Annotated in this window: 57 protein-coding genes and 1 riboswitch (2 of these 58 cut by a window edge); of the genes, 41 read left to right on the top strand and 16 right to left on the bottom strand. The window is 58.6% G+C overall.

Annotation, left to right across the window (positions count from 1 at the left end):
* Together ACR0KL_RS10335 and ACR0KL_RS10330 are read left to right on the top strand one after the other, a co-directional pair.
* Positions 1-16 carry the 3' end of an amino acid ABC transporter permease gene (locus ACR0KL_RS10335; protein ID WP_480776985.1) on the top strand. Its footprint begins 743 nt before the window's first position, so only the last 16 of its 759 coding nucleotides appear in the window; its start codon lies off the left edge, out of view; the stop codon is at positions 14-16.
* Between the two features lie 11 nt (positions 17-27).
* Positions 28-369, top strand: a complete 342-nt coding sequence (locus ACR0KL_RS10330; RefSeq protein ID WP_170462857.1) for a carboxymuconolactone decarboxylase family protein — start codon at positions 28-30, stop codon at positions 367-369.
* On the opposite strand, the gene ACR0KL_RS10325 is transcribed toward ACR0KL_RS10330, so the two are convergent.
* Both ACR0KL_RS10325 and ACR0KL_RS10320 read right to left on the bottom strand, forming a co-directional pair.
* Positions 366-647, bottom strand: coding sequence for an SCP2 sterol-binding domain-containing protein (locus ACR0KL_RS10325; RefSeq protein WP_480776984.1), 282 nt, complete (start codon positions 645-647; stop codon positions 366-368). The genes ACR0KL_RS10330 and ACR0KL_RS10325 overlap by 4 nt on opposite strands.
* Positions 648-786: 139 nt before the next feature.
* Positions 787-2,013, bottom strand: coding sequence for an argininosuccinate synthase (locus ACR0KL_RS10320; protein WP_170470725.1), 1,227 nt, complete (start codon positions 2,011-2,013; stop codon positions 787-789).
* Positions 2,014-2,104: 91 nt separating this feature from the next.
* Between ACR0KL_RS10320 and ACR0KL_RS10315 the strand changes: the two genes are divergently transcribed.
* From ACR0KL_RS10315 to ilvA, 3 genes are read left to right on the top strand one after another with little or no spacing between them, the layout of a single operon-like run.
* Entirely contained in the window at positions 2,105-2,686 is a 582-nt protein-coding gene (locus tag ACR0KL_RS10315) for a hypothetical protein (RefSeq protein WP_480776983.1), read from the top strand.
* Positions 2,683-2,922, top strand: a complete 240-nt coding sequence (locus tag ACR0KL_RS10310) for a hypothetical protein (protein WP_480776982.1) — start codon at positions 2,683-2,685, stop codon at positions 2,920-2,922. Before ACR0KL_RS10315 ends, ACR0KL_RS10310 begins: the two co-directional genes overlap by 4 nt.
* A 56-nt stretch (positions 2,923-2,978) precedes the next feature.
* A complete protein-coding gene (gene ilvA, locus ACR0KL_RS10305; RefSeq protein ID WP_170680664.1) occupies positions 2,979-4,205 on the top strand; it encodes a threonine ammonia-lyase IlvA in 1,227 nt (408 codons plus the stop codon).
* Here the strand turns inward: ilvA and ACR0KL_RS10300 are convergent.
* Complete coding sequence (locus tag ACR0KL_RS10300; protein ID WP_170680673.1) at positions 4,202-4,531, bottom strand: Hpt domain-containing protein; 330 nt, start codon at positions 4,529-4,531, stop codon at positions 4,202-4,204. The genes ilvA and ACR0KL_RS10300 overlap by 4 nt on opposite strands.
* 157 nt (positions 4,532-4,688) lie before the next feature.
* Here ACR0KL_RS10300 and ACR0KL_RS10295 point away from each other — a divergent pair, with 157 nt between their 5' ends.
* Positions 4,689-5,960: a SpoIIE family protein phosphatase gene (locus ACR0KL_RS10295; protein ID WP_170680678.1), complete on the top strand. Its 1,272-nt coding sequence runs from the start codon at positions 4,689-4,691 to the stop codon at positions 5,958-5,960.
* Positions 5,961-6,060: 100 nt separating this feature from the next.
* On the opposite strand, the gene ACR0KL_RS10290 is transcribed toward ACR0KL_RS10295, so the two are convergent.
* The gene (locus tag ACR0KL_RS10290; RefSeq protein ID WP_170680681.1) at positions 6,061-6,504 is read right to left on the bottom strand and encodes an NUDIX hydrolase; all 444 of its coding nucleotides are present in this window, start codon (positions 6,502-6,504) and stop codon (positions 6,061-6,063) included.
* Positions 6,505-6,580: 76 nt separating this feature from the next.
* On the opposite strand from ACR0KL_RS10290, the gene hslO reads away from it, so the two are divergent.
* The 8 genes from hslO (at position 6,581) to ACR0KL_RS10250 (ending at position 15,811) form a co-directional block, all read left to right on the top strand.
* A complete protein-coding gene (gene hslO, locus ACR0KL_RS10285) occupies positions 6,581-7,567 on the top strand; it encodes an Hsp33 family molecular chaperone HslO (protein WP_170680684.1) in 987 nt (328 codons plus the stop codon).
* Positions 7,560-8,156 (top strand): CoA pyrophosphatase, encoded by a 597-nt coding sequence (locus ACR0KL_RS10280; protein ID WP_480776981.1) that lies wholly within the window; start codon positions 7,560-7,562, stop codon positions 8,154-8,156. Before hslO ends, ACR0KL_RS10280 begins: the two co-directional genes overlap by 8 nt.
* A complete protein-coding gene (locus tag ACR0KL_RS10275; protein ID WP_480776980.1) occupies positions 8,153-9,307 on the top strand; it encodes a CCA tRNA nucleotidyltransferase in 1,155 nt (384 codons plus the stop codon). Before ACR0KL_RS10280 ends, ACR0KL_RS10275 begins: the two co-directional genes overlap by 4 nt.
* A gap of 192 nt (positions 9,308-9,499) precedes the next feature.
* Positions 9,500-11,338, top strand: coding sequence for an ABC transporter ATP-binding protein (locus tag ACR0KL_RS10270; protein ID WP_480776979.1), 1,839 nt, complete (start codon positions 9,500-9,502; stop codon positions 11,336-11,338).
* Entirely contained in the window at positions 11,335-13,167 is a 1,833-nt protein-coding gene (locus tag ACR0KL_RS10265; protein WP_480776978.1) for an ABC transporter ATP-binding protein, read from the top strand. Before ACR0KL_RS10270 ends, ACR0KL_RS10265 begins: the two co-directional genes overlap by 4 nt.
* A 38-nt stretch (positions 13,168-13,205) precedes the next feature.
* Positions 13,206-14,435 (top strand): class I SAM-dependent RNA methyltransferase, encoded by a 1,230-nt coding sequence (locus tag ACR0KL_RS10260; protein WP_170660941.1) that lies wholly within the window; start codon positions 13,206-13,208, stop codon positions 14,433-14,435.
* Between the two features lie 14 nt (positions 14,436-14,449).
* Complete coding sequence (locus tag ACR0KL_RS10255; protein ID WP_170380232.1) at positions 14,450-15,235, top strand: ion transporter; 786 nt, start codon at positions 14,450-14,452, stop codon at positions 15,233-15,235.
* Positions 15,236-15,292: 57 nt separating this feature from the next.
* Positions 15,293-15,811 carry a L,D-transpeptidase family protein gene (locus ACR0KL_RS10250; protein ID WP_170380233.1) on the top strand — a complete coding sequence of 173 codons (519 nt, stop codon included), beginning with the start codon at positions 15,293-15,295 and terminating at the stop codon, positions 15,809-15,811.
* Here ACR0KL_RS10250 and ACR0KL_RS10245 read toward each other — a convergent pair.
* The 7 genes from ACR0KL_RS10245 to cysQ form a co-directional block, all read right to left on the bottom strand.
* Entirely contained in the window at positions 15,808-17,229 is a 1,422-nt protein-coding gene (locus ACR0KL_RS10245) for a nodulation protein NodH (protein ID WP_480776977.1), read from the bottom strand. The two genes, ACR0KL_RS10250 and ACR0KL_RS10245, sit on opposite strands and share 4 nt — an antisense overlap.
* A 6-nt stretch (positions 17,230-17,235) precedes the next feature.
* On the bottom strand, positions 17,236-18,936 hold the full coding sequence (locus ACR0KL_RS10240; RefSeq protein ID WP_170680706.1) for a DUF5927 domain-containing protein: 1,701 nt from the start codon (positions 18,934-18,936) through the stop codon (positions 17,236-17,238).
* Entirely contained in the window at positions 18,933-19,919 is a 987-nt protein-coding gene (locus tag ACR0KL_RS10235; protein ID WP_170680709.1) for a glycosyltransferase family 2 protein, read from the bottom strand. The genes ACR0KL_RS10240 and ACR0KL_RS10235 overlap by 4 nt, the downstream gene beginning before the upstream one ends.
* Before the next feature lie 145 nt (positions 19,920-20,064).
* The gene (locus ACR0KL_RS10230) at positions 20,065-21,126 is read right to left on the bottom strand and encodes a glycosyltransferase family 2 protein (protein WP_480776976.1); all 1,062 of its coding nucleotides are present in this window, start codon (positions 21,124-21,126) and stop codon (positions 20,065-20,067) included.
* A 7-nt stretch (positions 21,127-21,133) separates the two neighbouring features.
* A complete protein-coding gene (gene galE / locus ACR0KL_RS10225; RefSeq protein ID WP_170680841.1) occupies positions 21,134-22,117 on the bottom strand; it encodes a UDP-glucose 4-epimerase GalE in 984 nt (327 codons plus the stop codon).
* 69 nt (positions 22,118-22,186) lie between these two features.
* Positions 22,187-22,987 carry a 3-deoxy-manno-octulosonate cytidylyltransferase family protein gene (locus ACR0KL_RS10220; RefSeq protein WP_170680714.1) on the bottom strand — a complete coding sequence of 267 codons (801 nt, stop codon included), beginning with the start codon at positions 22,985-22,987 and terminating at the stop codon, positions 22,187-22,189.
* A complete protein-coding gene (cysQ, locus tag ACR0KL_RS10215; RefSeq protein ID WP_170680717.1) occupies positions 22,987-23,784 on the bottom strand; it encodes a 3'(2'),5'-bisphosphate nucleotidase CysQ in 798 nt (265 codons plus the stop codon). The genes ACR0KL_RS10220 and cysQ overlap by 1 nt, the downstream gene beginning before the upstream one ends.
* 122 nt (positions 23,785-23,906) lie before the next feature.
* On the opposite strand from cysQ, the gene ACR0KL_RS10210 reads away from it, so the two are divergent.
* On the top strand, positions 23,907-24,728 hold the full coding sequence (locus tag ACR0KL_RS10210; protein ID WP_170680720.1) for an ABC-2 transporter permease: 822 nt from the start codon (positions 23,907-23,909) through the stop codon (positions 24,726-24,728).
* Here ACR0KL_RS10210 and ACR0KL_RS10205 read toward each other — a convergent pair.
* A complete protein-coding gene (locus ACR0KL_RS10205; RefSeq protein WP_170680723.1) occupies positions 24,725-25,327 on the bottom strand; it encodes an alpha-ketoglutarate-dependent dioxygenase AlkB in 603 nt (200 codons plus the stop codon). The two genes, ACR0KL_RS10210 and ACR0KL_RS10205, sit on opposite strands and share 4 nt — an antisense overlap.
* Positions 25,328-25,541: 214 nt before the next feature.
* Here ACR0KL_RS10205 and dnaK point away from each other — a divergent pair, with 214 nt between their 5' ends.
* The 13 genes from dnaK (at position 25,542) to radC (ending at position 37,219) form a co-directional block, all read left to right on the top strand.
* Entirely contained in the window at positions 25,542-27,449 is a 1,908-nt protein-coding gene (gene dnaK, locus ACR0KL_RS10200; RefSeq protein WP_170380243.1) for a molecular chaperone DnaK, read from the top strand.
* A 74-nt stretch (positions 27,450-27,523) separates the two neighbouring features.
* Complete coding sequence (gene dnaJ, locus ACR0KL_RS10195; protein WP_170380244.1) at positions 27,524-28,672, top strand: molecular chaperone DnaJ; 1,149 nt, start codon at positions 27,524-27,526, stop codon at positions 28,670-28,672.
* Positions 28,673-28,922: 250 nt separating this feature from the next.
* Positions 28,923-29,027: riboswitch (TPP riboswitch) on the top strand.
* Positions 29,028-29,072: 45 nt separating this feature from the next.
* Entirely contained in the window at positions 29,073-29,876 is an 804-nt protein-coding gene (gene thiD / locus ACR0KL_RS10190; RefSeq protein ID WP_170680726.1) for a bifunctional hydroxymethylpyrimidine kinase/phosphomethylpyrimidine kinase, read from the top strand.
* Positions 29,873-30,850, top strand: coding sequence for an FAD-dependent oxidoreductase (locus ACR0KL_RS10185; RefSeq protein ID WP_480776975.1), 978 nt, complete (start codon positions 29,873-29,875; stop codon positions 30,848-30,850). The genes thiD and ACR0KL_RS10185 overlap by 4 nt, the downstream gene beginning before the upstream one ends.
* On the top strand, positions 30,834-31,028 hold the full coding sequence (gene thiS / locus ACR0KL_RS10180; protein ID WP_170660915.1) for a sulfur carrier protein ThiS: 195 nt from the start codon (positions 30,834-30,836) through the stop codon (positions 31,026-31,028). Before ACR0KL_RS10185 ends, thiS begins: the two co-directional genes overlap by 17 nt.
* A 2-nt stretch (positions 31,029-31,030) precedes the next feature.
* Positions 31,031-31,795, top strand: coding sequence for a thiazole synthase (locus ACR0KL_RS10175; protein WP_170680732.1), 765 nt, complete (start codon positions 31,031-31,033; stop codon positions 31,793-31,795).
* Positions 31,792-32,388, top strand: a complete 597-nt coding sequence (locus tag ACR0KL_RS10170) for a thiamine phosphate synthase (protein ID WP_170680734.1) — start codon at positions 31,792-31,794, stop codon at positions 32,386-32,388. The genes ACR0KL_RS10175 and ACR0KL_RS10170 overlap by 4 nt, the downstream gene beginning before the upstream one ends.
* Complete coding sequence (locus tag ACR0KL_RS10165; protein WP_480776974.1) at positions 32,385-33,347, top strand: HesA/MoeB/ThiF family protein; 963 nt, start codon at positions 32,385-32,387, stop codon at positions 33,345-33,347. The genes ACR0KL_RS10170 and ACR0KL_RS10165 overlap by 4 nt, the downstream gene beginning before the upstream one ends.
* A 20-nt stretch (positions 33,348-33,367) precedes the next feature.
* The gene (locus ACR0KL_RS10160) at positions 33,368-34,303 is read left to right on the top strand and encodes an ABC transporter substrate-binding protein (RefSeq protein WP_170680740.1); all 936 of its coding nucleotides are present in this window, start codon (positions 33,368-33,370) and stop codon (positions 34,301-34,303) included.
* Positions 34,300-34,974, top strand: a complete 675-nt coding sequence (tenA, locus tag ACR0KL_RS10155) for a thiaminase II (protein WP_170680743.1) — start codon at positions 34,300-34,302, stop codon at positions 34,972-34,974. Before ACR0KL_RS10160 ends, tenA begins: the two co-directional genes overlap by 4 nt.
* A complete protein-coding gene (locus tag ACR0KL_RS10150) occupies positions 34,971-35,696 on the top strand; it encodes an ABC transporter ATP-binding protein (protein WP_170680746.1) in 726 nt (241 codons plus the stop codon). The genes tenA and ACR0KL_RS10150 overlap by 4 nt, the downstream gene beginning before the upstream one ends.
* Entirely contained in the window at positions 35,693-36,427 is a 735-nt protein-coding gene (locus tag ACR0KL_RS10145; RefSeq protein WP_170680749.1) for an ABC transporter permease, read from the top strand. Before ACR0KL_RS10150 ends, ACR0KL_RS10145 begins: the two co-directional genes overlap by 4 nt.
* A gap of 36 nt (positions 36,428-36,463) precedes the next feature.
* On the top strand, positions 36,464-37,219 hold the full coding sequence (radC, locus tag ACR0KL_RS10140; RefSeq protein WP_170680752.1) for a RadC family protein: 756 nt from the start codon (positions 36,464-36,466) through the stop codon (positions 37,217-37,219).
* Between the two features lie 278 nt (positions 37,220-37,497).
* Here radC and ACR0KL_RS10135 read toward each other — a convergent pair whose 3' ends face one another.
* The 3 genes from ACR0KL_RS10135 to secA all read right to left on the bottom strand — a co-directional run bounded on the left by ACR0KL_RS10135 (position 37,498) and on the right by secA (position 42,805).
* The gene (locus tag ACR0KL_RS10135; RefSeq protein WP_170680755.1) at positions 37,498-39,054 is read right to left on the bottom strand and encodes a phosphate ABC transporter substrate-binding/OmpA family protein; all 1,557 of its coding nucleotides are present in this window, start codon (positions 39,052-39,054) and stop codon (positions 37,498-37,500) included.
* 24 nt (positions 39,055-39,078) lie between these two features.
* Positions 39,079-39,987, bottom strand: a complete 909-nt coding sequence (locus ACR0KL_RS10130) for a hypothetical protein (RefSeq protein ID WP_170680758.1) — start codon at positions 39,985-39,987, stop codon at positions 39,079-39,081.
* Positions 39,988-40,087: 100 nt separating this feature from the next.
* Entirely contained in the window at positions 40,088-42,805 is a 2,718-nt protein-coding gene (secA, locus tag ACR0KL_RS10125; protein WP_170680761.1) for a preprotein translocase subunit SecA, read from the bottom strand.
* Between the two features lie 176 nt (positions 42,806-42,981).
* On the opposite strand from secA, the gene ACR0KL_RS10120 reads away from it, so the two are divergent.
* Genes ACR0KL_RS10120 through mutT form a run of 3 tightly spaced genes read left to right on the top strand, consistent with a single transcriptional unit; the run spans position 42,982 to position 45,457 of the window.
* The gene (locus tag ACR0KL_RS10120; protein WP_170680764.1) at positions 42,982-43,830 is read left to right on the top strand and encodes a peptidylprolyl isomerase; all 849 of its coding nucleotides are present in this window, start codon (positions 42,982-42,984) and stop codon (positions 43,828-43,830) included.
* 5 nt (positions 43,831-43,835) lie between these two features.
* The gene (argJ, locus tag ACR0KL_RS10115; protein ID WP_480776973.1) at positions 43,836-45,062 is read left to right on the top strand and encodes a bifunctional glutamate N-acetyltransferase/amino-acid acetyltransferase ArgJ; all 1,227 of its coding nucleotides are present in this window, start codon (positions 43,836-43,838) and stop codon (positions 45,060-45,062) included.
* A complete protein-coding gene (mutT, locus tag ACR0KL_RS10110) occupies positions 45,059-45,457 on the top strand; it encodes an 8-oxo-dGTP diphosphatase MutT (protein ID WP_170334201.1) in 399 nt (132 codons plus the stop codon). The genes argJ and mutT overlap by 4 nt, the downstream gene beginning before the upstream one ends.
* Positions 45,458-45,548: 91 nt before the next feature.
* Here mutT and ACR0KL_RS10105 read toward each other — a convergent pair whose 3' ends face one another.
* The gene (locus tag ACR0KL_RS10105; protein WP_170680770.1) at positions 45,549-45,959 is read right to left on the bottom strand and encodes a nuclear transport factor 2 family protein; all 411 of its coding nucleotides are present in this window, start codon (positions 45,957-45,959) and stop codon (positions 45,549-45,551) included.
* A 388-nt stretch (positions 45,960-46,347) separates the two neighbouring features.
* Between ACR0KL_RS10105 and ACR0KL_RS10100 the strand changes: the two genes are divergently transcribed.
* The 10 genes from ACR0KL_RS10100 to ACR0KL_RS10055 form a co-directional block, all read left to right on the top strand.
* Positions 46,348-48,291, top strand: coding sequence for an AMP-binding protein (locus ACR0KL_RS10100; protein WP_170680843.1), 1,944 nt, complete (start codon positions 46,348-46,350; stop codon positions 48,289-48,291).
* A 79-nt stretch (positions 48,292-48,370) separates the two neighbouring features.
* A complete protein-coding gene (locus ACR0KL_RS10095) occupies positions 48,371-49,189 on the top strand; it encodes an ABC transporter ATP-binding protein (RefSeq protein ID WP_170380262.1) in 819 nt (272 codons plus the stop codon).
* Between the two features lie 29 nt (positions 49,190-49,218).
* The gene (locus ACR0KL_RS10090; RefSeq protein ID WP_170462900.1) at positions 49,219-50,205 is read left to right on the top strand and encodes a branched-chain amino acid ABC transporter permease; all 987 of its coding nucleotides are present in this window, start codon (positions 49,219-49,221) and stop codon (positions 50,203-50,205) included.
* A 2-nt stretch (positions 50,206-50,207) separates the two neighbouring features.
* Positions 50,208-50,465, top strand: coding sequence for a hypothetical protein (locus ACR0KL_RS10085; RefSeq protein WP_170380264.1), 258 nt, complete (start codon positions 50,208-50,210; stop codon positions 50,463-50,465).
* 3 nt (positions 50,466-50,468) lie between these two features.
* The gene (locus ACR0KL_RS10080) at positions 50,469-51,545 is read left to right on the top strand and encodes a branched-chain amino acid ABC transporter permease (protein WP_170380265.1); all 1,077 of its coding nucleotides are present in this window, start codon (positions 50,469-50,471) and stop codon (positions 51,543-51,545) included.
* 75 nt (positions 51,546-51,620) lie between these two features.
* On the top strand, positions 51,621-52,904 hold the full coding sequence (locus ACR0KL_RS10075; RefSeq protein WP_170380266.1) for an ABC transporter substrate-binding protein: 1,284 nt from the start codon (positions 51,621-51,623) through the stop codon (positions 52,902-52,904).
* Positions 52,905-52,976: 72 nt separating this feature from the next.
* Positions 52,977-53,810: an ABC transporter ATP-binding protein gene (locus ACR0KL_RS10070; protein ID WP_170380267.1), complete on the top strand. Its 834-nt coding sequence runs from the start codon at positions 52,977-52,979 to the stop codon at positions 53,808-53,810.
* Positions 53,811-53,829: 19 nt separating this feature from the next.
* Complete coding sequence (locus ACR0KL_RS10065) at positions 53,830-55,047, top strand: phenylacetate--CoA ligase family protein (RefSeq protein ID WP_480777008.1); 1,218 nt, start codon at positions 53,830-53,832, stop codon at positions 55,045-55,047.
* A gap of 115 nt (positions 55,048-55,162) precedes the next feature.
* Positions 55,163-56,827, top strand: coding sequence for an ABC transporter permease (locus tag ACR0KL_RS10060; RefSeq protein ID WP_480669466.1), 1,665 nt, complete (start codon positions 55,163-55,165; stop codon positions 56,825-56,827).
* Positions 56,828-56,900: 73 nt separating this feature from the next.
* Positions 56,901-57,019, top strand: the beginning of a protein-coding gene (locus ACR0KL_RS10055) for a DUF2794 domain-containing protein (RefSeq protein WP_170380289.1). It continues 232 nt past the right edge of the window; the window shows 119 of its 351 coding nt (coding positions 1-119); the start codon lies at positions 56,901-56,903; its stop codon lies off the right edge, out of view.

The raw sequence follows: 57,019 nt of genomic DNA, 5'->3' as shown, positions 1-57,019 counted from the left end.
GGACGAACGCGGATAAGGAGGCACAGTATGGACTGGAAAGACTTCATGGCCGAGACCGAGGCCAATATCGGCACCCTCTCGAAAGAGGTTCCCGAAACGGTGCGCGGTTTCGGGATGATGGGCAAAGCGGCCAAAACCGACGGCGCCCTGAGCGAAAAAACCAAAGAGTTCATCGCGCTGGGCATTGCCATCGCCACACGTTGCGACAGCTGCATCGGGTTTCACGTGAAATCACTGGTGCGTCTCGGCGCCACCCGCGAGGAGTTGTGCGAGGCGCTCTCGATGGCGACCTATATGGGCGGAGGCCCGTCTTTTGCCTACAGCGCAAAGGCGCTGAAGGCGTTTGATGTGTTCTCGGAAGGCGATTAACCCAGAAGCCGCCCCAGCTTCATCGCCACACCCATATTGCCCGAGATCTTGAGCTTTCCCAAAGCAACGCCTGTCATCGGGTTCAGCTTGCCGGTCAGCAGCTTGGTAAGGTTGTCCTGCGAGATACGGATGGTGCAATCGGTATCCTGATCCTGCGTGGTGGCCTGATTGTCGGCCAGCACGATCACACCCGCGTCGCCGCAATCGAACTTGAGCGAGCCGTCAAAGCTTTTGCCATTCAGTCCTTTTTGAATTCCGTCGGCGATCTCTTGCAGCATGGTCTGTCCTTTCAAACTTGACGTGTACGTAAAAACATGGCCCCACATCCGGCAAGCATGACGCTGGGTCCGGTGGGCAAAAGAAAACCCCGGCAACCGTGTGATTGCCGGGGTTTTGAATTCTAAACTGATTGTCAGGTTACTTGGACAGACGTTTGTCGCGCGCCGCCAGCAGTTTCAAACGCAGCGCGTTCAGCTGGATAAAGCCTGCGGCGTCGGTTTGATCATAGGCACCAGCGTCTTCCTCGAAGGTCACATGCGCCTCGGAATACAGCGAGTGATCGGACCAGCGGCCCACGGTCGAGGCAAGACCTTTATACAGTTTCACCCGCACGGTGCCGGTCACGTGTTCCTGCGATTTGTCGATGGCGGCCTGCAGCATCTCGCGTTCGGGCGAGTACCAGAAACCGTTGTAGATCAACTCGGCATATTGCGGCATCAGCTGGTCTTTCAGGTGCATCGCGCCACGGTCCATGGTGATGGATTCGATACCACGGTGTGCTTCCAGCAGGATGGTGCCGCCCGGAGTTTCGTAGATGCCGCGCGACTTCATGCCTACGAACCGGCCTTCGACAAGGTCCAGACGACCGATGCCATGCTTGCCGCCATATTCGTTCAGCTTGGTCAGGATGGTGGCCGGGCTCATCGCTTCGCCATTAATGCTGACCGCGTCGCCTTTTTCGAACCCGATCTCGATGAATTCGGGCTCGTTCGGCGCGTCCTCGGGGTGGACGGTGCGCTGATAGACATAATCGGGTGCCATATCGGCGGGGTCTTCCAGAACCTTGCCCTCGGAGGAGGTGTGCAGCAGGTTGGCATCGACCGAGAAGGGGGCCTCGCCGCGTTTATCCTTGGCGATCGGGATCTGATGCGCTTCGGCCCATTCGATCAGTCGAGTACGGCTGGTCAAATCCCACTCGCGCCACGGGGCGATGACCTTGATTTCGGGGTTCAGTGCGTAGGCGGCCAATTCAAAGCGAACCTGATCGTTGCCCTTGCCGGTCGCGCCATGTGCTACGGCATCAGCACCGGTTTCCTGAGCGATCTCTACCAGACGTTTCGAGATCAGGGGCCGCGCAATCGAAGTGCCCAGCAGGTACAGGCCTTCATACTGCGCATTTGCACGGAACATCGGGAAAACGAAGTCGCGCACGAACTCTTCGCGGATGTCCTCGATATAGATGTTTTCGGGTTTAATCCCCAGCATTTCAGCCTTTTGGCGGGCGGGCTCCAGTTCCTCACCCTGACCCAGATCGGCAGTGAAGGTGACGACCTCACAACCATACTCGGTCTGCAACCATTTCAGAATGATCGAGGTATCAAGGCCACCGGAATAGGCCAGAACAACTTTCTTAGGCGCGGACATCTGACTTCCCCTTATTCGCAAGACGATTGGCCCCTAACGGGTTTTGTGGGCGGGGGCAAGCTGTGTGGATTGACGCAGGCTGGGAATTGGGGTGAAACGGCTGGACAAAGAACAAGAGATGGTTGAGCAGGGGCATTTCCAGATGTTGGCGTTCGAGATATTCATGCATTCGATCAAGATGGTTTTGCGGAACCTGAAACAGGCGATTCAGATCACTCTGATCCCCGCGCTGATCGGCGGTTTGGCCATCATCGCATTCAGCCTTCTTTTTGGTATTTCGTTCGAAGATATCTCGACCGAGCCAAACGGTCTGCCGGATGCAGCATCGCCAGGCGCGGTCACAGCGTTCCTGTTCTGCGTGCTGGCATCCCTGTTTGCGATCATGGTTTGGATTGTCGTGTCCTGGCATCGCTTTGTGCTGCTCGAAGAATACCCGGCCGGTTTTCTGCCCGCGTTCAGATCGGATCGAATGCTCGCTTACATTGGGCGGATGGTGATGCTGGCCTTGCTGGGTGTAGTCGTCCTGATCCCGGCAATGCTTGTCATCGGATTTTTGACGCAGGCCTCGGCTGCGATGGGCATTTTGGCGTGGCTTCTGGTTGTTGTGGGCCTATCCGTGGCCTTTTACCGGGTGTCCCCGGTCATGCCCGCCGCAGCAATAGGCAACCGTTGAAACTGTCGGATGCGTGGCGGGCAACTGACGGAGCGAACGGCACCATAGTGGCGCTGGTTGTGTTGCTGGTGTTGTTCCAGATGGTGCTTCAGCTTCTTTTCGCGGCGCTTCTAATCATCCCGGTGATTGGCGCTTTGGTGGTGGTTTTCGCCAGCATGCTGATCGTGCCTTTGATCAATGTCAGCATCCTGACAACGTTATATGGCGTCTTCATCGAAAAACGCGCGCTGTCGTAATTCGTACACACATGTATTCCTTGCCCTTTTGCTTAGGATAAGCCACTGAAACCGGCATGAGCGATTTCATGACCCGTGCCCGCGCTGCCGAACAGGCGATGCGCTCTGTGTTTCCAGCAACGCCTTTGCAGCGGAATGCCCATCTGTCTGACCGCTACGGTGCTGATATCTGGCTCAAGCGAGAGGACCTCAGCCCGGTACGCTCCTACAAGATCCGAGGCGCCTTCAATGCCATGCGCAAGCAGCAGGGGCAGGATCTGTTCGTTTGTGCCAGCGCCGGCAATCACGCTCAGGGCGTGGCCTTCATGTGCAAGCATCTGGGTGTGAAGGGGGTGGTCTTCATGCCGGTCACCACGCCTCAGCAGAAGATCCAGAAGACCCGTATTTTCGGCGGCGACAATATCGAGGTTCATCTCAGCGGAGACTATTTCGACGACACGCTTGCGGCGGCACAAGCTTGGTGCGCAAAGGAGGGCGGGCATTTCCTGTCGCCCTTCGATGATGAGGATGTGATCGAAGGTCAGGCTTCGCTTGCGGTCGAGATCGAGGAACAGCTAGGCCGTGTGCCCGACCATGTCATCTTACCGGTCGGCGGCGGCGGCATGTCTTCCGGCGTGGCAACCTGGTTCGGGGATCGGACCCACTGTTTGCTTGTCGAACCCAAAGGTGGGGCCTGTCTGCACGCGGCAATGGCTGCAGGGCATCCGGTTGCCTTGGATCACGTAGATAATTTCGTCGATGGCGCGGCGGTCGGCAAGATCGGTGCCAAGCCGTTTGAGCTGTTGAAAGACCGTCACTTATCGGATGTGCTGGTCCTGTCCGAGGATCGCATCTGCACCACAATGATCGAGATGCTTAATGTGGAAGGCATCGTGCTGGAACCCGCTGGCGCATTGGCAATTGAGGCGGTTGCTGATGTGCAAAGCTTTATCCGTGGCAAAACGGTTGTTTGTGTCACCTCTGGCGGCAATTTCGATTTTGAGCGTCTGCCCGAGGTCAAGGAGCGCGCGCAGCGCTATTCCGGGGTCAAGAAATACTTCATCTTGCGCCTGCCGCAGCGTCCTGGCGCGTTGAAAGAGTTCCTGAGCATCCTCGGCCCCGAAGACGATATCGCGCGGTTCGAATACATGAAGAAATCAGCGCGTAATTTCGGCTCGGTCCTGATCGGGATCGAAACCCACAAGCCCGAGAACTTCGCCCGCCTCTTTGCGCATCTGGATGAGGCTGGATTTACCTATACCGACATCACCGAGGATGAGACGCTGGCACAGTTTGTGATCTAGTGCAGATTGTCTTTAAGTTCGGTTTGAAACACCACTTTCGACGCATCAAACGCGGCGAGGACTTCCTTAAGATCGACTTTCGCCGCCTCTCCGGAAGCGGCCAGCCTTTCGCCATCCTGACAGAGCTTCGAGAACACCTCGAACCCAAGGCTCAGGGCGCTGCCTTTCAGGAAATGCAGGTTCTGTTCAAGATCCTGCCGCGCGGTGTCTGCATGCACGCGGGCGATGACCTCTTGCACCTCGTCCAGAAAGATCTCGACAACCTCATCGAATTCATCAGCGCCAACCTCGTCACGGAGCTGTCGAACTCGGGGCCAGTGGATCATGGGTCGCGTCCTGCATCGGAATTGAATAGATCCTTGGTAGCGCGGCCTGAGTAAATACCAGGTTAAGCGTCGGCCTCTATCGACCTTCACCCGATGTTAAGCCCCAAACGCGTAGGGTCACACCATCCCGATAAAAGGAAGCGTGTGGGGTTGCAGAGTGCCAGCGGCAAGTCTTGAGGAAACCAGATCCGATCTGGACTTCGGTGCAATCCGGAGGGTGCTGGTTGTGGATGACAGCCGCCTGCAACGGCGCATTCTGGTGGCCTCGCTCAAGAAATGGGGATTTGAGGTACTTGAGGCCGACAATGGCGAGGCGGCGATAGATATCTGCACCGAAGCCGCGCCGGACCTTGTTCTCAGCGATTGGGTCATGCCGGGGATGAGCGGGCTTGAGTTCTGCCGCGCCTTCCGCGCGCTCGAGGCGGAACATTACAGCTATTTTATCTTGCTCACTTCCAAAAGCGAAAAGCATGAGGTTGCGCGCGGTCTAGATGCAGGCGCAGATGATTTCCTGATCAAACCGCTTGAGGCGGATGAGCTGCGCGCGCGTATCTCGGCTGGGGCGCGGATTCTGGATATGCAGCGTGAGTTATCCCAGAAAAACCGACTGATCGAATCCGCCCTGCAAGAGCTGAAACTTGCGCATGAGGCCATCGACAAGGACCTGATCCAAGCCCGCAAGATACAGGAATCGCTGGTGCCCGACCTCACGCAAGAGTTCGGAAATTCGCGTGTCAGCCTGTTGTTGAAACCCTGCGGGCATATCGGGGGCGATCTGGTGGGGATGTTCTCACCCGGTCCGAACCGCCTTGGGTTCTACAGCATTGATGTATCTGGTCACGGCATCACCTCGGCGATGATGACGGCGCGGTTGGGCGGTTATCTGTCCAGCAAACATTTCGAACAGAACGTCGCAATGGAAAAGCGGTTTGACAAATTCTACGCTTTGCTTCCCCCGGAGGAAGTCGCGGGGATGCTGAATTCCCGATTGCTGGCGGATGCCGGGATCGAAGAATATTTTACTATGGTCTATGCCATTGTAGATCTGCGCAACGGGCATATCAGGATGGTTCAGGCCGGGCATCCACATCCGTTGATGCTAAGGCGCGATGGCACGACCGAGTTTTTGGGCGAAGGTGGGCTACCCATCGGGTTGATCCCGGATGTGAAGTTTCAGCAGATTGAGACGAAGATGGAGCCGGGGGACCGTTTGTTACTGCATTCAGACGGGTTCACGGAATGCGCTTTGGCTGAAGGCGGAATGCTGGATGACGACGGCTTGCGGGACATGGCGCTCGACTGTGCGGCGGGTCGCGGTGGGCCTGAGTTTTTGGACGATCTGTTCTGGCGCCTGACACAGGTGATGTCACCTGAAAGCGGTATGGGCGACGATGTCTCGGCCGTGTTCTTCGAATATAATGGGGCCTAAAGCGTTTTGGATTTTACCTGAATCATCAAGTGAAACAAATGTCCCGAAAACGCTGAAAGCGTGGCAGGGTATTCGCGTCGCAGGCTAAACCCGAAACGATCTAAAGCCTGCGAAGATGCAGCATCGCGAAATGGCGATCGCCATCGTTGCCCAGCGTTTCAACCGCGTCGGCGGTATGCATCCAGAGCGCTTCGTGGAACGGTTCGCTCGGTGGCCCCAGTCGTCGTACCGGGCGCGCGTGATAGATCAGGCAGACCTTCTCGGCCCAGAGGTCATATTCCGGCATATAGGTAAATCGCCGGAACGCGCCGACACGACGGGGTGCCGCGATCAGCCAGCCCGTTTCCTCAAATACTTCGCGGTGCAGAGCGGTTGCGGGTGATTCACCCGGATCTATTCCGCCGCCGGGCAATTGCAGATCCGGCCCCGGTTCGGTCTGGCAGGTCAGAAGAAGGTGCCCTGAGCGGGGCAGCAACGCGTAGACTCCGACCCGCCGGGTGTACTTGCGCCCGGGTTCAGGGCTTTCGCCGAACCGTCTGATCATGTATGGCCCCTTACAACCCAATCTCTGCGACCTATATGGTGCCGGTATGCCAACCCTTGGCGTGTAAGGAAACCCCATGTCTCTTGGAACAAAAATCGCGTGGGACGATACCGTCCTGCCCTTTCAACTCGATGTATCGGACATGCGCGGGCGCGTGGCCCGTCTGGATGGCGTGTTGGACGGCATCCTGAAACAGCATGACTATCCGGAAAAGGTTGAGGCCCTGGTGGCCGAGATGGCCCTGCTGACCGCGTTGATCGGCCAGACTGTCTCGCTTCGCTGGAAGCTGTCGCTGCAGGTGCAGTCCAAGGGTCCGGTGCGCATGATTGCCACCGACTACTACGCACCACAGAAAGAGGGTGAGCCGGCCCGCATCCGCGCTTACGCCAGTTTCGACCGCGACCGTCTGACCGATGGTACGCCCTTCGAACAGGTGGGCGAGGGTTATTTCGCGATCATGATCGACCAGGGCGAAGGCACGCAGCCTTATCAGGGCATCACTCCGCTGGCCGGAGGCTCGATCAGTGCTTGTGCCGAAGCCTATTTTGCGCAGTCCGAGCAGTTGCCGACCCGGTTCTCGCTGAGCTTCGGCAAATCGACTGAACCGGGTGTGGGTGAGCATTGGCGCGCAGGCGGCATCATGTTGCAACATATGCCCAAAGCCTCGCCTTTTGCGGCGTCCAGCGAAGGCACCGGAGAGATCCTGACCGCCACTGATCTTGTCGATGGCGAAGAAGGTGAGAACTGGGGCCGTGTCAATATACTGCTGGACACGGTCGAGGATCTTGAACTGATCGGCCCCTCGATTGCGCCAACCGATCTGCTGGTGCGTCTGTTCCATGAGGAAAACCCACGGGTCTATGACGCGCAGCAGGTACAGTTCGGTTGCACTTGTTCAGAAGAGCGTGTGCGCCAGAGCCTGTCGATCTATTCGGCCAAGGACATCGAAAAGATGACCACCCCCGAAGGTCAGGTTACGGCCGATTGTCAGTTCTGCGGTGCGCATTATGTGCTGGACCCTGCTACCGTGGGCTTTGACGCCGAAGACAGCAAAAGTGTGTGAGTTAGAGACGCAACTCCGGACGGCTTTGGCTCGTCCGGGCCATGGGTCCAGTGATTTTGACCTGAACCCAGACACCGTGCTGCCGCCGGGGCGAAAACTGCGCCCGGCGGGGGTGCTTGTGCCGATCACCGTCGCGGACGGGATGCCACGGCTGATCCTGACCAAACGCTCCTCGGCGTTGAAGCATCACCCTGGCCAGATCGCCTTTCCCGGCGGCAAGCAGGATGAAGGCGACGCGGATGTCACCGCCGCTGCCCTACGCGAGGCGCGGGAAGAGGTCGGTCTGCCCATTGACCTGCCTGAAGTCCTGGGCTTTCTGCCCACGCATGAAACCGTCACGTCCTTCTCGGTTACTCCGGTGGTGGCAATCATCCGGCAGGGCTTCGATCCGGTGCCTGAGCCGGGCGAAGTAGACGAAATTTTCTCGGTCCCCCTTGCACATGTGCTGAACCCTGCGAATTATGTGATCGAGTCGCGCCGTTGGCAGGGGACAAGACGGAAGTATTTCGCCGTGCCCTATGGCCCTTATTACATATGGGGCGCGACCGCCCGCATATTGCGCGGGCTTGCAGCACGGGTGAGTGAATGAAGCAAATCAGCGCGGCTTGGGTTTCGGACCCTGCGACACAAAAGGTATGCGCAGCCCTCACGGATGGCGGCGCGCAAGCGCTGTTTGTGGGGGGATGTGTGCGCAACGCGCTTTTGGGCGCGCCAGTATCGGACATTGATATCGCAACAGATGCGCATCCCAAAAGGGTGCTGGAGCTGGCGCAGAGCGCCGGGCTCAAGGCGATTCCCACGGGGATTGATCACGGCACGATCACTGTGGTCTGCAATCACATCCCGCATGAGATCACCACCTTTCGCCGCGATGTGGAAACCGATGGCCGCCGCGCGGTCGTGGCCTTCTCGGACAAGGTGGAAGAGGATGCAGCACGGCGCGATTTCACCATGAATGCCATCTACGCAAAGCCAAATGGCGTCGTGTTAGACCCGCTTTTAGGCCTGCCGGACCTTCAGGCCCGCCGCGTTCGATTCATCGGGACTGCAGAAAACCGCATCCGCGAAGACTACCTGCGATCCCTGCGCTATTTCCGGTTTCATGCCTGGTACGGAGATGCTGAGGCCGGTTTCGACCCGGATGCTCTGGCCGCGATTGCTGCGAATCTGGACGGTTTGTCCACCTTGTCGCGGGAACGTGTCGGGGCCGAGCTGTTGAAACTGTTGGGTGCGCTGGATCCGGCCCCATCTGTTGCCGCAATGCGCAGCACGGGGGTGTTGGCGCAGCTTCTACCGGGCGCGGATGATCGCGCCCTTGCGCCTTTGGTCGGGATCGAGCAGGCCGCAGGTGCCGAACCGGACGCAGTGCGCCGGTTGGCGGCCATTGCCACGCCCGAGGATGCTGCGACCCTGCGCCTGAGCCGCAATCAATTGCAACGTCTGATCCGGATGCGGGAGGAGGCGCAGGCCTCGACCAGTGTAGCGGAACTCGGCTACCGCTACGGCGACGAGGGGGGCTTGCACGAAACACTGCTGCGATGCGCACTCCTGGAGCGCCCCTGGTCCGAGGATCTGCGCACGGCACTGCATTCTGGGGCCGCCGCGCAGTTCCCGATCAAGGCAACGGACCTCATCCCCAACTTTTCTGGCCCTGCGCTGGGCAAGAAACTGGCTGATCTTGAGGCAAGCTGGATCGCATCCGGCTTTACCCTGACGCGCGAGGATTTGCTGGCCGGGTAGCGCTAAGTCTCAAAAGGGGATGACAAATCAGAACGTTTGTGCTTACGTGCGCCTGTCACATAGATGGAGGACTGCGAATGTATTACGGGATCTGGTTCGGCTAAAGCCGGGACGCTTACCCCGTATAGGGTGGTGTTCAGGCGCCATTCTTCTTCGCATGTCTAATTTTCTGCTCAATCGGAGCACTCCTCTATGTTTCGCTATTTCGAAAACCTCGTTGACCCTTTTGGCTCCTATAAAGAAGCCGACGCGCCGCCGACGCGGCTGTGGCCGTTCATGCTGGACTATTCGCGGCCGTTCTATCGGGTGTTTGCCTGGGCGGCGCTGATCTCGATCATCGTTGCCGGGGTTGAGATCGGGTTGATCGCCTATATGGGTCGCGTGGTCGATCTGCTGGGTGGAACTCCGGCAGAGGTCTGGCAGAACCACGGGACCGAGCTGTTGCTGATGGCTGCGTTTGTCCTGCTGCTGCGTCCCTTGCTGCATTTGATCGACGTACTGCTGCTCAACAATACAATTCTGCCGAACTTTGGCACGCTGATCCGCTGGCGGGCACATAAACACGTTCTGCGTCAGTCGGTTGGCTGGTTCGAGAATGACTTTGCCGGGCGGATTGCCAACCGGATCATGCAGACCCCTCCTGCCGCGGGCGAGGTGGTGTTCCAGGTCTTTGACGCGATTTCGTTCTCGCTCGCGTATCTGATCGGCGCGGCGATTCTGCTCTATGCGGCAGACCCGCGATTGTTGATCCCGCTGCTGATCTGGTTCGCGCTTTATGCGCTGTTGGTGCGCTGGACGATCCAGCGCGTTGGCCCGGCGTCCAAAGCAGCATCCGATGCGCGCTCGACCGTGACGGGGCGTGTGGTGGACAGCTATACCAATATCCACTCGGTCAAGATGTTCGCCCATGGCCGGCAAGAAATGGATTATGCCCGCGAAGCCATTGAAGAGACGCGCCGCACCTTCCAGATCGAAATGCGGATATTCACCATAATGGACGCGGTTCTGGTCACATTGAACGGCCTGCTGATTGTGGGCGTCGTGGGATGGGCTATTTCCCTGTGGATGCAGGGCACGGCTTCGGTTGGTGTCGTTGCGGCGGCGACGGCCTTGACGCTGCGCCTGAATGCGATGACCGGGTGGATCATGTGGGCGCTGACCAGCTTCTTCCGCCAGCTTGGCATCGTCGCTGAGGGGATGGAAACAATCGCCCAGCCCATCGACTTACTAGATGCGCCTACAGCGAAGCCATTGCAACTGAGCGAGGGTAAGATCGAAATCAACGATCTGTCGCACCACTATGGCCGCGAGGCCGGAGGTTTGGACCACATCAACCTGACCATTCAACCGGGCGAGAAGATTGGCCTGATCGGGCGCTCTGGGGCCGGAAAATCGACCCTAGTAAAGCTTCTTTTGCGGTTTTACGACGTTGAACGAGGGGCCATTCTGATCGATGATCAGGACATCGCGCAGGTCACGCAGGACAGTTTGCGCAGCCGTATCGGCATGGTCCAGCAGGACAGCGCTTTGCTGCACCGGTCGGTGCGCGACAATATCCTCTATGGCCGTCCGAACGCGACCGAGGATCAGATGATCGCCGCCGCCAAACAGGCCGAAGCGCATGAGTTCATTCTCGACCTGCAGGACCCTCAGGGCAGAACCGGGTATGACGCGCATGTGGGTGAGCGTGGCGTGAAGCTATCAGGAGGTCAGCGGCAGCGGGTCACGCTGGCGCGGGTCATTCTGAAGGACGCGCCGATTTTGCTGTTGGATGAGGCGACATCCGCCCTAGATTCCGAGGTCGAAGCGTCCATTCAGGAAACCCTTTACGGTATGATGCAAGGAAAAACCGTGATTGCTATTGCCCACAGGCTCAGCACCATCGCTCAGATGGACCGTATTCTGGTGATGGATGCGGGCCGGATTGTGGAAGAGGGCGCGCATGCCGACCTTTTGGCGCAGGGTGGCCTTTACGCGCAGTTCTGGGCGCGGCAATCTGGCGGCTTCATGAATCCGGAGGCCGCTGAATGAGGGTTGCCGACCTCATCAACCCGTTCAAGAACATCGAGACGCCCCCACCGCAAACGCTGGGGGCGTTTATTCGCTGGAGCCTGTCAGGCGCCTGGCCCATGCTGTTTGTCGCGGCGGCGTTCTCGGCGATCGCTGGCGCGATGGAGGCGGCCACCGCCTGGATTCTGGGCCGAGTGATCGACGTCGCCACCTCGGGCGGGTCCGAGCGTTTTCTGGCCGCTGAGAATATCTGGATGATAGTCGGCGCGGCAGCGTTCTTCATGGTGATCCGCCCAATCCTGTTCGGCCTGTCCTCGGTGTCGAACAACTACATCGTCATGCCGAACATCCCGCCCTTGGTTCTGGCCAAGCTGAACCGTTGGACACTGGGTCAGTCAGTCACCTATTTCGACGACGATTTTGCCGGTCGGATTGCGCAGAAACAGATGCAAACCTCGAACGCGATGGCCTCGGTCGTGTCGGAAACGATCAGTGCAATTGTCTTTGCTTTGGCGTCTCTTGTTGGATCTTTGCTTTTGTTAGGGTCTATTCACCCGTTGGTGATGCTGCCCTTTGCGGGTTGGCTGGTGGTCTATTTCATGCTGGTCCGCTGGTATCTGCCCCGCATTCGCAAACGCTCGGCCGCGCGGGCGGGCGCACGGGCGATGGTGTCGGGGCAGGTGGTGGATACGATCACCAATATCAAAACCGTCAAGCTGTTCGCCCACTCCGCTTATGAAGATCAGACAGCGCGAAACGCGATGGTCGACCTGCGCGAAAGATCTCTGGATTTCGGCAAGCTATCCGCCACCTTCCGGTTCATTCTGATGGTTCTGGCAGGGGTTCTGCCCGTTATGCTGCTGGGTGCAACGCTATGGCTTTGGCAACTGGGGATGGCTACGGCCGGAGATATTGTGGCGGCAGGTGCGGTTGCGATCCGCATTTCCCAGATGACGGGCTGGGTCAGCTTTACGCTGATGGGTCTCTACGCCAATGTTGGCGAGATCGAAAACGGCATGAAAACGCTGGCCAAGCGGGATCGGGTTGAAGATGCCGCAGCAGCCAAGGACTTGGTTGTGTCTCTGGGCAGCATCGCTTTTGAGGCGGTCAGCTTTGCCTATGGTCGGGATATTGGCGGGGTTTCTGATCTGAACCTGACGATCGCACCGGGCGAAAAGCTGGGCATCGTTGGGGCGTCAGGTGCGGGCAAATCCACCCTCGTTTCGCTGTTGTTGCGGCTCTATGACGGGGAAAAAGGCGCGATTTCGATTGACGGGCAGGATGTGTCGCAAGTAACCCAAGACAGCCTGCGCCGTCAGATCGGGATGGTCACGCAGGAAACCGCCATGTTCAACCGTTCAGCGCGTGAGAATATTCTGTATGGCCGCCCCGATGCGTCCGAGGCCGAGATGATCGAGGCCGCCGAGAAAGCTGAAGCGCATGAGTTCATCCTGAGCCTCGAAGACGCGCAGGGCCGGAAAGGCTACGACGCGCACTTGGGTGAGCGAGGCGTGAAACTCAGCGGTGGACAACGGCAGCGGATCGCCCTGGCCCGTGCCATTCTTAAGGACGCGCCTATCCTTGTGCTGGACGAGGCGACCTCGGCGCTAGATTCCGAGGTCGAGGCCTCGATCCAGACTGCGCTGCATCGGGTGATGGAGGGTAAAACCGTGCTTGCCATCGCGCATCGCCTGTCGACCCTCAGCGAGATGGACCGGATCGTCGTGCTGGATCAGGGGCGGATCGTTGAAGCCGGCACGCATGAGGCGCTTTTGGACCAGGGCGGGCTGTATGCGCGGTTCTGGCATCGCCAGTCGGGTGGTTTCATTCAGGCCGAGGCCGCAGAATAAGGGTTTTGTTGCAGACAAAGCCCGGCTATCAGGCCCCCATGACGCAGCAATTCACCATCAACCGCCTTGGTCATCAGGGTGACGGCATCGCAGACGGCCCTGTCTATATTCCCCGAACTTTGCCGGGCGAAGTGGTCAGCGGAACCTTGGTCGGCCAGCTACTGGAAGACATGAGGGTGGAAACCCCGTCCGATCAACGGGTTAAAGCCCCTTGCCGCCACTACAAAGCGTGTGGAGGCTGCCAGTTGCAGCACGCCTCAGACGCCTTTGTGGCGGATTGGAAGGTGGAAATCGTGCGCGCAGCGCTGTCAGCACAGGGCCTCGAGGCCCCGATGCGGCCGATCCACACTTCACCCGAGCGGTCTCGTCGGCGGGCAACGATTGCCGTGCGGCGGACGAAGAAAGGCACGCTGGCCGGATTTCACGGCCGCGCGTCCGACACGATCACCGAAATCCCGGATTGCCATCTTCTGGATCCGGCTTTGATCGAAGCGATCCCGGTCGCCGAGGCGTTGGCGCTGCTGGGTGGCAGCCGCAAAGGTGTACTGGCGGTTACGCTGACCCTGTCCGAGGGTGGTCTGGATATCGCGGTGTCAGGCGGCAAGCCCTTGGACGGCCCGCTGGAGCTTGCCTTGGCACAAGCGACCGAGAAACACGGGCTGGCGCGCCTCAGCTGGGATGGTGAGGTGATCGCGATGCGGCAACCGCCAGTCCAGCGCTTTGGAATCGCCGGGGTCATCCCGCCACCGGGGGCCTTTCTGCAGGCCACAAAGGACGGAGAACAGGCTCTAACACAGGCTGTTTTGGAAGCCACGCAAGGTGCAAGGCGGGTTGTGGACTTGTTTGCCGGGAGTGGAACCTTCTCTCTACCGCTCGCGCAGGAGGTCGAGGTTCACGCGGTCGAAGGTGAATCCGCTATGACGCAGGCACTTAATCAGGGATGGCGCAAGGCCACGGGGTTGAAACGCGTCACCTGTGAGGCCCGTGATCTGTTCCGGCGCCCACTAATGCCGGATGAGTTCAAGGGCTTTGATGCCGTGGTCCTTGACCCGCCGCGTGCGGGGGCCGAAGCGCAGGTCGCAGAACTTGCGCAGGCGCAGCCCCCGGTGATCGCCTATGTCTCGTGCAACCCCATTACCTTTGCGCGGGATGCAAAAACGCTGGTTGATGCAGGCTACGCCCTTGAATGGGTGCAGGTCGTTGACCAATTTCGGTGGTCGTCCCATACGGAACTGGCCGCGCGGTTTGTGCTGAACCCCGCACGTTAAGGAGACAGCAACCCATGGCGTTCAAACAGCGCTTGCAGAGCATCATCGAAGCCCCCCTCTTCGGGCAGTTCATCACGGCTGTGATCATCTTTAACGCGATCTTGCTGGGGATGGAGACCTCACCGACGCTGATGGACGCGGCTGGGTCGCTGATCGTCATTCTCGATAAACTATGCCTTGCGGTTTTTGTGGTCGAGATCGCGATGAAGCTGATCGTCTCAGGTCGCAACTTCTTCAAGAGTGGTTGGAATCTATTCGATTTCACGATCGTTGGCATCGCTCTGGTCCCAAGCGCGGGCGGTCTGTCAGTGCTGCGGGCCCTGCGAATCCTGCGGGTCTTGCGTGTGATCTCGGTTGCGCCGCGTCTGCGCCGGGTGGTCGAAGGTTTTATCTCGGCCCTTCCGGGCATGGCCAGCGTGTTCCTGCTGATGGCGATTCTGTTTTATATTGGCGCGGTGATCTCGACCAAGTTGTTCTCTTATTCCTTCCCGGCTTGGTTTGGGGATCTGGGCCTTTCAGCCTATACGCTGTTCCAGATCATGACGCTGGAAAGCTGGTCCATGGGCATCGTGCGTCCTGTGATGGAGGTCTACCCCTACGCCTGGCTGTTCTTTGTGCCCTTTATTATGGTCACCACCTTCGCGGTTGTGAACTTGCTGGTCGGTCTGATCGTGAATTCGATGCAGGATGCGCACCACGCCGAGGACGAAGTGAAGACCGATGCCTACCGAGATGAGGTGCTAGAGCGGCTGGAAGCCATAGAACGCCGACTAATTGAGCAATCAAACATCAAAAAGTGATTTCAGTTTTTTCAGTTTTTGGCATAATACCCAAAAAAAAGCAGCAGGCAGTGAATCATGGATCGTCGAGCATTTGGATTGGGTGCAATGGCAACGCTGAGCCTTTCGGCTTGTGCCTCAGCCGGACCCAGATTTCTGACATATGATGGACCCGAGGTGACCTCGCTGGTCGTCAACAAGAGCGCGCGCAAGATGTACCTTTTGCATCATGAGCATGTCTTGCGGGAATATGATGTTGATCTGGGCTTTGCGCCCAATGGCACCAAAACCAAGCGTGGTGATGGTCGGACCCCAGAGGGGAGCTACCTGATCGATCGGCGCAACCCGAGAAGCCGCTATCATCTGTCTTTGGGTATTTCCTATCCCAACTCACAGGATGTAGCTCAGGCCAAGGCGGCGGGCGTTGATCCGGGTGGTGATATCTTTATCCACGGTCAGCCCAGTCTGCGGTCGGAGCTTAAGCGCGCCAAGAAGACCCCGGACTGGACCGCCGGATGCATCGCCGTCAAGAATAACGAGATCGAAGAGATCTATGCGATGGTCAACAAAGGTACGCTGATCACTCTGCGTCCCTAGCGCCAGGGCCCAAACCCGAATTTCGCATAGTCGCGCTGGTAGGCTTTTGCTGCCAGCGCTTCGAGCTGTGCGTCGTAGATCTCTTCCAATCTGTAAGGCGTATCTGCGGCGCGGATTTCAGGCGTGGGTGGGTTTGCGTTCCCCAAGCTTGTGGCGAGATCGGGCAGAGCCGTCTGCAGGTCATCCTCTCGCAGGATCAGGTCGGGCAGGGCGATTGGCGTCATGGCCTCAATCACCTTTGACTGGCTGCACCACATCGCATCGACCCTGATCGGGGTCTGGCCGTTCAGATTGTGATGCAGGAAGGTCAGGAAAGCTGCAAACGCCGCATGGTGCTGGTCTTTCGAGTAATTCTTTTCACGCAGCTGTCCGGGAATCGGCAGTTTGAACCTATTGCGCAGCATGTGGCGGATATCGGCATAGTCCTCATGGTCTTTAGCTAGAACATAGTTACAAAACGCAGTATGCGCGCGGGCGATCGGATGTTGCAGAACGGTGAATTTGCGGAGCCCAGGATGGGCTTGCATCCAGCTTTCGACCGCGTCCGGGGTGTCGTGCAAAGCATCCTCGTCGCATCCATCCATCCGCGCCAGCCACTGGGTAACAACAGGCTCTAACCCACCAGGAACAGGTAAAAATAGCAGTGGTGTTGTTGGAGCCGCTATTTGTCTTTGCAGCTTTGGGGGGCGTCGAGGTTCCAGATCCGGCGTGCGGTGCAGGGCGAAACGGTCCATCCCTGACACTGCACGCGCCATCTCGTCCGGGTTGGTCACCTTGGTCACGGCGGCTGACGGGTTCTGCGGCTTGAGCGTATCGTCAAGCGCATCCAACCGACCATCGACTCCCAGCCACTTGGCGAGACCGTTCAAAACCTCAAGATCGTCCAGGTCATCATAGTTGATGTAAAAGGCGGTCTGGCCCGATCTTTGCAGGTGGTTCAGCAGAGACGTCTGATAAGAGGCAAGGGTGTCGACGTAGTCCGAGAACTCAGCCGCGTCGAATGCGACCGTTTCCTCCAACCGGCGCTTAATGTTCTTCAACTGCCATTGCTTGGTTTTCCGAACGATCTTCAGCGACAGATAGCTGTCCAGCGGATTGCGGCTGAGGATAATTTTGGCGCAGAGCGGGTCGTTCAGGACCTCAGGCAAGACACGCGGGTCGTGTTCCTGAAAATACCGAAAGCCGTGCAACGCGTCCGGGGCCGTGCGGATGGCTGCTAGAAGTCTGTCCGGATCGTCGTCCCTTTCGTCCAGTGTTAGACCCAGAATCTGGTCTGATTTCACCCGCCCGATGAAATGCGGGTTGAAGGCCTCGCCATGGCAGGTGAGGCCGTCGATCCGGTTCAGGTTGGCCTCTAACAGGTTTGATCCGGTGCGCATCGCACCCATGATCACGAACGATTCAAAGAGACCGGCCATCGGGGATCACTGCACCAGATAAGGTTTGCGGAAAGGCTTGGTGCGGGTTCCAAACACATCATCGACGGGGAAATCGCCCATCAGTTGCGGATGCATGCCCTGGTTCTTGAGGTTCTGGAGAAACTGCCCAAAGCCCGCCAGATCGACCATCAGCGGGGCCTCGGTCAGGTGGCGAGCCGTCTGTGGCGCGATCTCGTCCAGAATGGTTTGAAGAGGTTCCATTGGGGCCTCAATGAAATCTGCCAGTGTCCAGCTCCGTACACGCGCCTTTGTCCAAACCGAGCTCAGCACTTCAAGCTGTTTGCTCTCGATCTGTTGCAAGCGGGCGGCTTCGCACCGGATATCGGCGAAGTTCATGTTTGACCGGAACAGCGGGATCGCCCACGCCCCGGTAATCACCGAGATCTGCGCGTTCTTGTCCCGCGCCAGAAACCAGTTGATGTCCTGCGTGTCCCGCGGGCCGAACTGGAAACATTGGCGTTGGCCGCGCGTGTTCCAGATCAGGTTCGACAGGAAAGCCTTGGGGTTATAGTCGCGCAACGTGGCACTGTCGCTAAGCGCGCCATTGGTGATCGACTCACCCTCAGCGAATTCGGCGCGGTTCGGAGCAAAAAGGTGCCCGTGGACGCGAGTGTTGGTCGTAGTCTCCAGCCAGGTTTCGAACTCCTCAAACAGGTCCGAGAAGCCCTGAAAAACCGAATACCCCGCCGCCGTCAATCCGTTCTCGCTCCCGTGGCGGGGAAAGCGGCTTTGCATATAGAGGCCATCACGCCCATGGGTGCGCCGTTCGACCGCCTTTGAGAAGACTCGGTCGATCTTGCCCGGGTTAGGCTCGGCCGGTCGTATCGCGCTGGACTGGTCGGTCAGGAAAGAGTGATAAAGTCTCTCGGCCCGGGGCCAGATTTTACGGGCAACAAAGCAGTCCGACCGGCGTAGCAATTGCAGATGATCATCGTAAAAGATGTGGGGCCGCCCCTGGTAATCGAATTTCGACAGGGTCAGTGACCGGCTTTCGATATGCGTGGAATAGAGGCGCGCGAGGGTCTGAAAATAGCTTTCATCCGGTATCCAGACATGGCGGAAATAGCGGTCATAGACCTTACGCCTGGGGTCCTGCAAAATGGCCGAGAGGGTCTGCCGGGTCAGGCACCACCATTGGCTGCCCATATGCGGAGTCAAGCCATCGGGAATGCGGCGGCGCATGCCGGTCGCCCGTTGCAGTTTTACATAGGCGTCAAACAGTTTGCGCTGATTGCGCCAGGAAAACGGGAAGCGCAGGGTAAAGCGTTCATGGTCCAGCCCACCGATCGTCCAGCTGACATCAGCGGTTGTAGCGCTTTCGATAAAATCGACGCGGGGACGGTCGGAAAGGTAGTCGATCAGCTCTTGCACCGGGCGCAGAGGCAGACAGGCGCCGGACGACAGGAAGACATGCCGCACGTCTGGGAAGGCCTCCAGCATCTGCTCGGATGCGGATTGTGAGGCGGCCACGATACCCCAACGGCCCCAATCGCAAGTACGACGATCCGAGAAACCGATCAGAGGGTTGTCCGCACAGGAGGCGACAAAGCTTGAATACGTCTTTTCGGCGACCTTGCCGTCCACGTGGATCACAACCGGGCAGCCCGCGGCGGTCCAGTGGCGGGCGACCTGCTCGGCCCGGTCCAGAGCCGTGTGGACCAGCATGACGATGCCCAGCGAACTCATGCCCAGTTGCCTTTCGACATGAGGCCCAGAATCTCAAGCTGGCGCCAATTGATGTATTGTTCCGACCAATCGCAGCGGAAAACGGGCTGCTCCTCTAACTGTTTGGCGTAGGCCTTGTACTCACCGGAACCACGATAGTGCTGATTGCGCTGCATCTCTTCGCGCGCCTTGTCGCCAAGCGTGTTGATCAGCTTGGCATGCAGCAGCGCGCCACTGGTCTTTTCCCCACCCCATTCGTCATAAACTTGGTTCAAACCCCTCGGCAGCAGCGAATGGGTCGAGCTGATATAGACATAGCGCCGATCCCACTTCACTAAGGGTATCTTGTTCAGCGCCGGGGCCTTCGAGGGGGTGTCCTGAAAGAAAACACGGGCCCTTGGGCCACCCTGAATCCATAGGTTCTTATATTCGGGATTCTTGGAAATCATGTAGTTCCCGGCATCGAACCAACGCGCGATTTCAAACGGGTCCTGACCCTCATGGTAGGGTTCGTCGTCTACGGGACCTTCGGGATACATGTCGATCAGCATGGTGCCGAAACTGCGCACCGCACAGCTGTCCAGCCAATCCGTCAGCGCGCTGATCGGGCGTGTGTCGCAAAACGGATAGATAAAGAACTCATCCGGATCGACGGTCAGAACCCAATGCCCATGCGCGTATTTGCGCAGCAGATAGTTGGACCAGTCCAACCCGAACCCCGCCTTTTTATAGCTGGTTTTCGTCTGCCAGACCGAGACATCTGGCTGCGTACGCAGAAACGCGAGACTGCCGTCGTCGCTGTCATTATCGACAAACAGAAAATGGTTCACGCCCAGCTTGCGGTAGTATTCCAGAAAGAAGGGCAGGCGGATCTTCTCGTTACGAACAACGCTCATCAGCAACACATCGTCCGGGCGGATTGCGGCGGTATTGGTGCTGATGGGCTTTAGCTCACGCCGTCTTTTGACGCAGCGCACGAGACGGCGCTTGCGCCGCAACCTCATGCGATAAGACTCCAAAAGGCCCACGCGACTGCCCAACCCTTGTTATTGACGCGAGCGTCCCCGGATTGATTGCTGAGTGTCCAACATCCGGGTTCCGCCGACTATGCCATTTTTTCATCTTGAGGGGCAATGCATTTACAACAGGTTAGTAATCCTGGCCCTGCTGATCCGACCAGCCCCCTGCATTCATCAGCCCCAACTGCTGTAGTTTTAACCAGCCGGTGTAAGCCTCGGACCGCTCCGTCCACATATCCGGCTGCGCGATGATCCCATCATAGTATGTCTGGAATTGGTCGGGATCATGAAAATGCTGGCGGCGCTGTTTCTCGATTTGCGACTTTTTGGCGATCTCGGGCAAAAACTTCGTGTGCAAAAGCACGCCCGACGGCGCGGCTCCGTTCGGCCCATCATAAAGCGCATTCAGGTGACGTGGTAACGCGGAATGGGTCGAGTTTACATAGGCATAGCGCCGGAACCACTTGATCAGAGGGATCTTGTTCAAAGTTGGTGAGCGCTGGCGTGTATTGGCGAAAAACACCCGCTCACGCGCGCCGCCCTGGACCCATAGGTTGCCCATCGGGGTCTGCCGCTGCGCGCGGTAGGGGCCGGAGTCGAACCAGTTCAGGACCTCGGTCGGATCACTTTCCGGGTTATGGGTTTGCGACCCGAGCGGGCCTTTCGGGTAGAGATCCAGCATCAAGGCACCGAACCCGGCCCGGCCTTGCCCCTCCAGCCAGCGGGTGAGGTCTTGCAACGGCTGGGTGTCGTGATGCGCGTAGATCAACAGCTCATCCGCGTCGACTGTCAGGCACCAATGGCCGTGACCGTACCGGATTTGCAGCGAGGTCAGCCAATCCAGCCCAAAGCGCGCGGCGCGGTAGCTGGCCTGAGTGTGCCAGAGCGATACGTCTGGTTGCTGCGCGAGATACTCGGTCGATCCGTCGTCGCTGCCATTGTCCACGACCAGAAAATGGTCGACGCCCAAGGCGCGGTAGTGCCGGAAGAACCACGGCAGACGGTCCAATTCGTTGCGCAGGGTGGTGAAGGCCAGAATACCTCCGCTCTGGATATCCGAGGTTCTGTTCTGCAAACAGGTCAACTGGTGGCGGCTGCGCCAGGATCTCCACAGCAGCCTGCGCCGTTTCCACCGCAGCCGGTATTTCTGGGCCGGGCTGATGCGAGGAAATTGGGCGCTGACGGGGGTCAACGGCGGCTCATTTCTCGTAGGCACCGGTTTGATGCCAACGCCACGCGTCGGTGATCATCGTCTCTAACGTTGAGCATTTTGGCCTCCAGCCCAGCTCACCCTCGGCGCGGATCGAGCCTGACACCAGCTTGGTACAATCGCCTGCGCGGCGGGGTCCGACGCTATAGGGAACAGCGCGGTTGGTTACGGTTTTGGACTGCTCGATAACCTCAAGGACCGAGAACCCCGAGCCGGTGCCCAGATTGAACACTCGGCTGTCCTTGCCCTGTTGCAGCCAGTTCAGGCCCAGAACATGCGCGTCGACCAGATCGCAGACATGCACATAGTCGCGGATGCAGGTGCCGTCGGGCGTATCATAGTCGGTGCCGAACACGGTCAAGCCATCCCGTTTGCCATCTATCGCATCCAGCATCAGTGGGATCAGATGGGTCTCAGGGCGGTGGAACTCTCCCACCTCGCCTTCGGGATCGGCACCGGCCACATTGAAATAGCGGAAGATCACATGGCGCAGGCCATGAGCGGCTTCAAAGTCCCGCAGGATATCCTCGATCGCGCGCTTTGAGGCTCCATAGGCGTTGATCGGGTGCTGGGGCGTGTCCTCATCCAGTACAACATTGTCCTGATCGCCATAGGTCGCGCAGGTCGATGAAAATACGAAATCCAGACAGCCTGCGGCCACTGCAGCTTCGATCAGAGTCAGCGAGCCAGTCACATTGTTCGACCAATAGCGCGCGGGCTCTTTCATGGCCTCGCCAACCTGGCTGAGCGCGGCGAAATGCATCACGGCCATAGGCTGATATTTGGCAAAAACCTCATCCAGCCGCGCGCGGTCAAGCAGGTCGCCCTGTTCAAAGGGGCCAAACTTGACCGCATCCTGCCAGCCGGTGACTAGGTTGTCGTAGGTCACCGGTACAAAGCCCGCTTGCGCCAACGCCTTGCAAGCGTGAGAGCCGATGTAGCCTGCGCCACCCGTGACAAGGATCGTTTTCATATCAGGTCCATTGGTCATATTTGGGCGCTTCTACGCCAGATTCGCAGGTTTGGTCAGGGGGAAAAGGGATCACTCCAGCCCCATATCCGCCATCATCGCTTCGATCTTGGGCACGTCCTGAGGGTTGTTCAGCTCCCAGAACTGGCGACCTTTGGCTTCGACCTCGACGCATAGAACCTTGCGGCCGTTTTCCATGAAGCGCAGCTGTTCCAGACCTTCCAACTGCTCTAGCGGGCCAGTGGGCCAGCTGGGATAGGCGGCCAATGCATCCGGGCGGTAGGCGTAGACACCTACATGGTGAAACACCGGGGTTGGATCTGTGCCCGCATAGCTGTCGGATGTGAAGGGCACCACCTCTTTCGAGAAATACATTGCACTGTTATCGCTGGCAAAAACGGCCGTCGTGCCGCCGACACGCCCGTGTTTGCGATCATTGAGCAGGCTGTTCAGCGCATCCCCGTCGCAGCGTAGAACGGGTGTGGCGACACCGGCCTCGGGCGCGGCGCGCAGGCCCGAGATCAGGTCTTCGACAAACCAATGCGGTGTCAGCGGCGCGTCGCCTTGCAGGTTTACGATGATCTCATAACTACCGCCCAAAACCTCATGCGCCTCGGCACAGCGTTCGGTGCCATTCTGGCAGGCTTCCGAGGTCATCACGACCTCGGCCCCGAACCCTTCGGCAGCCTCCCGGATGCGGTCGTCATCTGTGGCGACAACCACCTTATCTACACCTGACACAGACTTGGCCGCTCGCCACGAGCGTTCAATCAGTGTCATAGCTTGGCCCTTCGTGCCGGTCAGCGGCACCAAAGGCTTGCCCGGATAACGGGATGAAGCATAGCGGGCGGGAATGGCGATCAGAACGGACATCAGGCTTCCTTCAACTCAACACCCGGAGCGTAGGCGATGAAGAACGGGTTTGCATAGCCGTCCTTGCCATAGGTCAGGGGTGTGTGGTCGTCGAACCGGACCACTTGACCACCAGCCCCTGCCAGTACAGCGTGCCCGGCGGCGGTGTCCCACTCCATTGTGCGACCAACCCGTGGGTAGAGATCCGCCTCGCCCGTTGCGACCAGACAGAACTTGAGGGACGAGCCCGCGCTCTTGCTGTCCTGCACCTGATATTTGTTGATGTAATCCTCGGTCGCCTGATCCCGATGCGATTTGGAGGCGACGATCAAAAGGGCGGAATTGTCTGGGTTAGAGACTGAAATCGGCGTGATCTCCCCGGCGTGAGCCTTGTCCAATGCGCCGGTTTCCTCGACCGATTGCCCATCGGCTTGGGTGTAGAACATGCGACCGCGCGCAGGGGCATAGACGACGCCGCGCGTGGGGGTGCCGTTTTCGACCAGTGCGATATTGACGGTAAAATCTCCGCGCCGATTGATGAACTCCTTGGTGCCATCCAGCGGATCAACGATCAGGAATGTCTCGCCCTTCTCGGAATGCGAGGCGGCCTGTTCTTCGGTCACCAGCAGGATGTCGGGGAATGCGGCGTGCAGCCCTTCTGAGATCAACGCATCGGCGGCCTCATCAGCCTCGGTCACAGGGCTTTCGTCGGATTTGACCTTCACATCGAACGTATCCGAGTTGTAGATCTCCATGATCTTGTCACCGGCTTCCAGTGCCAGACGTCGGATGACGGGGATAAGGGCGTCGTAGGTCACAAAAAAGCTCCGATTTGATAGTTTGTTGATCGAATATGGTGACGGACTTATGATGTGCTGGTTACCGAACGGCAAGGTATTCGTGAAAGACTGAGGTCAACAGAGCAGGAAAGACCCGACACGTGTTCTATTTCAGGAATAACAAGACCCTGCTGGGTGGTGCCTTCACCACGGCCGAGCTGATCTTTCATGCGGTTGTGCGAGATATCCGGACCCAGCACTCGAACGCGGTGGTCGCGATTATCCGAAGTGTTGTTCAAGTCCTTGCGATGGTTCTCGTGTTCTACCTGATCATGTCATTTATGGGCACACGGGTGGCCAAGGTGCGAGGCGACATTGTTTTGTACCTCTTGTCGGGTGTGTTCCTGTTCATGTTGCACATCAAATCGGTAAAAAAGGTCGCGGGTGTCGGGGCGGGTAACAACCCAATGATGCTGCATTCACCTATGAATATGGTGATCACGATTTTGGCCACGGCTTTTGGGACGCTCTACACCATGATGGTGACGATGTTTGTCATCCTGTTCATCTACCATGCCGCGGTAAATCCATTGGTAATCGAACAGCCCGGGCCTGCCTTTGCTATGGTCCTTTTGTCATGGTTCACCGGATGTGCGGTGGGGTTGGTTTTGATGGCGCTGCGGCCTTGGTTTCCAATGACGGCAGGCATTCTGACCACGGTGTACCGACGGTTGCAAATGATCTTCTCTGGCAAGATGTTTCTGGCCAATGCACTGGGCGGATACATGTTGATGTTGTTCGCTTGGAACCCGCTTTTTCATTTGATTGACCAGTGTCGCGGTTATGTTTTCCGAAATTATTACCCGCGCAACACAAGCTGGGAATATGCGGTCTGGGTTGGCGTCGCGCTGCTAATGATCGGCCTGCTGGGCGTTTTCTTCACCAAGAAACATGTTTCACAAAGCTGGAGCGCGCGCCGCTAACGCGCAACGCGCAGGGTTAGGTTGATCCGCCCGCCTTTGGGCAGCAGTTTGGATGATTTGAACCGGATGCGGTCCACACCGTGATAAGTCAACCGCGCAGGGCCGCCCATGATCACCACATCGCCTGAGTTCAGCCAAAGGGATTCCGTCTTGCCTCCACGTGTTGTGTTGCCGATGCGGAAGAGCGCGTCATCGCCGAGCGAGACCGACAACACAGGCCACGAGAAATCGGCCTCATCTTTGTCCTGATGCAGGCCCATCTTCGCGTCTTCGCCATAGTAGTTGATCAGGCAGCAATCCGGTGCGCGCTCTGGGCCCACCAGATCTTGCCAGATCGCAAGGACAAGTTCGGGGATCTTGGGCCAGTTCATGCCCCCGGGATGCTGGTCCTGATAGCGGTAGCCCGCCTTGTCCGTCACCCAGCCCAAATCTCCGGCAGACGTCATGCGCACCGACATTTCTTTGCCCGATGGTGTCATGGGGCGGAACAGGGGTGCGGATTTCAGAATCGGGCGCAGCGCGTCTATCAACCGGTTCTGGGCGGCATTGTCCAGATAGCCCTTCCTGATCTCAATTCCCCGTAAAAGCAGCCGAGCCATGCCGGATTCCCCATTCCTTACCAAATCCTTGCCAAAAAAGGCCGCAGATTCCCGAAAACCTGCAATTCAGAATGCTTGCAGGCCTCTGGTCCGGCCCTTATATACGCCGGGACGCGCGATGGTGTAGTGCTGTCGCGCACATCAGATCGGGGACGGGATGCCATAACGGGTCCGGCCCTCGGGACATCGCCTTGAAGAGAAAGGGATTGAAAATATGGGAAAAGTAATCGGGATTGACCTCGGCACCACCAACTCGTGTGTTGCGATCATGGATGGCTCGCAGCCGAAGGTCATCGAAAACGCCGAAGGGGCGCGGACCACGCCCTCGATCGTCGCCTTCACTGAAGATGAGCGACTGGTCGGTCAGCCTGCAAAACGTCAGGCGGTCACCAACCCCGACAACACGATTTTTGGCGTCAAGCGTCTGATCGGTCGTCGTGTAGATGATGCCGAAGTCGAAAAAGACAAGAAAATGGTGCCCTATGCCATCGTAAATGGCGGCAACGGGGACGCGTGGGTTGAAGCCCGCGGTGAAAAGTACTCCCCAAGCCAAATCTCGGCCTTCACTCTGGGCAAGATGAAGGAAACCGCAGAAAGCTACCTGGGTGAGGAAGTCACGCAGGCGGTTATCACCGTTCCAGCATACTTCAACGATGCACAGCGTCAGGCCACCAAAGACGCCGGTAAAATTGCCGGTCTGGAAGTTCTGCGCATCATCAACGAACCGACAGCGGCTGCTCTGGCCTATGGCCTGGATAAAGAAGAAACCCAAACCATCGCGGTCTATGACCTTGGTGGCGGTACCTTCGACGTGACCATTCTGGAAATCGACGACGGCCTGTTCGAAGTTAAGTCGACCAACGGTGACACCTTCCTGGGTGGTGAAGACTTTGACATGCGCATCGTCAACTACCTGGCGGACGAGTTCAAAAAGGAACACGGTGTCGACCTGAGCCAGGACAAAATGGCCCTGCAGCGTCTGAAAGAAGCCGCTGAAAAAGCCAAGATCGAGCTGTCCTCAACCTCGCAGACCGAAATCAACCAGCCGTTCATCTCGATGGGGTCGAACGGTCAGCCGCTGCACATGGTCATGAAACTGACCCGTGCCAAGCTGGAATCACTGGTTTCGGACCTGATCAAAAAGTCGATGAAGCCTTGCGCCGCCGCTCTGAAAGACGCCGGTCTGTCGGCTGCTGACGTGGACGAAGTTGTTCTGGTCGGTGGTATGACCCGGATGCCGAAAGTGATCGAAGAGGTCACCAAATTCTTCGGTAAAGAGCCCCACAAAGGCGTGAACCCGGACGAAGTGGTTGCCATGGGCGCGGCTATCCAAGCCGGTGTTCTGCAGGGTGATGTCAAAGACGTGGTTCTGCTGGACGTGACCCCGCTGTCGCTGGGTATTGAGACGCTGGGTGGCGTGTTTACCCGCCTGATCGACCGTAACACCACGATCCCGACCAAGAAGTCTCAGGTCTTCTCGACCGCCGAGGACAACCAGAACGCCGTAACCATCCGCGTGTTCCAGGGTGAGCGTGAAATGGCTGCGGACAACAAGATCCTGGGTCAGTTCAACCTCGAAGATATCCCGCCGGCGCCGCGCGGCATGCCTCAGATCGAGGTGACTTTTGACATCGACGCCAACGGCATTGTCTCGGTTTCGGCCAAGGACAAAGGCACCGGCAAAGAGCAGAAGATCACCATCCAGGCCTCGGGCGGTCTGTCCGACGAGGACATCGAAAAGATGGTCAAGGACGCCGAAGAGAACGCGGAAGCCGACAAGGAACGCCGCGAGCTGGTCGACGCCAAGAACCAGGCGGAAAGCCTCATCCATTCGACCGAGAAGTCGATGGAAGAGCACTCCGACAAGGTCGATCCGACCACCATCGAAGCCATTGAGCTGGCCATTGCCGCGCTGAAGGACGAGCTGGAAACCGAGAACGCCGACAAGATCAAGTCCGGCATTCAGAACGTCACCGAAGCTGCTATGAAGCTGGGCGAAGCCATCTACAAGGCGCAAGCCGAAGAAGGCGAGGAAGAGCCTGCAGCAGCAGATGCGGGTCCTGCGGATGATGACATTGTCGACGCCGAGTTCGAAGATCTGGACGACGACAAGCGTAAGTAACCGGTAACCGGGCCAAACTGGGCCGGTCCGCTTGCCGGGCCGGCCCGACTACGTTGAGGCAGAAGGGAAAACTGATGTCAAAACGCGACTACTATGATGTGCTTGGAGTAACCAAGGGCGCATCTGCGGATGAGATCAAAAAAGGTTTTCGCAAGAAAGCCAAGGAGTTGCATCCCGACCGCAACAAAGACAACCCGGATGCCGAGGCGCAGTTCAAAGAAGCGAACGAAGCCTATGACGTGCTGCGCGATGCCGACAAAAAAGCAGCCTACGACCGCTTTGGTCACGCCGCTTTTGAAAACGGCATGGGCGGCGGTGGCCGTCCTGGCGGTGGCTTTGGTCAGGGTGACTTCTCCAGTGCGTTCTCGGATGTGTTCGATGATCTCTTCGGCGACTTTATGGGCGGCCAACGCGGTGGCGGCGGCGGACGTCGCGCAGCACGCGGGTCCGACCTGCGCTATAACCTGCGCGTAACGCTGGAAGAGGCCTTCTCGGGCCTGCAGAAAACCATCAACGTTCCTGCCGCCGTGGCTTGTTCGGCCTGTGACGGCTCGGGCGCTGAGGGTGGTGTTGAACCTACGACATGTCCAACCTGCTCTGGCATGGGCAAAGTTCGGGCTCAGCAGGGCTTTTTCACGGTTGAACGGACCTGTCCGACCTGTTCGGGCCTTGGGCAGATCATCAAAAACCCCTGTAAATCCTGCAATGGTGCGGGTCGTGTGGAAAAAGAACGCGCGCTGTCGGTCAATATCCCAGCCGGTGTTGAGACTGGTACGCGCATCCGCCTCGCGGGTGAGGGTGAGGCCGGTATGCGCGGCGGCCCTCCGGGTGACCTCTATATCTTTGTTGAGGTCTCGGACCACAAACTGTTCGAACGTGACAGCGTGAACCTCTATTGCCGCGTGCCTGTCAGCATGGCCAAGGCCGCGCTGGGTGGGTCCATAGAAGTGCCGACCATTGATGGCGGGCGCGGACGGGTGCAGATCCCGGCCGGCAGCCAATCGGGCCGTCAAATGCGCCTGCGCGGCAAGGGTATGCCTGCGCTGCGGGGTGGTGGCATCGGTGACATGTTCATCGAACTGGCTGTGGAAACTCCGGTCAACCTTACCTCTCGCCAGAAAGAACTTTTGCGTGAGTTTGATGATTTGGGTGAGGATAACCATCCAGAATCAAAAAGCTTTTTCTCATCCGTGAAGTCCTTCTGGGACGGTATGAAAAGCTAAGTTCAGGCCGCTCCAACTGGGGCGGCCTTTTTGAATCGAGACTCTGATCTCGCCGCCCCACGTATCTGTCGCCAGGTGGCTCGGTCTCGCAAACGATGTGATCCTTCATTCATCTGTCGCAAATAGCTTCAAAGCTTGCGGCAGATTCCCGCAAACTCCACCGCTCCTCTGGCCTTATTTTATTGAAGATATTGGCCATACGATACGCGGATTGAGGCTTGATTTTCCAGACTGGTCCTGAGATTGTCCGCATCAACCGTTGGGGTGCCCTTATCGAAGGGCTGAGAGGCGCAAGTGCTAACCCATCGAACCTGATCCGGGCAATTCCGGCGTAGGGAACGGTCTAAAGCAAACAGACGTTTTCCATGCCCGAGTTGCTCACAAAAGATGGAGCAACGACGTGGCACCTATTGCCTTGACCATAGCAGGATCCGACAGCGGCGGCGGCGCGGGTATTCAGGCCGATCTCAAGGCGATGTCGGCTTTGGGTGTTTTCGGGGCCAGCGTGATCACCGCCGTTACCGCTCAGAACACACAGGCGGTTACGGCCGTGCATGGCATTCCGCTAGAGGTGATCTCGGCCCAGATCGAGGCAGTCCTAAGCGATCTGGATGTACGCGCCATCAAAATTGGGATGCTGGCGACGCCAGAGATCATTGAAACTGTGGCGCAGGGGGTTTCCGGGTTTCGAGGGCCAATCGTTCTGGACCCCGTGATGATTGCGAAATCCGGTGACGCCCTTCTGGCCGATGAGGCGGTTCAGACCCTGCGCGATGTCTTGCTGCCTCGTGCGACGGTTCTTACGCCAAACCTGCCCGAGGCGGCATGTTTGCTGGATCAATGTGATGCCGACACGCCTGAGGTGATGGTTGAACAGGGCAAAGCTTTATGCGCGTTGGGTGCACAAGCGGTATTGATGAAGGGCGGTCATGGCAAGGGGGATGTCTGCCATGATCTGCTGATTGACGAAACCGGGGTGATTGCCGAATTACAGGCCCCACGAAAAGCCACCCGAAACACCCACGGAACTGGTTGCACGCTGTCCTCATCCATCGCTGCCGGATTGGCCAAGGATCTGACGCTTGTAGATGCTGTGGCGCGGGCGCATGAGTATCTGCAGGGTGCCATTGCGCGGGCTGATGAGCTGAAGATCGGTGCGGGCCACGGGCCTGTCCATCACTTCCACCGGGTTTGGCCTGCGTGACTCTCTGGTCTGTCATAGGCGCCGGTGTAGCCGGTTTGGCCGTCGCGTCCGAGCTGGTCTCGCGCGGGGCAAAGGTACAGGTTTTTGATCCCGGCGGCCCTCCGGGCCCGCATGGATGTTCCTGGTGGGCGGGCGGTATGCTGGCCCCGTGGTGCGAGTATGAAAACTCGGAGGAACCTGTCCTCAGGCTCGGTCAATCTGCCATTGACTGGTGGGCGTCCCGAACACCTGTGCAACGATGCGGTACTCTGGTCGTGGCCAATGCGCGGGACATTCCGGATTTGCGTAGATTTGCCCGTCGGACGAATTCTTATTCCGAAGTAGATCGGGCAAAAATCGCCAATTTAGAGCCTGATTTGCATGGATTCGGAAAGGGACTGTTCTTCGATCAAGAAGCGCATCTTGACCCCCGTCAGGCGTTGCTCGACCTGCACCGAGGACTCAAAGACAAGGGCGTTGAATTCCACCGCAAACTCGCACCTGCACAGCTGGAGAACGCCATCGATTGTCGAGGTCTGCACGCACGGGAATATCTGCATGATCTGCGCGGCGTAAAGGGTGAGATGCTGGTGGTGCGATGCCCTGATTTGATGCTGACACGCCCCGTGCGCCTGTTGCACCCGCGGATGCCGCTCTACATCGTCCCACGTGGCGGGGGCATTTACATGCTGGGCGCGACCATGATCGAAAGCGAAGACAGCAGCCGGATTACCGCGCGCTCAATGCTGGAACTGCTCAGCGCGGCCTACGCTTTGAACCCGGCCTTTGGTGAGGCTGAGGTGCTGGAAATCGGCGTCGATCTGCGCCCTGCCTTTCCTGACAACCTGCCGCGCATCCGGCGTTTGGGCCGGACGATCTATGCCAATGGTCTTTATCGCCATGGCTACCTGTTGGCCCCAGCGCTGGCGCAGGGCGTGGCCGATCTGGCGCTTGAGAACAAACATTCGGAGATGGTCGATGAAGATCGTGCTTAATGGCGACCCCAAGGAGGTAAAGGCCTCCACCTTGGCAGAGCTGCTAGATGAATGCGGTTTCTCGGGCCGTGTCGCAACGGCGGTGAACGAGGAATTCGTGCCCTCCAGCCTGCGCATTGCCCATGCCCTGTCCGAAGGTGACCGGGTCGAAATCCTGTCGCCGATGCAAGGAGGGTGAGGATGAAAAGCTTTTACGGCGTCGATCTGCCCAACCCGCTGATGCTGGGCACCGCGCAATATCCCAGCCCTGCTATCCTAGAACAGGCGTTTCGCGACAGCGGCGCGGGTGTGGCGACTGTCTCTCTGCGGCGGGAATCGGGGGCCGGGCAGACTTTTTGGCAGATGATCCGTGATCTGGGCGTGCTGGTGCTGCCCAACACCGCCGGCTGTCATACGGTCAAGGAGGCGGTGACCACCGCGCATATGGCCCGCGAAGTGTTTGAAACCAAGTGGATTAAGCTAGAGCTGATCGGCCATACCGACAGTCTGCAGCCGGACGTCTTCCAACTGGTCGAGGCCACGCGCATCCTGACCGAGGACGGGTTCGAGGTCTTCCCTTACACCACCGACGACCTAATCGTGGGTGAACGGCTGCTTGAGGCCGGGTGCGAGGTCCTGATGCCCTGGGGTGCGCCAATCGGTTCGGGCCGGGGGTTGAACAATGAATACGCCCTGCGCGCAATGCGGGCCGAGTTTCCGGATGTGCCGCTGGTGATTGATGCCGGGATCGGCCTGCCCAGCCATGCGGCTCACGCGATGGAGCTGGGATATGACGCCGTATTGCTGAACACTGCCGTCGCCCGCGCCGGTGATCCGGCGTTGATGGCAAAGGCCATGATGCGCGCGGTTGAGGCCGGGCAGCTGGCCCATCGGGCCGACCCGATCGAGGCCCGCGACATGGCCGAACCCTCAACCCCCGTCGTTGGAAAGGCGTTCCTGTCATGAGCTTGGACCGTTTTTACCCGATCTTTGACCACTCGGACTGGCTGCGGCGGATGATGCCCTTGGGTGTAAAGCTGGTCCAGCTGCGCATGAAGGATCAGCCGGACGATGTTGTCCGGGCCGAGATCGCGACCTCTCGCGAACTGTGCAATCAGCATGGCGCGGTTCTGGTGGTGAACGATTTTTGGCAGGCTGCGATAGATGCTGGCTGCGACTGGATCCATCTGGGGCAGGAAGATTTGGATGATGCCGACCTCAAGGCGATCCGAAAAGCGGGCCTAAAGCTGGGCGTTTCCACCCATGACGATGATGAGCTAGAGCGCGTTCTGGCCATGGACCCCGACTACGTCGCGCTGGGACCGGTCTATCCGACGATCCTGAAAAAGATGAAGTGGGAGCAGCAGGGCCTGCCGCGAGTCACCGAGTGGAAAGCCCGTGTGGGCGATATTCCTCTTGTCGGGATTGGCGGTATGAGCGTCGAACGCGCGCACGGCGTGCTTGAGGCAGGGGCCGACATTGTCTCGGTCGTTACGGACATCACCCTGAATGCCGACCCCGAGGCGCGGGTGCGCCAGTGGGTCGAGGCCACCAGATGAGCCGCTACGCTCGGCAGATGATCCTGCCTGAGGTGGGGGCCGAAAGGCAGGCGCGCCTGTCCAAGGCGCGGGTTTTGGTTGTCGGGGCGGGTGGATTGGCGGCTCCGGTCCTACCTTTGTTGGCTGGGGCGGGCGTTGGGCATCTGACGATCCTCGATGCGGATGACGTGGCCCTGTCGAACTTGCATCGGCAGACGCTGTTTACTGAGGCAGATTGCGGACGCCCAAAAGCCGAAGTTGCAGCCGATCGCAGTCGTTCTTTGAATTCTGATATCGACGTCGTGGCATATGAACGGGCTCTAACAAACGAGAATGCGGCTGGTTTTGTTTCACAGGCCGACGTGATTCTCGACTGTGCGGACAGCTATGCCGCTAGCTACACGCTGTCGGATATCTGCCTGACCTTGGGAAAACCTTTGGTCAGTGCCTCGGTGTTGGGCCTGTCTGGCTATGTTGGTGCGTTCTGCGGCGGTGCGCCTTCACTGCGGGCCGTGTTCCCCGACGCACCAACCAGCGGGGCGAGCTGTGCCACGGCAGGCGTGCTGGGGCCGGTTGTGGCGATGATCGGCGCGATACAGGCGCAGATGGCATTGGCCCTGATCCTCGGCCTCGACCCATCGCCCCTGGGCCAGATGGTGCAGGTGGATGCCCGGACCTTCCGAAGCTCTAGCTTCCGTTTTGACGCAGCGCCCGAGCCTGAACAATCCTTCACCTTCGTTGCCGCCTCGCAGCTGTCCTCAGATGATGTGATTGTTGAACTTCGGAGTGAAGACGAAGCCCCTCAGCCGATCCATCCATTGGCACGACGCCTAAGCGTGGAACACCTTAAATCAGAGCCTAACAAAGCAAAAAGGCTGGCTTTGTGCTGTGCAACCGGCCTGCGCGCCTGGCGTGCGGCTGAACAGATTGAACCGGACTGGCCGGGCGAGATTGTCCTCGTCGCGGCCTCAACCTCGTGAGTGAAAAGGAAACGCGAGACATGAAAAAGCTGATGACAGCCATCGCCCTTCTGGCCGCTGCGCCGGCCTGGGCCGAAGACAAGATGACCGTTCTGCTGGATTGGTTCATCAACCCAGATCATGGGCCCATCATCGTGGCGCAGGAAAACGGCTATTTCTCCGAGCAGGGCCTTGAGGTTGAGATCGTTCCGCCCGCTGATCCCTCTGCCCCGCCGCGTCTGGTGGCCGCTGGTCAGGCCGAACTGGCCGTATCCTATCAGCCGCAGCTACACCTGCAGATTCATGAAGGCCTGCCGCTGAAACGTGTCGGCACGCTGGTTGCGACTCCTCTGAACTGTCTGCTGGTTCTGGAAGACGGCCCGATCAAGTCGCCTGCGGACCTGAAGGGCAAGAAAATCGGCTTCTCGGTCGCTGGTGTGGAAGAGGCTGTTCTGACCACCGTGCTGGGCAAATATGGCGTGGCGCTGGACGATGTTGAACTGATCAACGTGAACTTCTCGCTCTCGCCGTCGCTGATGACCGGTCAGGTAGATGCGGTGATCGGCGCCTATCGGAACTTCGAGTTGAACCAGATGGATATCGAAGGCCGTCCCGGCACCTGCTTCTATATCGAGGAAGAGGGCGTGCCGTCCTATGACGAGTTGATCTACGTTGCTAACCCCGAGACGATGGACAAGGATAAGATCGCGCGTTTCCTGGCGGCGACCGAAAAAGCGACCCAGTACATTGTCAACAACCCCGAAAAAAGCTGGGAGATTTTCGCCGCGACTTCGCCCGAGTTGCAGGATGAGCTGAATGCTCGCGCTTGGGTCGACACCCTGCCGCGCTTTGCTCTGCGCCCGGCGGGTTTTGATGCAGGCCGTTATGCCCGATTTGAGACCTTCCTGAACGAAAGCGGCATGATCGACAGCGTTCTGCCGGTCAGCGACATCACCATCGACGTGACCGCGCAATGAGCGACTATGGCAAAGCCTTCACGCTGATGCGTGATGCAGCGCAGGGGCCGTGGCAGGACTACACCCGCCACGCCTTTGTCGAAGGGATGAAAGACGGCTCTCTGCCCCGAGAGGCATTCCTGCACTACCTGCGTCAGGACTATGTGTTCCTTATCCATTTCAGCCGCGCCTGGGCGCTGGCGGTGGTGAAATCGGAAACGCATTCCGAAATGCTGACGGCTGTGGGCACCGTGAACGCTTTGGTTGCCGAAGAGATGCAGCTGCATATCGGTATCTGCGAAGCGGCTGGGATCTCTCAGGAGGAGCTGTTTGCGACCCCGGAACGTGCCGAAAATCTGGCCTATACGCGCTTCGTGCTTGAGGCCGGGTATAGTGGCGATCTGCTGGACCTGCTGGCCGCGCTTTCGCCTTGTGTCATGGGATACGGAGAAATCGGGTCTCGACTCGCTGCTGAAGCGACCTCGGACACCTATCGCGACTGGATCAATACCTATGCTGGTGAGGACTACCAGGGCGCGTGCAAGGCGGTCGGCGAACTGCTGGATTCGGCTCTAACACAACGGATTGGGGCAGATTTCAAGGCCTCCCCGCGTTGGGGTCGTCTGTGCCAAACCTTCCGAACCGCCACCGAGCTTGAGGTCAATTTCTGGCAAATGGGTCTGACCCCATGACCCCGGCGCCCGATCTCACCATCAGCGGACACGGGAGCATTGGCGATACGCCCTTATTCGCACCGCTGACCCTGACCCTTGGGGCAGGGCAGTGGACCTGCCTGTTGGGTGGATCGGGCGTTGGCAAAACCACGGTTCTGCGCCTGATCGCCGGGCTGGAGACAGGCGCGGATTTCACTGGTCAGATATCGGCCAGCGATGGCCAAACGGTCCCGACTCGCGTGGCCTATATGGCGCAGGACGACCTGCTGCTGCCTTGGGCGACGGTGGCGCAAAACGTCTCGCTCGGCGCGCGATTGCGGGGTGAGAAACCTGATCTGGATCGCCGGGACCGTCTGATCGAGCGGATGCGCTTACAAGACCACATGGCCAAGAAACCGTCGGAACTGTCTGGCGGCCAGAGACAGCGCGTCGCTTTGGCGCGGACCCTGATGGAAGATCGCCCCATCGTGCTGTTGGATGAGCCATTCTCGGCCCTTGATGCACGCACCCGTGCAGACATGCAGGATTTGGCCGCCGAGGCGCTGCAAGGCCGGACGGTCCTTCTGGTCACCCACGACCCGGCCGAGGCCGCGCGTCTGGGCCAATCCATCGTCGTGATGACGCAGCAAGGGCTGACCTCTTGCGCCCCGCCTGCCGCGCCTGCACCACGCCATGTGGATGATCTAGAAACATTGGAAACCCAAGGTGCGCTGCTGAAGCTGCTGAGAGAGGCGGCATGAAACTCTTCTCAGCCCTCGCCGCAACCTTGTTCGCTCTGGCCGTCTGGCAAGCGATTGTCAGCCTGACCGGCCTGCCCAAATTCATCCTGCCCGGCCCGGCGCTTGTGGCCGAGACCTGGTGGCAGAACCGCTGGGTGATTGCAGAACACACCTGGATCACAGCGGTTGAGGTCGTGATCGGCCTGGCGGTGGGTACCGTTCTGGGCGTCGTCACCGCGCTGCAACTGGCCAATTCGCGGGCCGCACGGGTGCTGGTGCAGCCGATGCTGGTGTTCACCCAGGCTCTGCCGGTCTTTGCGCTGGCTCCGCTGCTGACCCTGTGGCTGGGCTACGGCCTTTGGTCCAAGGTCGCGATGGCGGTTCTAATCATCTACTTTCCGATCACCTCATCCTTCTTTGACGGTCTGATGCGGACCCCGCCCGGATATCTCGATCTTGCGCGCACGATGCAGGCAAGCCCACGTTCGGTTCTATGGCACATCCGTATCCCGGCGGCGTTGCCTTCGCTGGCCACGGGGATGCGATTGGCGGCGGTCTATGCGCCGATTGGCGCGGTGATCGGCGAATGGGTCGGGTCCTCGCAAGGGTTGGGCTACCTGATGCTACTGGCCAATGGTCGGGCCAAGACCGATCTGATGTTCGCGGCCATGCTGACTCTGGGCGTGTTCTCGATCCTGCTGCACATGCTTGTACGTCGCGCCACGGCCCGCATGGCCGGTGAGGCGCGTTAACCTTTCAGAAACCGATTCTGCGCCAAGGTAAGGCCTATGACACAGGACGCCTTTGCCGAAGCCCCAATGCTTTTCGATACGGACGAAGCGCCAGCGCAGCCGCTGCCGACGGATCGGTTACCCTCCTACATCAAAGACCATCGCAAGCGGTTGCGCGAACGGTTCATGTCTGGCGGCTCAGGCGCTATGCCGGATTATGAGTTGCTGGAACTGGTGTTGTTCCGATCCATCCCGCGTCAGGATGTGAAACCTCTGGCCCGGCTGCTGATGGATACGTTCGGGGACTTCAACCGCGTATTGACCGCGCCAGAGGAGCGGTTGCGCCAAATCAAAGGCGTTGGCGAAACCGTCATCACCGATCTGAAAATCCTGGAGGCCTGCGCCCATCGCATGGCCCGCGCGCGGGTGATGCAGCGCCACGTGATCTCCGGCTGGGATGCTTTGCTGGACTATTGCCACACAACGATGGCGCATAGAGAGATCGAGCAGTTTCGCGTGTTCTATCTTGACCGCAAGAACGTGATGATCGCGGATGAAGAGCAGGCGAAGGGCACCGTTGATCATGTTCCGGTCTACCCGCGCGAGGTTGCGAAGCGGGCGCTGGAGCTGAATGCCTCGGCCCTGATTTTGGTGCATAACCATCCCTCCGGCGACCCCACGCCGTCGCAATCGGATATCGACATGACCAACCGCATTCAGGATGCCTGCGCGGCCTTGGGGCTGACGCTGCACGATCATCTGATTATCGGAAAATCAACCGAGCTGAGCTTTCGATCCGAGGGGTATTTGTGACGGGAAGAGTTGTGTTGTCAGCTGATTGCCCAAACGACTGAAATTGTTGTCTGGGTTGAGAGTTCCAATTTGGCCGATTCATTTTGATGAGGACAGCTTTTCGCTTTCGTCCATTTTGCCTTTATCCAAATGCGTCACGGGGTTTGTGCATAGTGTTGCGTCTCACCGGAAAGAGCGTCGCGTATCTAGAGATCATACATGGTCTCCGCGCGGCTGGCGGAACCCTCATTGCTTGCAGAGGCGGTTTCGTCCGAGTTTCTGTCCGACTTCGTCACTCTCTAGTTCACCCAAACCTCAACCCGGCGGTTTGTTTTTCGGCCCCACTCAGTGTCATCGCAGGCCATCGGCATCGCTTCTCCGAAACCTTCGGTTGTGATCTCAATACTGTCGGGGATTTCGGTTTCAACGGCGGCCAGAACAGCATTGCGCACCGTTTGTGCCCTGCGATGAGCGATCCGGGCATTGGCGCTTGCGCCTCCATCCCCGTCACTGAATCCAGCGAATACAAGCTTGCGAGGGGTCAAACTGCCGGATTCAAGCGCCTGCGCCAATTGCAGAATGTTGGACCGCGATTGTGCATCTGGGCGAGAGCTTCCCGGCTCGAACCGGAAAGAGATCGACAATCTAGACAATGGCCGCAAAGTTTCGACCATGTGTTGAAGCTCTTCCAGCCCGACCTCGGCCCCACCGGAAACGATGGCATTGGCGAGCCGGTCCCCTTGTAGCCCAATCGGCAGGTTCTCGGTCGCCTGATCCACATACCCGGCCTGCCGTATCGCCATCTGCGCGTCGGCTAAGCGGGTATAGGCCAGAAACTGGCGCGCGATCCGAGGCAGGCGGCGTTGCGGCAGGTAGAGGAACATCGGAGAAGTCAGCGGGTAGTCCTCGGTCTTGATCGACTGGCGGGTCGCCGCAAGCGCATGCCCGCAGCCTCCGGCCAAAGGCAGCGCGCGGGTAGGGCCCGAGGCCGCCTGCGTCGTGATGCCGATCGCGAAAGGGTCGTTGGCCACTGCTTGAATAAGATCGCGATTGCGCTTGTGGCGGAGAGCGCTTTCGGACAGCTCAGCCTGCGCGGGGCGCAGCAGCTGATCCTCGACATCTTGGGACAAGCCTGACCCGGCGTCCGGCATGTGAAGGGCAATCTGAGCGTTCGGCCCTTCCAGATCTGTCCAGTTGGTGATCTCGCCCGACAGAACACGGACCAGATCCGCAGGTGAGATCTGTTGAACGGTGTTCTCTGGCGCGACCACCGGCACGATCGCATCCAGAGCCACAATCCGCGCGCGGCGGGGATGGGTCAGATCGCCCAGACCTGCGGCCTCGGCAGCGTCGCGTTCCTCATCCCGGATTTCGCGTTGCGCCATCACGATATCAGCGTCGTTGTCCATCAGGTCGGCAAACCCCTGATCCGTCGTTCCAACGCGAAAGAACAGGCGGGCGAGAGGGGCCGTGCGGTCTGGCTGGCGCAGCTCATAGGCAAAGCTGCGTTCATCCACGCGCGATGGGGTTGCTGTCAGACCTTCTTGTCGGGCGAAGCCGATGATCAGGGCAGGCAGGACCGTCTCGGCCATGACGGATGATCCCGAGAACCGGACCTCGGCCACGAAATCGGTCAGGCTGGGGCAGGCCGGGCCGTCGCATGTGACGCCAGAGCCATCGACTGTCAGCTCACCGAATTGGGTGTCGACCCGGTAGAATTCACCGTCAAAGCCCAGCAGAGTGCCGGAGACTTCGATCTTGCCATCATGCGATGTCAGAACAATATCCTGCGCTGCGGCTGAAACAGCCAGCGAAACAGAAAAAAGTACGGCCAGCGCCGCACGAAAAAGTGTCATGAGAAGGTCGAGCCTGCCTGCGGTTTAATTTGCCGCGATTGTCAGGTCTTGGAACAGATTATTCAACACCAGAAACTCACCGACTTCGGTACACATCGGCATCGTCAGGATCAGATCGCGCGACCGCAGCCGGCGATCACTGCGCAGTTCCAGCGACTGGACGTTCAGATCGCGGCCACAATTGGCCTCAGTCACTTCGGTTTCAACCGTCAAAGCGACCGAGCCGGACTGTTCCGAACGCGCAGCCGGGAAAGAGTAAATCTGGATATTCTGTGAATCATGGAAGCCCGCACTTCCCAGATGGACCACGGAACCCGCGCCCTGCGATGCGCTATTGGCCGAGATATGCCCCGGCTCTCCATAGCTTGCGCCGAACTCCAAGGCGTGGATTTGCAGATCGGTCTGACCTTGCCATTGCAATGCGACCCGGTCGAATTGGTCAATGTCCATGATGTGAGTGGTGGCGACCGTGCCGGTCTGATCCTCAAATGAGATCAGGAAAATGGCGTATTCGGACAGGGCCGGAATGGTCAGATCCAAGGCACCGTTTTCGTCGGTTTGCTGTGTCAGCGTCAGACCGCTGTGGTGAATCTCAACACGTTCGTTGCTGCGGCAGGGTGCCTTGATCCGCAGCCGTGCATTGGCACCCATTTGGGCGGTGGCACGCGCGCTGATGCTGCAATTGGTGTGCTTTTGCGCGGCCTTCGGCGCAGGACGCTCAATCGGTTGAGAGGGGGTCTCGTCAGAGGAAGAGGTCTGCACGATACGCTCAAGCCCGGCAATAACCGAGGCCTGATCCGCGACAGAAGCCACGGCGATGGGTTCCTGCGCGCCATTCGGTTGCGCAGGCGCACCATATTGCATCAGGTAACCAATACCCAGGGCACAAGCGACCGTGCCGCACATGGTCACGTAATTTCTGACTACGAACAAAACACCCTCCCCAGTTGAAGGAGCGAGTCGCACTCTCGTTAAAAATCGCGGCCAATTTGTGGCCGCGAAGCGGAGCGATTGTGACTGGTATTTGTTGACGTTAGGTCAATCGGCCGTGGCAGTGTTTGAACTTCTTGCCCGAACCACAGGGGCATTGATCGTTGCGCGAAGGATTACCCCAGGTCGACGGATCATTCTCGTCAAAGCCGGGCAGTGCATCGCCCGACGCGACGGCCTCGGCCTTGGCCTCGGCAGCGCCAGCAGCCTGATCAACGGCCTGCTGAGCTTGCGCTTGCTGGGCCGCCATCTGCGCCAGCATCTCGCGCTGTTCTTCTTCGGTCAGCGGGCGCACGCGCGACAATTGCTGAGTTACGGTTTCGCGCAGACTGTCCAGCATGCCTTCGAACAGCTGGAAGCTTTCGTTCTTATACTCGTTCAGCGGATCGCGCTGGGCGTAGCCCCGGAATCCAACGACCGAGCGCAGATGTTCCAGCGTCAGCAGGTGCTCGCGCCATTTGCCGTCGATAGTCTGCAGCAGAACCTGTTTTTCGATGTTGCGCATGTTTTCGGGGCCGAAGGCCACAGCCTTTTGCGCCATCATCTCATCGGCGGCCTTAACCAGACGCTCACGCACCTGTTCGTCATCTACGCCTTCTTCGGCGGCCCAGTCCTGAACCGGGGCATCGATGGTCAGCTTTTCTTTGATTGCCTCATGCAGCCCATCGGTATCCCACTGATCTGCATAGGATTTTGGCGGCATATATTCGTCGATCAGATCGTCGATCACCTGCTCGCGCATGTCCGAGACGATCTCGGACAGGTCGTCGGCTGACATGATCTCGCGCCGCTGGCTGAAGATCACCTTACGCTGATCGTTCATCACGTCGTCGAATTTCAGAACGTTCTTGCGCATGTCAAAGTTGCGGCCTTCGACCTTGGATTGCGCGCGTTCCAGCGATTTGTTGACCCAGGGGTGAACGATGGCTTCGCCCTCTTTCATGCCCAGTGTGGTCAACACCTTGTCCAGACGTTCCGAGCCGAAGATGCGCATCAGATCGTCTTCGAGGCTCAGGTAGAATACCGTGCGACCGGGATCGCCCTGACGGCCCGAGCGACCGCGCAGCTGGTTGTCGATGCGGCGGCTTTCATGGCGTTCCGAGGCCATCACATAAAGCCCGCCCGCATCCAGAACCTTTTGTTTTTCCTCGGCGTGCTTGGCCTCTTCCGCGGCGCGTAGCTCGGCTGGGTCGGCCTCGGGGTTTTCGGCTAGGGCCTGCAAAACCTTCATTTCCACATTGCCGCCCAGTTGAATGTCAGTACCACGACCGGCCATGTTGGTGGCGATGGTAACCGCACCGTAGCGGCCCGCATCGGCCACGATTTGGGCCTCTTGTTCATGCTGGCGGGCGTTCAGAACGTTGTGTTCGATCTTTTCCTTGGTCAGCATCTGGCTGAGGACTTCGGATTTCTCGATCGAGGTGGTGCCGATCAGAACCGGTTGACCCTTTTCCTGGGCCTTCTTCGCTTCAGAGATAATCGCGCCGTATTTCTCCATCGCGGTACGATAAACCTGATCGTCTTCGTCGAGACGCGCAATCGGACGGTTGGTGGGGACTTCGACCACACCCAGACCGTAGATTTCCTGGAATTCTTCGGCTTCGGTCAGCGCTGTCCCGGTCATGCCGCCCAGCTTGTCATAGAGGCGGAAATAGTTCTGGAAGGTCACGCTGGCCAGAGTCACGTTCTCAGGCTGAATCTGGACGTTTTCTTTCGCCTCGATCGCTTGGTGCAGACCTTCCGACAGGCGACGGCCCGGCATCATACGGCCAGTGAATTCGTCGATCAGCACCACGTTGCCGTCACGCACGATATAGTCCTTGTCTCGCTGGAACAGTTTATGCGCACGCAGACCCTGATTGACGTGATGCACCACGGTGGTGCTTTCGGGATCATATAGAGAATGATCCTCGGGGATCAGGCCCGCGGCGATCAGTTGTTGTTCCAGAAACTCGTTGCCCTCATCGGTGAAGGTCACGTTGCGGGATTTTTCGTCCAGCGAGTAGTGATCATCACTCAGGCTCGGGATCAGCGCATCAATCGCTGTGTACAGGTCCGAACGGTCCTGCGCCGGACCCGAGATGATCAGTGGCGTCCGCGCCTCATCAATCAGGATCGAGTCGACTTCATCCACAATCGCGAAATTGTGGTATTTCTGATAGATATCGGCCATATCGGCCTTCATGTTGTCGCGCAGATAGTCGAAGCCAAGCTCATTGTTGGTGGCGTAGGTCACGTCACAGGCATAAGCGGCTTTCTTCTCGGCATCTTGTTGGCCCGACCAGATCACACCGGTGGTCATACCCAACGCGGCAAAGACTTTGCCCATCCATTCAGCATCCCGTTTGGCCAGGTATTCGTTAACGGTGACGACATGAACGCCCTTGCCGGTCAGGGCGTTCAGATAGGCGGGGAAAGTGGCAACCAGCGTCTTACCCTCACCCGTCTTCATCTCCGAGATATTGCCCTGATGAAGGAAGGTGCCACCCATCAACTGTACATCAAAGGCCCGCAGACCCAGTGCACGTTTGGCACCTTCGCGCACGTTAGCGAAGGCTTCGGGCAGCAGGTCATCCAGGCTCTCGCCATCCAGCGCACGTTTGCGCAGTTCGGCGGTCTTTTCGATCAGACCCTCGTCAGAGAGTTTTTCGAACTCGGGCTCCAGCGCGTTGATCTTTTCGATCAGGGGGCGGGTCGCCTTGATCTTGCGGTCGTTCGGTGTTCCGAACACCTTTTTGGCGAGCGTTCCGAGTCCCAGCATGTTCACTCCAGCGGATCTGTTCTTGTCTTGGTTGCGACAGGCTTGCCCACCTTGCGCGCAACCCATAGATACGGGGGGTGAAAGGCGGCCCTGTCCAAGGCTTCAAAGCGATGTAAGCGGCAGGTTCTGAAGTGTCAACGCTGCGCCCTGTCGCGGCAAAGAAATAGGATGATTCCATGCCCAAAGGCCTCACTTTTCTGCCATCGCTGGCTTTGACCGCTGTGATGGCGCTGCCGCTGGCCGCCGAAACCAAGCCCGATGCAGGTACCGTTCTGGCTACGGTCAACGGGGACGAGATAACATTGGGTCACGTTGTCGCCACCGTCGCAGCATTGCCGCAACAATATCAGCAGATCGAGGACGATGTGCTGTATGACTTCGTGCTTGAGCAACTGATCCAGCAGCAATTGCTGGGCCAACAGCAGGAAGAGCTGACCCAGCAAAACGCGCTGACGCTGGACAATGAGACGCGCTCATTGCTGGCGGTGCAGACTGTGAACGCCCTGACCAACGATGTTGTGACGGATGAGGCAGTACAAGCGGCCTATGACGCGCAGTTTGCCGAATTTGAAGGTGAAGACGAGTTCGATGCCAGCCATATTCTGGTTGAGTCCGAGGACGAGGCCAAAGCGCTCAAGTCGCAACTTGATGACGGCGCCGACTTTGCCGAGATGGCGCGCGAGCATTCGACCGGGCCGTCCGGCCCCAATGGCGGTGCGCTGGGCTGGTTCGGCAAGGGTCAGATGGTGCCCGAATTTGAAAACGCCGTGCTGGGCCTTGAAAAAGGTCAAGTTTCAGACCCGGTACAAACGCAGTTCGGCTGGCATCTGGTGATCCTGAACGACAAGCGCAAATCCGAAGCCCCCGCGCTTGAGGCCGTGCGCGATGAACTGGCCCAGACCATTCAGCAAGAGGCTATTCAGGCCCGTATTGATGAGTTGACCCAACAGGCTCAGATCGAACGCACCGCGCTTGAAGGGGTGGGTCCTGAAGTTATCCGCCAGCTGGACCTGATTCAGGAGTAACCCCCGTGGCCACGATCACCAAAACCTCGCCACTGGCCCCTGCCGGTTTCCCCGACCTGCCAGCGATTGACGGAGTGCGTTTTGCAACCGTCGAGGCAGGGGTGCGCTACAAAGGCCGGACCGACGTCATGTTGGCGGTGCTCGATCCCGGCACGTCCGTAGCAGGGGTGTTTACGCGCTCGGCCACCCGCGCCGCTCCGGTGCTGGACTGTCAGGACAAGATCGGTGGTTCCAGCGATGGGCCAGCGGCGATTTTGGTGAACTCGGGCAATGCCAACGCCTTCACCGGCCACTACGGCCAAAACTCGGTCGCCGAGGTGACGCAAGCGGTTGCCAAGGCGACCGGCGTTGCGGTTGAGAGGGTCTTCACCTCATCCACCGGCGTGATCGGTGAACCGCTGCCGCATGATCGCATTGTCTCGCAGCTTGAGGCGTTGAAATCCGGTCTCAGTCGTCACGTGATCGAGGACGCGGCGCGGGCCATCATGACCACCGATACCTTCCCGAAAGGGGCGTCGGCTCAGGTCGAGATTGACGGCAAAACAGTCTCTATTGCGGGGATTGCCAAGGGATCGGGCATGATCGCGCCAGACATGGCGACGATGCTTGTCTACATCTTCACTGACGCTGTGGTTGACCAATCGGCGCTGCAATCCATGCTGGGCGCGCAGACAGACCGGACTTTCAATTGCATCACCGTCGATAGCGATACCTCGACCTCAGACAGCCTGTTGCTGTGCGCAACCGGTGCGTCAGGCGTCGATGCTACGGGGAACGCGGCCTTCGCTGCGGCTTTAGAAAACGTCATGCTGGACCTTGCGCAGCAAGTTGTGCGCGACGGCGAAGGGGCAACGAAATTCGTGGAAATCCGCGTGACCGGAGCCGCCTCGGATGCAGATGCCAAGGTGCATGGGTTGGCGATTGCGAACTCCCCTCTGGTGAAAACTGCGATTGCAGGTGAGGACCCAAACTGGGGCCGCGTTGTCATGGCAATCGGCAAATCCGGAGCCGCTGCAGATCGCGACCTGCTGAGCATTTTCTTCGGCGATATTCTGGTCGCTGAAAAAGGCTGGGTCAGCCCTGATTATCGCGAGGAAGACGCGGCCGCCTACATGCAAGGCCAAGACCTTGTGATCGCAGTCGATCTTGGGTTGGGCGAGGGCCAGTCCACCGTTTGGACCTGCGACTTGACCCACGGCTATATCGAGATCAACGCGGATTATCGTTCATGAAGACAGTATTAGTGTCTGCTGTGGCTCTGATCGACATCGAGGGCCGCGTCTTGCTGGCCCAACGTCCCGAGGGCAAATCCATGGCTGGTCTGTGGGAATTCCCCGGCGGCAAGATCGAACCCGGCGAAACCCCCGAAGCCGCCCTGATCCGCGAATTACACGAGGAACTTGGTATTGACACTTGGGCCTCCTGCCTCGCGCCGCTGACCTTTGCAAGCCACAGCTACGACGATTTCCACTTGCTCATGCCACTGTTTGCCTGCCGCAAATGGGAAGGCATCCCGCAGTCCAAAGAGGGTCAGGCGCTGAAATGGGTGCGGGCGAATGATCTGCGCAATTACCCGATGCCTGCCGCGGATGTACCGCTGATTCCGATACTGCGGGATTGGTTGTGAACGTCTGGCAAAACCAGAGTTAAGGTCTCCAAATGAAAGAATAGAAAAGAAACCCAGCGGGATTTTTCGCAGGGTTTCCTATCTTCGAATGTTAAGCCCAGCCAAGCTGCTTCAAGGAATGCGCATCGTTCCAGATTTTCGTCATATGCCGAATTTTGTCGCCATCGAATTCAATCGCGTAAACGTAGTCGGCCGCGATTGTTTTGCCGGTGGCCGGAACCGGACCATCTACTGAATGGGTTCCGTGGAAAACAGCAAATGCATTCACGATTCCACGGTCATCGTCAGTCGAGAAAGATTTTAGCTCATAGTGCCCATCTGGAATCGGAGTTAGCAGCCCCTTCATCCAGTCGGCGTAACCTTCTAGTGTCGTCACATCGACCAGAGCATCGGCTTGCGCTGAAAACGTGGCCCCGTCGTGACAGAAGTCCTTACAGCCGTCCCAGCCTTTGCCGGTTTCGCATGCCTCAAAGAACTCTCGTGCAGTTTTTTGAATGGACATTGGTTTCCCCCTTAAACAACGGCCAACTGAATTGGCCACTCAGTCACTCAACACCAATCAGAGTACGCTGAAACGTGCGTATCTCAAAACTACCCAGGATAAACCTGCAAGGCCGAGCTGGAATGACGTAGGCTCAAATGTGTGCAGATATTCGATTGCGCTGAACTTTAGAGCGCATGTTCGATCGTGCGAAACGAGTCCGCCTGACCCTGTTACAATTCGTAAGAATTGAGAAAACATCAGGCAAAACTTGACGCTGATTGTACCTATGCTCCTAATCGGGGCATTGGCGTTCGGGCACCATCCCGGACCCGCCATTTCCGGCCCGGGGAGGGGTCGGGTGGGGAGGAGAAAGAGATTGGCTCAGACGCAGTCGGGCGCTGAAGGGATGCAGTCCCTTCCGGCGCTGCTACATCGCAATGCGACAGAGTTCGGGGATACCCCGGCTTATCGGGAAAAGGAATTCGGGATCTGGCAATGCTGGACCTGGGCGGAGGCCGCCAAGGAAATCCGCGCCATCGCGCTTGGGTTTCTGGAGTTGGGCGTCGAGAAGGGCGACCACATCGCCGTCATTGGTCGCAACCGTCCGGCGCATTATTGGTCAATGGTCGCGGCGCAGATGGTGGGCGCGGTTCCGGTGCCTCTGTATCAGGACTCGGTCGCCGAAGAGATGGCCTATGTGCTGGAGCATTGCGGTGCGAATTTTGTCGTCTGCGGTGATCAGGAACAGGTCGACAAGGTCATCGAGATTCAGGAAAATCTGCATCAGGTCAAACACATCCTCTATACCGACAAGCGCGGGATGCGGAAGTATGACCACTCGCAGATGAACGCGCTTGAGGACATTATGGCCGAGGGCAGCGCTGGGCACGCGCGGTTCGATACCGAGCTGGACAAGCGTATCGCGGCGATCACCTATGACGATACCTGCGTGATGCTGTATACCTCAGGGACAACAGGCAAGCCCAAGGGTGTGGTGCTGTCGAACCGGAATGTCATTGAAAGTGCAAAGAACTCGGCCGAGTTCGATCATCTGACCCGGAACGAAGACATTCTGTCTTACCTGCCGATGGCCTGGGTGGGCGATTTCATCTTCTCGATCGGTCAGGCCTATTGGTGCGGCTTCTGTGTGAACTGCCCCGAGAGCGCCGACACGATGATGACGGACCTGCGCGAGATCGGACCGACCTATTTCTTTGCCCCGCCGCGCGTTTTTGAAACGCAGCTGACCAATGTGATGATCCGGATGGAGGATGCGGGCAAGCTGAAGCGCAATATGTTCCATCATTTCATGGCACATGCCAAGAAGGTCGGTGGTCTGTTGCTGGACGGCAAGCCGGTGGGCTTTGGCGACAAGCTGAAATACGCGCTGGGCAATATGCTGGTTTACGGCCCGTTGAAGGATACGCTCGGCTATGGCCGGTTCCGCGTCGGCTATACGGCGGGTGAGGCCATCGGGCCGGAAATCTTTGATTTCTACCGCTCTTTGGGCATCAACCTGAAGCAGCTTTATGGTCAGACCGAAGCGACTGTCTTTATCACCCAACAGCCGGACGGAGAGGTGCGGGCGGATACGGTCGGCGTTCCAGCCCCTGCGGTCGAATTGAAAATCGACGATACGGGCGAGATCCACTACCGCTCACCCGGTGTGTTTGTCGAATACTACAACAACCCGGACTCGACGGCCTCGACCAAGGATGCTGAGGGTTGGGTTGCGACCGGGGACGCGGGGTTCATCGAGGAAAGCTCGGGCCACTTGCGGATCATCGACCGCGCCAAGGATGTGGGCAAAATGGCTGACGGGTCGATGTTCGCCCCGAAGTATGTCGAGAACAAGCTGAAATTCTATCCCGATATTCTTGAGGTCGTTCTGTTCGGGAACGGCAAGGATCGCTGCGTGGCCTTCATCAATATCGACCTGACGGCGGTCGGAAACTGGGCCGAGCGCAACAACGTGGCTTACGCGTCCTACCAGGAACTGGCGGGACATCCGCGTGTGTTAGAGACGATTAAGGCCCACGTGGAAGAGGTTAACAAATCGGTCGCTGCGGATGAGATGCTGTCGGGCTGTCAGGTGCATCGCTTTGTGGTTCTGCATAAGGAACTGGATGCCGATGATGGCGAGATGACCCGGACCCGCAAGGTACGGCGCGGTTTTGTCGAGGACAAGTTCCACGACATTATCGCCGCGCTTTATGACGGGTCCTCGAGCGTTTCAACGACGACCGAAGTGACCTATGAGGATGGGCGCAAGGGGTCGATTTCTGCGACGCTTGAGATCGTTGATGCGCCGGTTGTGTCGGTCGCGCATCACAAGGTTGCGGCGGAATGATGGGCCGTTCGAGCGCCGCTCGACCTGCGGTCATCGCCCCGCCCGCCGTCCCGTTTTTGCGTAAGTCTGGGAGAGACTGATGCTGGATAATTCCGAAGGATATGTCACCGAAGACGGCCGCAAGATCGGCGGCGTGGTGATGGAGATGAAAAACATCACCCTGCGATTTGGCGGCGTGGTGGCGATCAAGGATATCTCGTTTGATATTCGCGAGGGCGAAATCCGCGCCATTATCGGGCCGAATGGGGCGGGCAAGTCCTCGATGCTGAATGTGATCTCGGGGTTTTATGTCCCGCAGGAGGGGGAGGTTTGGTTCCACGGCTCCAAGCGCCCTCCGATGCGGCCGTTTGAGGTGGCACAGCAGGGGATTGCGCGGACCTTCCAGAACATTGCCCTGTTCGAAGGCATGAGCGTCCTGGACAACGTCATGACCGGACGCCTGAGCTTTATGAAGACCAATATCCTTCAGCAGGCTTGGTGGAAGGGGAAGGCCGAAGCGGAAGAGACCGAAAATCGTGAGGCGGTTGAGAGGATCATTGACTTCCTCGAGATCCAGCACATCCGCAAGACGCCTGTGTCACGCCTGCCCTACGGGTTGAAGAAGCGGGTGGAGCTTGCGCGTGCTCTGGCGGCGGAGCCGAAGCTGCTGCTGTTGGATGAACCCATGGCGGGCATGAACGTCGAAGAGAAAGAGGATATGAGCCGCTTCATCCTCGATGTGAATGATGAATTTGGCACCACCATCGCTCTGATCGAACACGACATGGGCGTGGTGATGGATCTAAGCGATCGGGTCGTCGTGATGGATTACGGCAAGAAAATTGGCGACGGCACGCCCGACGAGGTGCGCAACAACCAAGAGGTCATCGACGCCTATCTGGGGGTCAGCCATGACTGACATCGGATTAGTAAATTGGGGGGGCACCTATGCCTGAACAACTCGTATTTGCGATGGAGGTCATCCTCAACGGTCTGATGGCCGGGGTGCTTTATGCGCTGGTCGCGCTGGGCTTTGTGCTGATCTACAAGGCCTCGGGGATTTTCAATTATGCCCAAGGGGTTATGGCGCTTTTTGCGGCGATGACGCTGGTTGGGATCATGAAGGGGCAGGTGCCGTTTGCCCATCTGATCAATGCGATTTTCGGGACGCATATCCACTACTTTGGCTGGAACGTGCCTGCGCTCTTGGCGATCCTTTTGACCATGGCGGTGATGGTATTGCTGGCCTGGGCGGTGCAGCGCTTCGTCATGCGCCATCTAGTCGGACAAGAGCCGATCATTCTGTTCATGGCCACCATTGGTCTGGCTTACTTCCTTGAGGGCGTGGCCGACCTGATGTGGGGGTCTGAGATCAAGACGCTTGACGTAGGTCTGCCGCAAGGCATCAACCTGTGGATTGATGAAACGACCTACAACATCTTCGACTACGGCTTCTTCATCGACAATCTGGACATCGTGGCGACGATCATCGCGGCGCTTCTGGTGGCAGCTCTGGTCGCATTCAGCCAGTACACCAAACAGGGCCGGGCGATGCGCGCTGTTGCAGATGACCATCAGGCAGCGCTGTCAGTTGGCATCTCACTGAACTTCATTTGGGTCATGGTCTGGTCGGTCGCAGGGTTCGTCGCTCTGGTCGCAGGGATCATGTGGGGCACCAAATCGGGCGTTCAGTTCTCGCTGTCGCTGATCGCGCTCAAGGCTTTGCCGGTATTGATGCTGGGCGGCTTCACCTCGATCCCCGGAGCCATCGTCGGCGGGCTGATCATCGGCGTGGGCGAGAAGCTGTTCGAATTCGCCTTAGGACCTGCGCTGGGCGGCGCGACTGAGAACTGGTTTGCCTACGTGCTGGCGCTGATCTTCCTCGTGTTCCGACCTCAGGGCCTGTTCGGCGAGAAGATCATCGAGAGGGTTTAGCGATGACCAAGCTGATCGCCATCATCAACGTCATCGCATGGGCCGGGTTCTGGGCGTTTGGGTATATAGCCCTGACCTCGGACGATCTTTCCGAAGGCCAGCTGACCATCGCGGCAATCCTGGCTTTTGCGGGTCTGATCATGGGCGTTCTGGCCTATTTGAAACTGGTCCGCGCGTCTGAGGCGAGCGGATACGCCAAGGGCTCAAACCAATTGGACGCCGCGGCCCGGAACCGGGCGCAGGAAGAATGGGGAAAGTAAGATATGTTCTATCGTGAGGCCGGGGACTTCAAAACCTCGTACATTGCTGACAGCCAGACTTTCCCGATCAAGTTTGACCGGTATCGCTACTATGTCGTGCTGGCGGTGGCGTTCGGGATCATACCCTTCATCATCAACGATTATTGGGCCAACGCCCTGCTGCTGCCCTTTCTGATCTACGCCATCGCGGCGATCGGGCTGAACATCCTTGTGGGCTATTGCGGGCAGGTCTCGCTGGGGACCGGAGGGTTCATGGCTGTGGGTGCCTATGCCTGCTACAAGCTGATGACTGCTTTCCCGGATGTCAGCATGTTCATCCACGTGATCCTTGCCGGAGGTATCACGGCCTTTGTGGGCGTGTTGTTCGGCTTGCCGAGCCTGCGGATCAAGGGGTTCTATCTGGCCGTGGCGACGCTTGCGGCGCAGTTCTTTTTGGTCTGGCTGTTTAACCGAGTGCCGTGGTTCTACAACTACTCGGCTTCGGGTCAGATCAACGCGCCGGAACGGGATGTGTTTGGTATCATCATAACCGGTCCAAATGCTCCGGCATGGGCGACCTATCTGTTCTGCCTGATTTTCCTGACCGTCTGCGCCATCCTCGCGCGCAACCTGACGCGGGGCACCACGGGCCGGACCTGGATGGCGATCCGAGACATGGATATCGCTGCCGAAATCATTGGCGTGAACCCCCTCAAGGCCAAATTGACCGCCTTTGCCGTCAGCTCGTTCTTCGTAGGCATCGCAGGGGCGCTGTTCTTCGCGGTCTATCTGGGCGCGGTCGAAGTCGGTGAGGTCTTTGGCATCCAGAAATCATTCCTAGTGCTGTTCATGGTCATTATCGGTGGATTAGGGTCTATTTTTGGGTCCTTTGCAGGGGCGGCTTTCCTTGTGCTGTTGCCGGTCGTGCTGAAGTTGATCGGTGTAGACCTGCTGGGTTGGCCCACGGACATTGTGGCGCACCTGAACCTCGTGATCGTAGGCGGGCTGATCATCATGTTCCTGATCCTCGAACCACATGGGCTGGCGCAGCTTTGGCGTGTCGCCAAGGAGAAACTCAGACTCTGGCCATTCCCGCACTAGGGACAGGCCCAATCAAAAAAGACGGGCGCAAACGCCCGAAACCACCATCGGATCAATCAAGGGAGGAGACACCCGATGAACAAGAAACTGGCAACCCTGGCGCTGGGCGCCGTGATGGCCGCAGGCCCGGTCATGGCCGACCTTGTGTTCCCGTCGCTCAGCTACCGGACGGGTCCCTACGCGGCAGGCGGTATTCCGTTTGCTGACGGTTACGCCGACTATTTCACCCTGCTGAATGAACGCGATGGCGGCATCGGGGGTGTTCCAGCCAAGGTTATCGAATGCGAAACCGGCTATAACACTGAAAAAGGTGTGGAATGCTATGAATCGACCAAGGGCGAAGGTGCGCTGGTCTATCAACCGCTGTCCACCGGAATTACCTATCAGCTGATCCCGAAAGTGACGGCAGATGGCATTCCCTTGCACACAATGGGATATGGCCGGACCTCGGCTGCGAATGGCGAGGTGTTCAGCCACGTGTTCAACTATCCGGCCAACTACTGGAACGGAGCTTCGGGCGCGATTAACTATCTGCTGGATGAAAACGGCGGAGACCTGAGCGGCAAGAAAATCGCGTTGGTCTACCACAACTCTGCCTACGGCAAAGAGCCGATCCGCACTCTGGAAACGCTGGCCGAAAAGCACGGCTATGAGCTGTCTCTGCTGCCTGTCGACCACCCAGGTCAGGAGCAGAAGTCGCAGTGGCTGCAAATCCGCCGCGAAAAGCCCGATTTTGTGATCATGTGGGGCTGGGGCGTCATGAACCAAGTTGCGGTTCAGGAAGCGGCCAACATTCGCTTCCCGATGGAGAACTTCATTGGCGTCTGGTGGTCAGGTGCTGAATTCGATGTCGAGCCTGCAGGTGAAAAGGCCACCGGCTACAAGGCCCTGACCTTCACGGGCCTGGGTATGGACTATCCGGTCTATGACGATCTGCAGAAATACGTCGTCGATGCCGGTAAAGCCGCAGGCGCAGGGGATCAACTGGGCACTGTTCAGTACAACCGCGGTCTCTATGCTGCGATGTTGGCGGCTGAAGCGGTAAAGACTGCGCAGGAAATGCACGGCACTGCCGAGATCGACGCGTCAATGATGCGCGATGGCATGGAAGCGTTGGAAATCACCAATGCCAAGATGGAAGGTCTGGGCATGGTCGGTTTCGGGCCGGAATTCTCGGTTTCCTGTGAAAACCATGGCGGCCCCGGTCTTGTGGGCGTGGTCCAGTGGGATGCAGCGGCCGGAACCTGGAACCCGGTTCAGGACTTCAAACCGACAGATGCCGAAGTCATCAACGCTCTGATCGCAGAAGACTCGGCGGCTTATGCGGCTGAAAACAATATCGAAACGCGCTGCAACTAAAGCGCTCTGAACCAAGCGGGGCGGCGGTTTGCTGCCGCCCTGACCCGAACACGCGAACGAGGATAGGCGCTGATGCTGGATGCGGCCCAAACCACGGATGTGCAGGCGGAAACCCTGCTTGAGGTCAACAATATCGAGGTGATCTACAATCACGTGATCCTCGTGCTGAAGGGCGTCAGCCTGACGGTTCCCAAAGGCGGCATCACGGCGCTGCTTGGGGGGAATGGCGCGGGCAAGACCACGACGCTTAAGGCGGTGTCGAACCTACTGCATTCCGAACGGGGTGAGGTCACCAAGGGCTCGATCAAGTATCGCGGCCAAAGCGTTCATGAAAGCGACCCGGCGGATCTGGTGGAAAAAGGCGTCATTCAGGTGATGGAAGGCCGCCACTGTTTCGAACACCTCACGGTCGAGGAAAACCTGCTGACCGGGGCCTATACCCGCAAGGACGGCAATGCCGCGATCCAGAGCGATCTGGAGCTGGTTTACAATTACTTCCCGCGCCTGAAAGAGCGCCGCAAAAGTCAGGCGGGCTATACTTCGGGCGGGGAACAGCAGATGGTCGCGATGGGCCGCGCGCTAATGTCACGGCCCGAGACGATCCTGCTGGATGAACCCTCGATGGGGCTTGCCCCGCAGCTGGTCGAAGAGATTTTCGGCATCGTAAGAGATCTGAACGAGAAAGAAGGCGTTTCGTTCCTATTGGCCGAGCAGAACACCAATGTGGCGCTCAGGTTTGCGCATTACGGCTATATTCTGGAATCCGGTCGCGTGGTGATGGACGGCCCTGCTGCCGAACTACGTGAGAACCCGGATGTGAAGGAATTCTATCTCGGCATGTCGGATGAAGGCCGAAAAAGCTTTCGCGATGTGCGCTCGTACCGCCGCCGCAAGCGGTGGTTGTGATCTGATGGAGGATATGGCGATGACCTATTTCGACGCACTCGAAACGCGCTCGGCGGATCAGCGCGCCTCGGATCAGGCGATGGCGCTGCAGTCGCAAATGGAACGGGCGCGGTCTGCGCCTGGGTTCATGGCGCATTTCGCTGAAATAGACACTAATACGGTGAAAACGGCCGAAGACCTGCCCATGCTACCGGTGCTACGCAAGTCGGACCTGACCCGCGCGCAAGGAGAGCGCCCGCCCTTTGGCGGCTTTACAGTCAAACCGGCGCGGCACTTTCACCATGTGTTCCAATCCCCCGGCCCGATCTATGAGCCTGGCAGCACAGACCACGATTGGTGGCGCATGGGCCGGTTCCTGAACGCTGCCGGTGTCGGCGCGGGCGACATTGTTCAGAATTGCTTCGGCTATCACCTGACGCCTGCGGGCATGATCTTTGAAAACGGCGCACGTGCGGTTGGCGCGGCTGTTCTGCCTGCCGGAACCGGCCAGACCGAGCTGCAGGTGACCGCGGCTCGCGACGTTGGATGCACGGCCTACGCGGGCACGCCGGACTATCTGAAGGTCATTCTGGACAAGGCCGATGCCATGGGCGTTGCGCTGAGTTTCTCAAAGGCCGCTGTGGGTGGGGGCGCGCTGTTCCCCTCGTTGCGGCAGGAATACGCGGATCGCGGCATTGCCTGTCTGCAATGTTATGCCACGGCCGATCTGGGCAATATCGCCTATGAGAGCGCCGCGATGGAGGGGATGATTTTGGACGAACACGTCATCGTCGAAATCGTCACCCCTGGCACCGGAACTCCGGTTGCGACTGGTGAGGTTGGCGAGGTCGTGGTGACCTCTCTCAACCCAGATTACCCGCTGATCCGGTTTGCGACCGGTGACCTGTCGGCCATTATGCCGGGTCAGTCGCCTTGCGGTCGTACGAACGCTCGGATCATGGGATGGATGGGGCGTGCCGATCAGACCACCAAGATCAAGGGCATGTTCGTCCGGCCCGAGCAGGTGGCCGCGCTGGTCGACAAACATGCCGAGATCGTCAAAGCCCGCGTGATTGCGGCCCGTCAGGGTGAGATGGACACAATGACCGTCCAGATCGAAAGCGCTGGTGGCGATGACATGGCTTATGCGAAATCCGTGGCCGAAGTGCTGAAGCTGAAAGGCGCGATCGAGGTTGTGGCCCCGGGGTCCTTGCCCAAGGATGGTCTGGTGATCGAGGATCAGCGGGTCTATGACTGATATCTGCGGCGTTTGATGCCGCAGATTTGTTGCAAGATTTGTTGCTCCGGGCACTGGTGTTTCCTAGCGTTTTAGTCGAGAAAGAAGACGCCCTCGCCACTTACAAGCCCGGACAATGGCCCAGATCGAATATTCTGAAAATGGATCACGAAACCGCGGTGTGCGTGGCACGCGGCTTTTGGCGGCCATTGCCTATGTCGTGGCGGCGGCCTGTCTGTTGCCGATGGTTGCGGTGGTTCTGGCGGCGCTGACCGGTGGCACGGAAACCATCTCGCACCTGGCTGAAACCGTGCTGCCCCGCTACACGATGACCACCGCCATATTGGTGGTCCTGGTGGCTGTTGGCACTTTCAGCATCGGGACCGGAGCCGCTTGGCTGGTGACGATGACGCGGTTCCCCGGCGTGCGCCTGTTGGAGATCGCGCTGGTCCTGCCGCTGGCCTTCCCGGCCTACGTTCTGGCCTATGCCTACACGTTCATATTGGACCATCCCGGTATCGTACAGGCCACGCTGCGCGATGTGACGGGTTGGGGGCCGCGCGACTACTGGTTCCCCGAAATCCGCTCGACCGAGGGCGCGGCGGTGATGCTGACGCTGGTGCTATATCCCTATGTCTACCTGCTGGCGCGGGCAGCGTTCCTGCAGCAAAGCGCTACCGCGTTTCTGGCGGCGCGGGCGTTGGGAAACAGCCCTTGGCTGGCCTTTCGGCGGGTTTCGCTGCCGATGGCGCGTCCTGCCATTGCCGGAGGCGTTCTTCTGGCGATCATGGAGACCATCGCCGATTTCGGAACCGTCTCGTATTTTGGCGTCCAGACCTTCGCCACGGGCATTTATACCAGTTGGTTTTCGCTGGGAGATCGTGCAGGCGCCGCACAACTGGCCTTGTGCTTGCTGACCTTCGCGCTTGTATTGGCTGTGGCTGAACGCACGCGGCGCGGCAAGGCCAAGTATTATCAAGCGGGCAAGCAACATGCAGCTCTGCCCGCAGCGCAACTGACTGGATGGCGCGCGATCGGTGCTTTTGCCCTCTGCGCCATTCCCGTGTTTTTCGGGTTCCTGCTGCCGGTGGTCGTTCTGTTCGAGATGGGGTTGAAATCCGAGCAGAACCTGCTGTCGCCCCGCTACCTCGGCTTCATTCAGAACTCGCTGACTCTTGCCGGGACGGCTGCTGTCATCACAGTTATTGCGGCCGTCAGTGTCGGGTTCTTTCAGCGCTTGAGGCCGGGGCGGCCCTCGACCATCGCGGGTTATATCGCGCGGCTAGGCTATGCGGTGCCGGGTGGAGTGATCGCGGTTGGACTATTGGTGCCTTTTGCCAGCTTTGACAACGCGTTGGACGCGTGGATGCGCGCGACATTTGACGTATCGACCGGCCTGCTAGTGACCGGGTCAATCTGGCTGCTGGTGGCGGCCTATATGGTGCGGTTCCTTGCGGCGGCCCTAAGTGCTTATGAAGGCGGGCAGAGTACGGTTCACGCCAATATGGACGCCGCAGCCCGGTCTTTGGGGCAGACACCTCTGGGCACGCTCAGGCGGGTGCATCTGCCGATCCTGACGCCCTCGTTGCTGACGGCCCTGTTGATCGTATTTGTCGACGTGATGAAGGAATTGCCTGCAACGCTGATCATGCGTCCCTTCAACTTTGACACGCTGGCGGTGCAGGCATACCGGCTGGCCTCGGACGAGCGGCTCGAGGGGGCGGCGGTGCCATCCTTGGTCATTCTGGCCGTTGGATTACTGCCTGTGATCCTGATATGTCGACAAGTCGGACGGCGGTAACACCCGTTGACGAATTATGGCCCGCTTGCGCATCGGGCTTGATTCAGCCGCGTTTTCCGGCAAGGCTTGTGGTATGAACATGCAGCCTCCCAGCCGGTTCCCAACAAACTCGGCCCAGATGCCCGTCGCGTTCGACCGGCGCGAGATGTCCCATATCCTGTCCGTCTATGGCAAGATGGTCGCCGCCGGAGA

Source organism: Ruegeria sp. C8, from assembly GCF_056537565.1.
The sequence above is the reverse complement of the archived record's forward strand: the minus strand, read 5'-3'. Positions and strand labels throughout refer to the sequence as shown.

Coding starts and splice junctions, on each gene's coding strand:
- ACR0KL_RS10235 (WP_170680709.1), bottom strand. CDS start 19,919: ATGAGGTTGCGGCGCAAGCGCCGTCTCGTGCGCTGCGTCAAAAGACGG.
- ACR0KL_RS10250 (WP_170380233.1), top strand. CDS start 15,293: ATGGATCGTCGAGCATTTGGATTGGGTGCAATGGCAACGCTGAGCCTT.
- ACR0KL_RS10330 (WP_170462857.1), top strand. CDS start 28: ATGGACTGGAAAGACTTCATGGCCGAGACCGAGGCCAATATCGGCACC.
- ACR0KL_RS10160 (WP_170680740.1), top strand. CDS start 33,368: ATGAAAAAGCTGATGACAGCCATCGCCCTTCTGGCCGCTGCGCCGGCC.
- ACR0KL_RS10075 (WP_170380266.1), top strand. CDS start 51,621: ATGAACAAGAAACTGGCAACCCTGGCGCTGGGCGCCGTGATGGCCGCA.
- ACR0KL_RS10065 (WP_480777008.1), top strand. CDS start 53,830: ATGACCTATTTCGACGCACTCGAAACGCGCTCGGCGGATCAGCGCGCC.
- ACR0KL_RS10105 (WP_170680770.1), bottom strand. CDS start 45,959: ATGTCCATTCAAAAAACTGCACGAGAGTTCTTTGAGGCATGCGAAACC.
- ACR0KL_RS10270 (WP_480776979.1), top strand. CDS start 9,500: ATGTTTCGCTATTTCGAAAACCTCGTTGACCCTTTTGGCTCCTATAAA.
- mutT (WP_170334201.1), top strand. CDS start 45,059: ATGAAGACAGTATTAGTGTCTGCTGTGGCTCTGATCGACATCGAGGGC.
- thiS (WP_170660915.1), top strand. CDS start 30,834: ATGAAGATCGTGCTTAATGGCGACCCCAAGGAGGTAAAGGCCTCCACC.
- dnaJ (WP_170380244.1), top strand. CDS start 27,524: ATGTCAAAACGCGACTACTATGATGTGCTTGGAGTAACCAAGGGCGCA.
- hslO (WP_170680684.1), top strand. CDS start 6,581: ATGTCTCTTGGAACAAAAATCGCGTGGGACGATACCGTCCTGCCCTTT.
- radC (WP_170680752.1), top strand. CDS start 36,464: ATGACACAGGACGCCTTTGCCGAAGCCCCAATGCTTTTCGATACGGAC.
- ACR0KL_RS10145 (WP_170680749.1), top strand. CDS start 35,693: ATGAAACTCTTCTCAGCCCTCGCCGCAACCTTGTTCGCTCTGGCCGTC.
- ACR0KL_RS10085 (WP_170380264.1), top strand. CDS start 50,208: ATGACCAAGCTGATCGCCATCATCAACGTCATCGCATGGGCCGGGTTC.
- ACR0KL_RS10095 (WP_170380262.1), top strand. CDS start 48,371: ATGCTGGATAATTCCGAAGGATATGTCACCGAAGACGGCCGCAAGATC.
- ACR0KL_RS10220 (WP_170680714.1), bottom strand. CDS start 22,987: ATGTCCGTTCTGATCGCCATTCCCGCCCGCTATGCTTCATCCCGTTAT.
- secA (WP_170680761.1), bottom strand. CDS start 42,805: ATGCTGGGACTCGGAACGCTCGCCAAAAAGGTGTTCGGAACACCGAAC.
- ACR0KL_RS10060 (WP_480669466.1), top strand. CDS start 55,163: ATGGCCCAGATCGAATATTCTGAAAATGGATCACGAAACCGCGGTGTG.
- ilvA (WP_170680664.1), top strand. CDS start 2,979: ATGAGCGATTTCATGACCCGTGCCCGCGCTGCCGAACAGGCGATGCGC.
- ACR0KL_RS10165 (WP_480776974.1), top strand. CDS start 32,385: ATGAGCCGCTACGCTCGGCAGATGATCCTGCCTGAGGTGGGGGCCGAA.
- ACR0KL_RS10135 (WP_170680755.1), bottom strand. CDS start 39,054: ATGACACTTTTTCGTGCGGCGCTGGCCGTACTTTTTTCTGTTTCGCTG.
- ACR0KL_RS10275 (WP_480776980.1), top strand. CDS start 8,153: ATGAAGCAAATCAGCGCGGCTTGGGTTTCGGACCCTGCGACACAAAAG.
- ACR0KL_RS10150 (WP_170680746.1), top strand. CDS start 34,971: ATGACCCCGGCGCCCGATCTCACCATCAGCGGACACGGGAGCATTGGC.
- ACR0KL_RS10265 (WP_480776978.1), top strand. CDS start 11,335: ATGAGGGTTGCCGACCTCATCAACCCGTTCAAGAACATCGAGACGCCC.
- ACR0KL_RS10300 (WP_170680673.1), bottom strand. CDS start 4,531: ATGATCCACTGGCCCCGAGTTCGACAGCTCCGTGACGAGGTTGGCGCT.
- ACR0KL_RS10240 (WP_170680706.1), bottom strand. CDS start 18,936: ATGAGTTCGCTGGGCATCGTCATGCTGGTCCACACGGCTCTGGACCGG.
- ACR0KL_RS10120 (WP_170680764.1), top strand. CDS start 42,982: ATGCCCAAAGGCCTCACTTTTCTGCCATCGCTGGCTTTGACCGCTGTG.
- ACR0KL_RS10080 (WP_170380265.1), top strand. CDS start 50,469: ATGTTCTATCGTGAGGCCGGGGACTTCAAAACCTCGTACATTGCTGAC.
- ACR0KL_RS10100 (WP_170680843.1), top strand. CDS start 46,348: ATGCAGTCCCTTCCGGCGCTGCTACATCGCAATGCGACAGAGTTCGGG.
- ACR0KL_RS10255 (WP_170380232.1), top strand. CDS start 14,450: ATGGCGTTCAAACAGCGCTTGCAGAGCATCATCGAAGCCCCCCTCTTC.
- galE (WP_170680841.1), bottom strand. CDS start 22,117: ATGAAAACGATCCTTGTCACGGGTGGCGCAGGCTACATCGGCTCTCAC.
- dnaK (WP_170380243.1), top strand. CDS start 25,542: ATGGGAAAAGTAATCGGGATTGACCTCGGCACCACCAACTCGTGTGTT.
- ACR0KL_RS10070 (WP_170380267.1), top strand. CDS start 52,977: ATGCTGGATGCGGCCCAAACCACGGATGTGCAGGCGGAAACCCTGCTT.
- ACR0KL_RS10205 (WP_170680723.1), bottom strand. CDS start 25,327: ATGGCTCGGCTGCTTTTACGGGGAATTGAGATCAGGAAGGGCTATCTG.
- ACR0KL_RS10320 (WP_170470725.1), bottom strand. CDS start 2,013: ATGTCCGCGCCTAAGAAAGTTGTTCTGGCCTATTCCGGTGGCCTTGAT.
- ACR0KL_RS10170 (WP_170680734.1), top strand. CDS start 31,792: ATGAGCTTGGACCGTTTTTACCCGATCTTTGACCACTCGGACTGGCTG.
- ACR0KL_RS10090 (WP_170462900.1), top strand. CDS start 49,219: ATGCCTGAACAACTCGTATTTGCGATGGAGGTCATCCTCAACGGTCTG.
- ACR0KL_RS10325 (WP_480776984.1), bottom strand. CDS start 647: ATGCTGCAAGAGATCGCCGACGGAATTCAAAAAGGACTGAATGGCAAA.
- ACR0KL_RS10260 (WP_170660941.1), top strand. CDS start 13,206: ATGACGCAGCAATTCACCATCAACCGCCTTGGTCATCAGGGTGACGGC.
- ACR0KL_RS10290 (WP_170680681.1), bottom strand. CDS start 6,504: ATGATCAGACGGTTCGGCGAAAGCCCTGAACCCGGGCGCAAGTACACC.
- tenA (WP_170680743.1), top strand. CDS start 34,300: ATGAGCGACTATGGCAAAGCCTTCACGCTGATGCGTGATGCAGCGCAG.
- ACR0KL_RS10245 (WP_480776977.1), bottom strand. CDS start 17,229: ATGGCCGGTCTCTTTGAATCGTTCGTGATCATGGGTGCGATGCGCACC.
- ACR0KL_RS10175 (WP_170680732.1), top strand. CDS start 31,031: ATGAAAAGCTTTTACGGCGTCGATCTGCCCAACCCGCTGATGCTGGGC.